The sequence below is a fragment of the Denitromonas halophila genome, from assembly GCF_007625155.1.
GTDB lineage: Bacteria > Pseudomonadota > Gammaproteobacteria > Burkholderiales > Rhodocyclaceae > Nitrogeniibacter > Nitrogeniibacter halophilus.
The window spans coordinates 171,431-227,769 of the sequence record NZ_VMNK01000015.1; the positions used below are offsets into that span (position 1 = coordinate 171,431).

Here is a 56,339-nt window from a genome sequence, read left to right on the forward strand (position 1 = left end):
TTTTTTCTTGCCTGTCAAAAGCATCAATACGTCTTCAAGGGTTGCGTCCTGCTCTTCGTGTTGTGTTGGTGGTTTGCCGAGCATGTAGTCGGCAACTTGTGCCTTGCCGCCGAGTGCGTTGTTGATCATTGCTGCGAGCTGCGCGAAACCGTGGTGCATGTGTTGGTTCGGCGTCCCGTGCTTCTTGACGTAGGCGAACCATTGCAGCGCCTCGGGATACGTGAGCCGCTGCTTTGCCTCTTCGATGGTTCTGCCGCCGACGCCGTTTAGTACGAGTTCGCACCAAACTTCGTCGGCGGGTGTCAGTTTGGGAGGTCTGACCCGCCCGGTGTCCCGTTAGCCGTGTTGATCGCTTCGATCAGCTTTGTCGCTAGCGAAACATCAAGACGATAGGCGTCGTCATAACTGATCGGCTCTTGATCGGGGCCAAGCAGGATCGATGCGGCAATCATCTTCGCGGATCGGCTACGGTCATCTTGACCAGCGAGCAACGCCTCAACATCGCCGAAAGCGAGACGCTTAACGAAGACATCAAAGGAGTGGCCGCGCCAATGGACAGGTGATTTAACCGGCTCAGCGTGAATGAAGCCGCCCGCCTTTTTGAGTTCAGACAGGTTCATGGTTACGCCTTCGCGATCAGGGCCGGGAAGCCGGAAATCTGAACGCTAATCGAAGAGCTGACAATGCTATTCAGGCTGAAGTCGAAGGGGCAATCTGCAACATAGCCCTGAAACTGAAGGAAGCTACGGGTCGTTGGCAGATCAAAAATCTCGTTGTTGACGCCGTCGAGCACTGCGGGGTCGGTGCCGTCAGACCAGCCAAGCGCCCATTCAAGAACGGTGCCCGAAACGAACAGCTCATGAAGCTTTTTGTGGCCCGTGTTCTTGGGGTCAAAGCGGATTTCAAAAGAGGCCGCGCCCGGTGCCATCAAGCCCGAATCGTACTCATGTGCGACCGAATCAAGATCGGTAGTTTCAATTTGGTCGCGAGAAGCGTTGATGCCAGAGATCGACGCGATCGCGCCGACTTTGATGACTTCGGGGGTTGCGCCCGGAGCGATGAAGAACAAATGCGTGCCTTGCGTTTTTACGGTCATGAATTACCTCTAGTTCGTGTAGATGAGAGAAGCGTTGAAAGTTGCGCGGTACAGCCCGGTTTCGCTGTCTTTGGTCTCGCCGCGCAATGCGGTTATGTATGCGTCGTTTTCGATAGCCCGGCGAACCGCTCTAGCGGTGTCCCGTGTGCTTTCTGGGCGGGTCGCCCATATGTCGATTTGAATGGTCACGTAGTCGTTTTCAGCAGCTTCGCCAAGCAGGTTGTCGGGTGTGCCCGATACGACTTGCCACGTTGCGTAGGGAAGGGCGGTTTGCTCGGTCGCTGAGCCAAATTCGTAGAACCGAACCGGTGCCGTTCCGAGTAGATCGGTCGCGTCGGTGCTAGCGCTGATCAGCGGAAAAATGGTTGTGTTCATGCTCGGTCGAGCGCCTTCGACAATTCGGCGGTTACGGTGTTGAGCACCGCGCCTGCGTTTGTCTCAAGTGCTGGCAACATGAACGGCTGAGCCGGTTGGTGCTTGGTGCCAAATTCAACCATCCGCCAGTAATACGGCGTGCCGTCATTCTTTTTTGCCCCGCCACGGATGCCGACTCGCGCGTAAACAACGCCCGGCTTTACCTTGAAGCTCAAGGCAATATGTCTGCTCAGGTTGCCTGAGTCGGTCGGTGCGCGGTCTTTCGCGGCGTTCCGAACGATGCTCATCGCCTTACGCGTAGCAGTGCGGATCGCTTTTTTGGCGATCTTTTCTTCGACCTGGGCGATGCGTTTCAGCACATCGGAAAGTGACTTCGTGTCGAGTGTCAGCATGTGACACACGCCATCGTTAGGTACTCTCGCCCGCTGTCTGCGTCGGGGAGAATGCCAAGAATGTTGTAGATCGAACCTGTCGCCGTGGTGATCCGCATCGCAGGGGAAAGCCCGGTGCGGTAACGGATGACGATTCGCGCAGAGACTTTCGACTGTGTCGCTTGTGCTGCGATGAACTCGCGAACCGACAGGGGCTCTATGGCTGCTGAAATGTTCTCGGCTACCGAAATCCACGTTGTGACGATTTCGCCCGTTGCGGGATTCTGGCCATGTACCGGTTGTTCAATGGTGATGCGGTGCCGGAGCTTGCCCGCGTTAAGCCCTTGGGTCATGCGAGCGCGGGGCTTCTGAGCCGTTCTAAGATGATGCGTACGGTCGGGCTAAGGGGAGCCGCAGCACTGTTTCTGTTCTGGTAAAGCTCCCCAAGAATCAGCAGCGCCGCTGCGTCCATGACGTTGGCTCCATCGGCGGATGGGTTGCGCCATGCGACACCGTCGGCAAAGTCCATGACGTAGTCCCTGACGATTCCCTCGGCCATGTTTATGAGCGTGTGAATCAAATCGTCTTCGTGGTCGTCATCGATGCGTAGATACATCTTTGCTTGGCTGATCGCGATCATTGAGCGACCGCCGCGTCTTGTGTCGTGCTCGACAGTGGTACGTCTTGAAGCTGCCTAAGCACCTCGTCACCACCGGCGACGGGTGGATACCCTTCAATAGACCGAACTTCGTTGATGGTCATCCAGCGCGCGTTGATTGCACCTCCATGGGCGGCGTATCGCGACGTGGTGTCCATGCGCATTAGCTGCGATTCGTCAAACTCGGTGCGAATCGTCGGCGGGAGGTCGAGTCCATCATCCAGCGCTAGCTCCATGGCCTCGATGAGGTGCTGAAGAGCGTCGCAGTAGTAGGACAGGTTCATTTGCTCATTGCTGGTGTACGGAGCGGCCGGGCCAGCGCTGATCTTCCACGCTGGTACGTTGAACGCACGGCAGACGTCTTGGGCCGTGAAATTCAGTTGTTCAATCAGTTGCGAGTCGACGGCCGAGACGGTCATTGTTTCGTACTGAATTCCGTCGCCTAGAACAGCGGTCTTCCCGAAGTTCTGCCCGGTATAGTTCGCCTCCCAATGTGCTTTAAGACGCTGGGCGGTTTCGTTGCTGATCTGGCCGGGGGCGGTAAGAATTCCGCCCGGTTGCGAGCCGTTTTCGAAGAACTTGGCGCTGTTTCGTTGAATCGAAACCCCCTGCATGGCGGCAAGGCCAGCGGCGGTAAGTGGGGAAATTCCCACTAACGGATGATGTGGGGTGATGCCGCGATCATGAATAATCTCGCGGGCTGGCACCGTGACATCGGCGGCAATTCCGGCAATGTTGCTGCGCTTGATTTGGTAGAAAACCGCCCCATCGTCGGACACAAGAACCGTCACGGTCTGGGCGTCAAGAACGTGCAGGGCTTCAATTTTCCCCGCTGCGTTGCGCTGTTTCAGAATGTAGGCGTTGCCGCGAAACAGCTTGCTCAGTGCCCATGCGCTGAAGAACTGAAGGCGGTTCTGGTAGCGGTTTGGGCGACGAAGAAGGGCGCTGTACTCGTGTTCGGTTGCGGAAAAGTGCCTTCCGGCCTTTGCGCTGATGTCGATTGGCAGTTTGCCGATGTCGTTCGCGATCAGAGATGCACATGCGAACACCGCAGAGTGTGCAAGGGCGGTTTCGACTTCAATAGTCTCGCCACGCTGCCACGCGCCGGATGTTGCTTCTCTCAAGACCGGAAACCATCCGCCCGACCCGGTAGGAACCGGGCTCGGTGTTGCAGATTTGCGGGTGATTTCAAAACCGAAGACGTTCATTTCTGACCTTGTATATGTGCCCCCACTCGCCCGAGTGGGGGCGTTCGCTTAGGCGTACTTGGTCGCGGAAATAACCACAACGGCGCTCGGACGACGGCGAGTCCAGGTCACACCGCGAATAGCTTTGATCGCGACGGACCCCGTCTGCCACAAGCTCACGAGTTGAGACGGTGTCGGAGTGGTGCTGTCGTTGGTCGGCGCGGTGTCGAACTCAAGCGAGGCTTCACGAGACGCGTCAATTGCAAGACCGCCTTCGGCAACGAGAATGTCGTTTTGAACTGCAAGCACGACGTCATACCCGTTGATTGCGTCACCCGGAACGTTTGTAGAGGTCACGACTGGCAGACCTTCGAAGGTGCCGCCCGACATGCCCACACCGTCGAACTCTTTTTGTCCGTTGGCATTGCGCATCATGGACAGGCTGAGTGCTGTACTCGGATTCATGATCCAGACGCCTGTCGCTAGCGGATGATTCGCGGCAATGAATTTCTTGTACGCGCTGGTCACGTCTGCACGGACTGCGTCTGCATCGGTGCCAGATGCAGCAGTGGCGTCAGCCCCGTTTGTGATCGCCGCCGGTTTTACTCCCGTGATGCCGGCGTTTGCCGGATCAATGAATGCGAGGTCCACGGCTTGGACCACAGTAGCCAACAGGTCGTCACGTACAAGCGCTTCAGCGGCGGGCTCAGAGCGTCGCAACAGGTCTTCGGTGAAGACAGCGATAGCACCGACTTTGTGCGAGCCAATTTCCAAATCGCCAAATGCAGCGTTTGTCAGGGGGGCGGGCTTGCCTTCACCGATCCAACTTGCACTAGTGCCGCTGGTCGCTTTTGGCAGGCGGATGTTCTGCGGAACCTGTCGGGGCGTCAGCTTTCCGAGAATGGTCTCGGGGCGAAGCAACTCGATAAATTCGTTTGCCATCAACTGCGGTTCTACGAGTACCGAAAAATCGGCGGATGTGGTCGATCCTGCTGCGATAGCCGCTTTCAGAACGGTTTCGACCCGATTGCCGTATTGCAGTCCCTTGGCAATTTCGACCGCTTGCATCGGGTTGCCACGCGAAAGAGCGAGTGCTTTGGTGAACCGGACAAAGTCGGTGCCCTTCGGGGTGTTGTCGCCAACTGTGATGTATGGGGTTCGGGCGACTGGTTTTGCGTCTTTTGCTTGTCGCGCTTCAGCAGATTTCAGACGATCAATATGCTGATCAATCGTGGTGATTTCCACTTCAGCGGACTTGTACTGTGCGTCTTCGTCTCCCGAAAGCGTGACGCCTTTTGTAATGAGCGAGTCCATGCTGGCCAGAAGTTCGGTTTTTTTTGCGTGGAACTGCTGAATTTGATCAGCGATAGTCATAGATTGAATTACCTTTCCTTGGTGTGATGGTGTGGATTTAACTACTTTAATTTCCGCGTCGATGTTTGATGGAACGGTAACCGCAGAAAGTTCAAGCCAGTTCCATTTTTTAAAACACAAGCCGCCCTCAATTGGCGATGCTTCAATCGGTCGAAATCCGACACTAAATCCAGTGACAAGACCTGATTTGATCATCTGCCAAATTTCGGAAATTTTCGTGGTGGCATCTTTTGCAACTTTCGCGACGATTTCGATTCCAGTGCTTGTTACCGTTGCTTCTATGACGTGCCCAATCGGTTGATTCTGATCGTGGTTGAATAGGAGCGGAATAGGAAGATTGAAAGATGCGCCTTCAGGAAGAATGATGTCACCGTCGCGATCCGGCTTTGGGGTTGTCGCGATACCGAAGATTAGCCCGCGCTCTTCGTCAATTGATTTGACGATTAGCGTTGAATTGGCGTTCTTCTTTGAATTTTCATTTAAGTTCATGTTGAATACAATATCATTTGAGCCGCTTTGACTAAATACGCCAATTAGCCCCTTGTAACCACTTATCCCACCGGATTCCACCGCTACGAATTAAATGAAGAACATCTGAAATTCTGGCTGCTCAGAAGGTGGTTGAGTCATTAGGGCTGCGCCAAAAGACATAGCAAGTGCAACCATTCCGTCAATGCGAGCGGTTGCCTTTGATTTGTCGAGCTTGCGATTTCCGCTAGGGTCTTTTGTGACTACTGCGCCGCCTGCACACATCGTCAGAACGGGATGCCCTCCATGGATAATTCGCTCGTTTAGGAATTCCGCTTCGAGGGCGTCTAGGGCGGGGCTCATGTCCTTGAACCCTTGCCCGTGCGGTACAAGCGGCAGCGCAAGTCCGAGACCGTCGAACTCTTTCTTTAGAACGTCCATTCGCCATCGATCGAACGCGATTGATTTGACGTCTAGTCCGTCGAGGATTTCGGCAATGTCGGTAGCGACTACCTCATAGTCGACGGTGGCCCCCGGAGTGGTCCGTAGAAAGCCCTGGTCGCGCCAGACGTCGTATGGTTGTCGATCCCGTCTAGCACGGTCCATGAGCCCTTTGGCGGGCGTCCAGAAGTGCGGTTGAACGTGCCAGATGTTGTCCCGCTTCCCGATCAAAACCAGTGCGGTTAGGTCGGTACGTGCTGATAGGTCAAGCCCTCCGAATACTTCGAGGCCATATAGGGTGGCGGGGACTTTCGCGCACCGCTCCCACACGCTTCGGCTCATGAACGGCGAGACCGTAGATACGCGTTGGTTCAGCGAAAGATTGCGGAACGTGTTTTCGACGCTCGGCATTCGCGCTGCTTCCCCCGACTGTTGTTGAAGGTCTTTCAGGCTGCGGAAAACTCCGAGCGCGGGGTTTGCAGCTTTCCATGCCTTGCGGTCATCAAGCGTTGCGTCGATTGGTGCTGCGTATACATGGCTGACGATGTGGGGGGCGCCGGACGCTTCTGCATCGTCGAGCCATATAGAGAAGAGGTCTGAGTCATTCGCTGCCTGCGTGCTGATGGCGATCAGCAGCGGCGCGTCGTGTGCGCCCTGTGCGGTGGTGATAGCGTCAATGAAGTCACTTCGTGGCCCTCGGACCTGGCCCACCTCGTCGAGAATCGCTAGCACGGGCGAAAGGCCGTGTGCGGTTTTGCCTTCAGCCGCAAGCGCCTTGTATTCGGTTCCCATCGGGAGGCCGAAGAGTTCTTTTCGGCTATCGACAACCCGCACCACGTCGCCGAGCTTTGGGTTGAGCTGAACCATCTTCGCTGCGAGCTTGAAGACGATGGATGCCTGCTCGCGTGACATTGCACCGCTGACAATTTGGGTGTTTTGTCGTGCTTCAGGGCCAACGAGATGAACAAGAACCAGCGCCGCAATTAACGCTGTTTTACCGTTCTTCCGTGCGATGGAAAGGAATGCTTTCCGAGTGCCATGCTTGTTGTTGTAGACAGCCCTGATGAACTTTTTCTGGAAGCCAGCAAGTTTCATCGGCCTACCGACATGAACGCCCTCAGGGGCTCGGCAGAACGATTCTATAAACCGGATGACCTTTGCTGCCCGCGTTGCTTTTGCCACCTAACGGACAGCCCGTACCGGCTTAGCAATCAGTTCATCATCGGCGTCTTCGATTGCAGATGCGATGCTGCGAGCGGTCGAGTTCTTATCAACTTGGTGCTCAGCGCGCCCATTTGTCGCGATGCTGTGAATCTGTAGCGCCCGGCACGTTCGGGTGACTCGTGCGGTGATGTCGTCAATTAGGACAAGCGCGGGGTGGGTCTTGTGGCCGCCTTTGGGCGTTTCAAGAATTGGTGACTGCCTCTGCATCAGCCGCCGAAGCCGTTCAAGCTCGGCGTAGTCTTCCGCTAGGTTCGTCGCGTGAAAAAGATCGCTGTCGGTCCATGCTTCACGCCGTTTGCTATTGATGATGACCGGCCAGTATTTCTCGGCACGCTCGCTTAATGGAAATGCCGAAGACGGCAGGGCTTGCGACGCATTCGCGGCGGATTCTCTCGCGAACTTGGTTCCGTCTGATCTGGGCGCTCGTGCCATCAGATACGCCCTGATTCGCATCGCAAAAAATACCGTTTGCGAAAAATTGAAGGGGAGAGTGCGTTGTTCAGATGCGCGGGTAGTTGATCATTTGCCTGCCCCCCGGTATGCGTCTCAGTCATGGGGAGCACCGAAGTATTTCGACGCCGTGCCGTAGTGCTCTATGTGAGCCTGTCGGTGTGCGGCATGAGCGTCATCAATGGTCTTGAAGCATCCGAGCCGTTGGGTGTGCGTTGATGTACCGGTCGGAAGCGTAATGCGGGCGAGGTACGTACTCGATGAGGTGATGCTTACGCCTTCTGGTAAGTGTTCGTCGGCGCAATATTCCGCCTCTGTGTAGTCGGGGTGAAACTCGGAGTTGGAGCCGTGATGGTCGAGGTGAGCCTGTCGATACGCGGCATGAGCTTCGCGGGGAGTTTTGAACTGACCGAGGTGCTTTGTTCCGAACGTGGCGATCCATAGATGGTTGTCGGTCTCGTCATCCAGCTCGGCAGACATCTTCACGCCCTGCAATGACGCGTGGTGCTGTGCGTGCATTGAAGTGGTCGCGTACATGCGAAGGCGAAGAATGCGCGCCTGATCAGATAGACCAAGTCTAATCAACTCCGTGTTTAACAGCTCAAGCTCTCTCGCTAGTGCAAGAAGTTTTCTATTCGGTACGTACTCCCGGCTATTCATAGCGGTTCCAGTGATGGTTGGGGTCAAACGGAATACCGCTTGAGTCGCCGCCGCAAAGAACGCCGGATTTTTCGAATCGTTGTTTAACCGCGTCGTGACAAGTCTTACAGAGTGATTGAAGGTTTTTCGTGTCAAAGAAGAGTGATTTGTCGCCACGATGCGGAATGATGTGATCAACAACCGTTGCGGGAATTATTCGGCCTTGTTGATCGCAGTAGACGCAGAAAGGGAAGGCGCGCAATTGAGCCTTCCTAATCTCTTTCCACTTTGATTTGTTATATAGAGCCATTTCCTTATTCCATTACTTGATGAAAGCATTATGCGCCGAGTTTTCGGATATTTAATGCGAGCAATGGAATACGGGGCGAAAAAACGTTATAAGATGTTCTGCCTTGCCCCGTAGTTGGTCTATTTAGAAGACATGGCCTTTTGTTCGGCTCGATTTGCGTCGATCAGTTGGTTGATAGAACGAATCTTTCGTTGGAATTCATCCATCGTCAAGCTGCGCTCTAGAGTCAGGATGATGAACTGCTCTTCCCTAATTGCTTCTGGGTCGAGGCGGGGTAAGCTGGAAAGGTACTCGCAGCGATCAACGGCCTCTGATAACCGCTTCTTCGCAAGTGTGATGTTACTCTCGTACTCTTCTTCAAAGAATCCGGTGCTCATTAGTAATCACCTCGTGATTTAGCGACGTGGCAACTCAAGAAGAATTCGAGTTCTTCTCTAACCCAACAGTTACGCCGGAAAATTTTGATTGGCTTTGGGAAGCGATCCGCCGCGATCCAGCGTTCAAGGGTGGTGCTGCTGATTCTGAACATGCGCAGGACTTCTTTTGCAAGAAGGAGGCGAGGTTCATTGGAGCTGGGCGGGTTGAAGCGTGTAGCGACGGTTTCAGGTTGATGGTTCACGGCAATATTTCCACAGACATTTAGAGAAATGGCTGTGGCGTTTTCTGCTACGAACGCTGGTCGCTTTGGAGGTGCCGGCCGTTGTTGCCCGGCTAGTGCTGTGCGGTAGTTGCTGAGTTGTTTCCCAGCGGATGAAATTGAGGTCAAACAGCCGTGTTAGAGCCACAACTTCAGAGCCGCGCCGTATTATTTGAGCGCACCGCTATAATACCATAAGTTGGTAAAGTAGGCTATATGTGTGTTAAAAATGTATGGCGTTGGCGGTGGATTGTGTTGCGGTTTTTTGCGTCATCAAGCAGGTGAAATTAATTGACCTACTTGAAGCTTATAAGTGTAACTAAGCTTGGGTTTTATAATTACCACCGGAAGGGCATAGCTCCCCCAAACCCAGCGGGTAAGCTAGGGGCTAAGCAGTTTTCTTCCGATGACACCGTATAGAGGCGCGGAACTCGATAACGATTCGGTTCTATTTCTTCGCAGGTTCAGACTTATATCGGTATTCGTCCCGATCCAACCCGGCTCTAAACCAACCCTTTCGGGTCGCTCCCACCGTCGGCTATATGGTTCCCGTTAAGCCTGCCTGATCGCTTTTGTCAGTGCCCGGTTGGGGGGCTCCCTTCACTGACAAAATAGACGCGACCAGCATTCGAATAATATACCACAAATAGGTATTTTTAGCTACGGGTCGTTGACGTTTTTCTTTTTAGGTGGTGGGTCAATAGAGGGCGTGCAATTTCATGCGGGTAGAATTTTTATTTAAGCAAGCCCCTTGATGTTCCGTGATCAAGAAGTGAAAATAGAGCTTCAGAAAAGACCAAATTTTGCATTACAACTAAGGAGCAACTATGAAAACAATGACGACTGAGCAGGCTTGCGACTACCTTGATGCTGCGTCGATTGAGCAGACGATCAACCTTGGTCACTGTGTCGTGAATCATGGTGTGTCAGAGGCAGGCGCTCGCTTTACGCTCATCCATGATTTTCACGGCTGCGCGTGCTTGACCGAAGCGCTCTAATTTAGGGTTACGGGGTAAGGTCCAGCTTTACCCCGTCGCCTTGCAGATATGTCACTGCTGAACTATCTGTCTGGGAGCCCTTAAAACGCTGCCAGAGCGTTTTTTTCAGATATGACATGCAACCCTGTGGGGTAGCAAAGTAAATCGATTGTAGGGCGTTCTGCGCCCTCTATTCTGGGTCGTTGAGATGCGCAGTCACTGTGTCTTAGCAGTCGCTGTTTTGTATCGGCTTCATTGAACTGTTTGGGGAGTTTGGTATTGAAGTTTTTGACCCGGCTCGTTAGAAGTACGATCAGGAAAAAACGCAAAAGAAGTGATTTAGGTCGTAGCTCTTAATAGACACAGCCCGACAGGTTAAATTCTGTCGGGCTGTGTCTTTTTAGTGGCGCTTATTCGGCTATCTGTGGCTCTTCTTGGGCCTCGTTTTCTTCTGCGTCTTTGACCTCGCAGTAGTCGGCCCAGTCCTGCATCATCGCTCGGCGCTTTTGCACCATGTCGCCGCGACGGTAAGCGGCTTCAACTTTATCGGCCACTTTGTGGGCGAGTGCCATATCTGCCATTTCTTTCGGGTAGTTGCTGATTTCTGCGGCCCAGTCACGAAACGAGCTGCGGAATCCGTGCATGGTTACGGGGCGTTTCATGCGTTTGAGCACAGCCGTCAGGCTCATGTCTGACAGGGGGCGGCCTGCGTCACGGCCCGGAAAAATCAGTTGCGGGTCTGTGCTCAGCTCTTGCATCGTTCGAAGGAGCGACAGCGCTTCTTTCGATAGAGTGACGCGGTGTTCCCGTGCTGCCTTCATGCGTTCTGCGGGAATGGTCCATAGCGCTGCATCCATGTCGATTTCTGACCATGTAGCCCCCCTGACTTCTCCCGACCGGGCAGCGGTAAGGATAGCGAACTCGCACGCCTTCGCCGCTATGCCCTCTTGCTTGCGTAGATCGGTCATGAAGGGGGCCATTTCCGCGTAGGGAAGGGCGGTGAAGTGTTTCTCCACCTTGAGGCGGGACCGGGGTGGCAGCAGGGCTTCAAGATGCCCCTTCAAGCGAGCCGGGTTCTCGCCGGTGCGATACTTCCGAACCGTTGCCCAATCAAGAATCCTTTCGATGCGACCGCGAAGACGGCTGAGCGTTTCGGTTTTGGTGAGCCATTCGGGTTCAAGGATTTTCATGATGTGGCTCGTCTCGATGCGGGACACGTCTAGCTTTCCGATGATTGGTGCGGCGTACGTTCTCAGCGTGCTTGCCCATTGCTCAGCGTGCTTCGGATTGGACCAAGTCGGTCGGTGCGCTTCTATGTACTGTTGTGCGCACCAGTCGAACGTGACCGCCTTTGCGCTGTTCGCTCGGTCTTCTGCTGCGCGGGACTCTCTCTCTTCAAGTGGATCGATGCCGTTCCGAATCTTCTTTCGGTTCTCGGTTGCGAGTTCGCGGGCTTCGGCTAAACCGACGTCGGGGTATGGTCCGAGTCCCATCCAATGGTCACGCCCAGAAATCATGTATCTGAAGATCCACGACTTCGAGCCCCCCGTCGTTACGTTGAGCATTAGGCCCGCACCGTCTCCGTACCTCCCCGCTTTGGAGAGGTTCTTAACCTGGAGTGGTGATAGCTTGTGAGCGCGTCCCATGTTACGTTCCGCCATAATTCGGTTGATGAAATCATTCTACAGAATGATCTACAAAATATGGCGGGATTTTACGTTTTTGTAAGATGCCTTAAGTTGCCTTAAGTGGCTTTATTGCGTCTTAAGTCATTGAAAAATAAGTGTTAAAAGTTTGTTTGCGGTGTCTTGCGGGGTGGTAGTATGTCTGACTGAGCTTCCGCCAAATATTCATTCAGCGCGGCGTTCGGCCGCGTTTGCGTTTCTGCTCGCTGAAACGCCGCGCGGCGTGGGTGGTGTCGGCACGCTGTCGAACGGTATGATCCAGCGAGGCGACGCTGTCGATTGGCACTGCTGGGTGCAGCCGACGAAACCTGTCGTGAGGGCATGGATATGAAACGCGTGTTGATCGTCGACGACGATCGGGTGATCCTGCAACTGCTCGCTGAAGGCTTGCGCGATCTGGGTTATGAGGTCGTCACGGCGGTGTCGGGGGCTGATGCGCTGGCCCGGGTTGCGGAGCAAACTATCGATTTGGCGGTTCTCGACATGCGCATGCCCGGTATGCCTGGGCTTGAATTGGCCCATGCGCTGCGCGAGCGGGGCGGGCCGCCTTTCGTTTTTCTATCGGCGTTTGGTGACAAAACCATCGTTCGCGACGCGTCGGACGCCGGGGCGATGGGGTATCTCATCAAGCCGGTTGACGTGCCGCAACTGGTCCCGTTTCTGGAGGCCTCAATGGCCCGCGCCGATGATCTGGCGAAGCTGCGCACCAGTGCGGGTCATCTTGAGCAGGCCTTGTCGGCCGAGCAAAAGACGCGCACCGCGGTCGGTATCATCATGGTTCGCAAAGGGCTTGATCGGCAGCAGGCATTTGATTTTCTACGCGGCCAGGCGCGCTCGCAGCGGCGCAAGATCGGTGATTTGGCGGAAGACCTGATCGCTTCAGTCGAGGGAGTCAACCGGATTCTGGCCGATTCGTGAAACCGGGGCTTCCGGTTGGCCGCCGACTATGGCAGCCTGACTGCTGACTTCGCCGCGCCTGTGAGCGCACACGGACTGCGGCCGCTCATTTTTACCGGCCGCGCCTGACGCCGGTCCGACATCCCGCCCGGCGCGTGTGCTGTGATTGCTTTTCCGGTTGAACAAGCCGGTATGAACGGGCCCAATCCCCGCCCGCAAATCTCCCACCGTATCGTCCGGCGCAGGTCGGTACTTGCTGACAGATGCTGTCGACAGGAAAGATCATGCTGGCCAGATTCACCGTTGCACAGCGGCTCGCCTTGGGCTTTGGCTTCATGTTGATGTTGCTTGTCTTCTCGGTGGTGCTAGGTCTGAATCGATTGGCGACACTCAACGAGATGGTTGAGCGGGTGGTGACGCGGGATCGCGAAAACACCGCACTGGCGAACCGTACGCTCGACCTCATGAACGAGCAGACCCAGGATACCTTGCTGCTGTTTCACGAGGGCGATACGGCGGCTGTCCGGTCACGCATTGCGGCACGAGTGGATACCATCAGCGCGACGATCAACCTGCTCGACAGTCAGCTTGACCATGTGCCCAGCCGGATGCGGCTCGACCAGGTGCGCGAGCAGCGCAAGGCCTATGTGGCGTCCTTTCTTGACGCGTCGCGACTTCAAGCGGCCGGGCGACATGCTGACGCGTGGCGCTGCATCCTGACTGAAACCGTGCCACGTCTGGACAGTCTCAAAGAGTCGATCGGTGCCTTGATCGCCATGCAGGATCGCGTGTTACGTGAGACCGCGAGCCAGTCACTGGCAACCTTCGAGCGTGCGCGCTGGTTGCTGATCCTGTTTCTGGCGGCAGCGGTCATTGCCGCACTTTTCCTGATGGTCTGGATCATCCGCGGGGTCATTCGGCCGCTTGGTGGTGAGCCGGAAACGGTGCGTGGCGTGGTCGAGCAGATCGCCGGGGGGAATCTGGATAGCCCGATTACATTGCGGCCGGACGATACCGGCAGCTTGCTTGCGGCCATGCAGACGATGCAACGCAATTTGCGCCACCTGATCGACGAGCGGGTACGGGCGGCGCAGGCGCTGCGCGAGAGTCAGCTGCGTTTTCAGGGCTTGGTTGAGACCTTTGGTGACTGGGTATGGGAAGTCGATGATGCCTGGCGCTATACCTATGCCAGCCCACAGAGCCTGCAGATTCTCGGCTACGCGCCGGAAGCGCTGATCGGTAAGACACCCTTTGATCTCATGCCTGCCGATGAGGCGGCCAGGGTGCAGGTGCTGGTTGAGGTGGCGCGGGCCAAGCGTCAGCCGATCGTCGGGCTGGAGAACGTTTGCCTGCACAAGCGAGGCCGTCGGGTGGTGCTCGAGAGCAGCGGTCAGCCGTTCTTTGATTCGCAGGGAAATTTTTGTGGCTACCGCGGGGTGGATCGTGAGATCACTGACCGCAAGCAGGCCGAGGCCGCGCGTCTGGCCGAGGCCGCGCGCTTGCGCGACGCCTTGGTGCGCGAGGTGCACCATCGCATCAAGAACAATCTGCAGACCGTCATTGGATTGTTGCGGCGCGAGGCGGGCAAGCGGCCTGACGCTCGGGCGTCGATCGAGTCTGCCATCGCCCAGGTGCAGGCGGTGGCGGTGGTGCACGGCCTGTATGGGCAGGTGACACGGCATAGCGTGATGCTGTGTGAGCTGGTGTCCGCGGTGGTGGGCAGTGTGTCGGAGCTAAGCGGTGTGCCCATTCGCCTTGACGGTGTGCTTTGCGTTCAGGGGCACTTGCTCATCCGAGAGAGTGAGACCGTTGCGGTCGCGCTGGTGCTGAACGAGTTGGTGACCAATGCCGTCAAGCATGCGGCGTCGGATACGGCTGGCGCGCAGCCGAGGGTCACCCTGAGTCTCAAGGGGTCCTGCGGTAGTGTGGCCATCGAGAACCCCGGTCGACTGGCGCCGGATTTCGATTTTGAGGCGCGTCAAGGCCTTGGCACCGGCCTTGGGCTGGTGCGTGCGCTGATTCCGGTGCCTGGCATGAAAGTGCACTATCGTCAGAGCGAGACGGGCGTTTTGGTGGAGGTCACGATCGAACCCCCGGTCGTCACGGCGGTCGGCCAGATCGTCGCCGACTGAGATCTCGGTGCGTTGTGCACCGGGATGTCAAAGACCATCGGAATAGACTTGGCGACAGACGGTAGCGTATGGGCTAAAGTAGCGGTCGTAGACGCCGATTGACTATTACCCACGCGCTCTGCTGAGTTCGATTGCATTGGCGTGTGGATACCGGGCGGCCCATTCCCCCGCCGTCCCGGTTGTTATTTTGTCGCCTGCGTCATTGCGACAAGCCTCTTTCAGGGCCCAATCCCAGCCCCTTGTTTCGTTTTGCTGGCGCCGTTCACGGCCTTGCCCTGACACGGTCCGCTTGTTGCTGGGGACAATCATCATGTTTGGACGACTCACTATCGGGTTGCGGTTGACGCTGGGCTTCGGGGCGCTGCTGGGTTTGCTTGTGCTGGCTATCGTGTTGGGGCTCAACCGGCTCGCCTCGGTCGAGGCGATGGTCGAACGCATTGTTGAGGTCGACTGGCAGAAGACCGAACTGGCCAACGACACCATTGACTTGATGAATGCCAACACGCGGGAGACCTTCCTGCTCTTTCATACGACCGACCCGGCGCCGGTTCGCCAGCGCATCGCCGCCAACGTCAAGGCGATTACCCAGTTGATCGAACAGCTCGACCAGTTGCTCTACCTGCCCGCGGGCAAGGCGATGCTTGGCGAGATCCGCAGCAAGCGCAAAATCTATGTGGATTCCTTTGTCGAGGTGTCCAAGCAACTTGAGGCGGGCGCGCGCGACGCGGCCTCCCGTCGTATGGCGGCTGAGACCGTGCCGGCGCTCGATGCCCTGCTTGCCTCGGTGGCTCGCCTGATTGATCTGCAGGGTGAAATTCTTGTACAGAGCGGGGAGACGGCCAAGGCAAGTTATGCCAGCGCGCGCACCCAGCTCTTGATGTTTTTGGGGCTGGCGGTGTTGGTGGCGCTGGGTTTAACACGCTGGATCGTCCTGTCGGTGACGCGGCCACTTGGCGGTGAGCCGGACGAGGCTCGGGTAGCGGTGGAAACCATCGCGCGTGGCGATCTGAGCGCAGCCATCGCGGTCAGGGCTGGAGACAGTCGCAGCCTGCTTGCTGCTTTGCACGGCATGCAGGGCAATCTGCGCCATATGATCGGCGAACTCACCGAGAACGCTAACGGCGTGGCCAGCGCCGCGGAGCAGCTGGCGGCCGCGTCGGCGCAGATCGCCAGTAGCTCGGCCAACCAGAGCGATGCGGCTTCGAGCATGGCCAGCGCTGTCGAACAGATGACCGTGAGCATCAACCAGGTGACCGACAGCGCGGGCGATGCCCGGCAGGTGACCCGCGACGCCGGCACGCTGTCTCATGCGGGCGGCGATGTGATCGCCCGCACCGTGGCCGAGATGCAAGGCATTGCCGATACGGTGGCCGATGCGGCACGCACTATCGAGGCGGTGGGTGACAGCTCTCAGCGAATTTCTCATGTGGTGCAGGTCATACGGGAAGTGGCCGAGCAGACCAACCTGCTGGCGCTCAATGCCGCCATCGAAGCCGCGCGCGCCGGCGAACAGGGGCGCGGCTTTGCGGTGGTGGCCGATGAGGTGCGCAAACTTGCCGAGCGTACCGCCAAGGCGACGACCGAAATCAGCGACATGATCACCACCATGCAGTCCAGCTCGGGGGCGGCGGTGAACACCATGGAGCGGGCGGTGACGCGCGTTGGCGAAGGGGTTGCTCTGGCCTCGCGGGCAGGCGAGTCGATGCAGGCGATCAGCGGGGGGACGCAACGGGCAGTGGCCGCAGTCAACGAGATTTCCAGCGCCTTGCGTGAGCAGAGCGTGGCCAGCAACGAGATCGCCGCCAACGTCGAGCGTATCGCGCAGATGTCGGAGGAGAACAGTGCATCGACTCAGCAAGCGCATGCCACGGCCGCCCAGCTTCAGGTGCTGGCCGAAGGCACTTTGAGTGCGGTGCGCGTCTTTCGACTTTGAGCGTCTGGGTCATGGCGCAAGCGCTACGATGGACGGTGTTGAGGTTGGTCAAGATGCTTCATCAGTCTTTCCTGTTAGCCTTTAATTGTAGCGATGAATATGGCGTTTCTTGCCATCGAACCGATCGGAATGCATACCAATCGGTTGGCGCGACGAAGAGATGTTTGGCCGTGTGCGACAGCACCAGTGCCTTTTTGTCGGGGGGAGTCGCGATGTTTTCATCGTCCAGGTATCGGTTGTTTTGGCTGGGGCAGGCGGGGCTTCGTCTGCGAGCGCTACGCTGATGACACTACGACGTTCGTTCTATGTGATGGCCTGTCTGGTCGCGCTGTTGTCGGTCGGCGCCGGGTATTGGCAGCTGGACGATAGTCGCGCCAAACTACAGGCGGTCGAGTGGATTCATGATGCCAACCGGCTCACCGATATGGCGCAGAAGGCCAGCGCCAGTCTGGCGATGGAGCGGGGAATCACCGCGGCCATCCTGGCCAATCCGGCTGATGCCAAAGCGTCGATGCTGGCCGAGATGCGTCGGACGCGTGCGGAGGTCGATGTCTTTCATGTGCAATTGAGTGCCGTCGCGGACACCCTCGCTCATCGCGACATTGCCCATCCCTTGTTTTCGAAATTGCGGGAAATGCGGCAAAGCCGCAGTGGCATGGAATCCTTGCGCGCCGATGTCGATGCCTTGGTGAACGGCGAGGACAGGGGGCTTGACGCTGAGCGCTGGATCGACCTGGTGACCGAGCGCATTGGTGGTTTGCAGGATCTGGCGGCGATCAGCATGCAGCCATTGCGAGACAATCGTTACACACTGGCCTCGGCGCTGGTGATCAAGGATGTGCTGTTTACGCTCAGTGAATACGCCGGGCGCGAGCGGGCGGCCATCGGCGTTGCCATTGCCCGGAATACGCGGCTGAGCGCGTACACATGGCGCGTGCTGGAGGATCAACGGGTCGTCGCCGATCGGGCGAGACATCGGGCGGAGGTGATTCTGTCGCATTTGCCGGTCACGCCCGATCTGGTGCCGGCGCGTGTTGCCTTCGAGGTCAATTATCTGGGGCGCTACGAGGCCCTGCGCGAACAGATTCTGGCCAGCAGTCTGGCGGGCGAACCGTATCCGGTCGATGCTGAACAGTGGTACCGCGAAGCCTCATCGGGGGTTGATTCCATCCTCGGGCTGTCCTCTGCGCTGAGCGCGCAGTTTGATTCGGATATCGCCGAGCTGCGTCGTCACGCCGTGACTACCCGGGGCTTGCTGGTGGTGCTGTTTCTGGCAATGGCGCTTTTGTTCGGTCTGGCAGTGCAGGGGGTGCGGCATCGTGTGCTGCGTCCGCTGCGGACGCTCGAGTCGGCGGCGGCAACCATCGCCGGGGGGGACTTGAGCCAGGCGTTGCCCGCCCAGCGGCAGGACGAGTTCGGTCGGCTCGGGCAAGCCTTCGAGCGCATGCGACAGACGCTGCAGGACGATCGGCTCCAACGAGAGCGCGACACCGAGGCATTGCGCAAGCTCAATGCCCTGATCGAGCAAAGCGCCAGCGCAATGATCATTACCGATGCCAATGGCGTCATCGAATACGCGAACACACCGTTCACCGCCATTACCGGCTATACGCAGGACGAGACCCTCGGCCGAAAGGCCGGTTTCTGGCGCTCGGGGCGTACCCCCGCGGCGCTGTACCGCCAGATGTGGGACGCCGTGCTTCAGGGCAGGGTGTGGGAAGGGGAGATGATCAATCAGCGCAAGAACAGCGAGCTGTATTGGGCCTCGACGATTCTCAGCCCGGTTCGCGATGCCACCGGGCGCATCACCCACTTCATCAGCATTCAGAGCGACATCAGCGAACGCCGGCGTATCGAAGAGCGACTCAACTTCCTGTCGGCTTACGACGAACTGACCGGCCTGCCCAACCGCAGCCTGCTCGCCGAGCGTTTTGCCGAGGCCGAGCGCAAGGGCACGATGATCGGCTTCGTCACCATTGGTATTGGTCGATTCAAGCGCATCAATGACAGTCTGGGTCGCGATGTGGGCGATCAGTTGCTCAAGGTGATTGCCCAACGGCTCGGCGACTGCGTGGATGTGGACGACACAGTATCGCGTCACGGCGGGACAGAGTTTGTCGTGATGTCGCCCGACCTCGTCCTGCGCGATGCCTTGCACGACAAGGTCACGCGCATCATTGAAACGCTGAATCTGCCGGTTGTCATCCAGGGAGAGCGTCTGCAGCCGATCATCAACGCCGGTATCAGCCTGATGCCCAATGACGGAGCGCATCTCGATGTGCTGCTGCGCAAGGCCACCATTGCCCTGCATCATGCCGAGCGCCACGGTCTCGGCGCGTGTCTGTGCACCGATGCGCTCGATCAGGACGCTCAGGAGCGACAGGCGCTGGAAGGGGCGCTGCGCGATTCGCTCGAATCGAGCGGACTCGAACTGCACTACCAGCCCAAGGTGGATCTGCTTACCGGTCGCATCGTTGGCGTCGAGGCGCTGGCCCGGTGGACCCATCCGCTCACCCGCGAACCGGTGTCGCCAGCGCGGTTCATCCCCATCGCCGAAGAAAGCGGCCTGATCCAGCATCTGGGCGCGTGGGCCTTGCGTCAGGCGTGCCGGCAGAACAAAGCCTGGCTTGATGCGGGATTGCCACCCATTGTGGTGGCGGTCAACCTCTCCGCAAACCAGCTGCGTCAGCCCAATCTGGTTGAAATCGTGGCCGAGATTCTGCGCGACACCGGCCTGCCGCCGTCGCAGCTCGAGCTGGAGCTGACCGAGAGCGCGTTGATGGAGAACCCGGCGCAGGCCAACGAAGTGTTGTACCGCCTCAAGGCGCTCGGTCTGCGTCTGTCAATCGACGATTTCGGCACCGGCTATTCCAGTCTCGCTTATCTCAGCCAGTTCCCGGTCGACCAGCTCAAGATCGATCGCAGCTTCATCAAGCAGATCGTCACCGACGCGGCCTCCGAGGCGATCTCCACGTCAGTGATCGCTCTGGCTCACCGGATGGGGTTGCGCGTCATCGCCGAAGGCGTCGAGACCGAAGAGCAACTCGCGTTTCTCAGCCGCCATGATTGCGACGAGATTCAGGGTTACTACTACAGCCCACCGATTCCGCCCTCGGCCTTTGCCGTGTTGCTTGCCAGCGGAAAGGAGCTGGCGCAGTCGGTGGCGCCGGAGCTGGAGCGTACCTTGCTCATCGTCGACGACGAGCCCGCCGTATTGGCCATGATGACCATTGCGCTGGATGGGCAGGGTTATCGCGTGCTGACCGCCAAGAGCGCCCGCGAGGCGCTGGCGCTGCTCGCTTGCAACGAGGTGCAGGTCATCATGACGGATCAGCGCATGCCAGAAATGGACGGTGCCGAACTGCTCAAACGGGTAGGTGTCCGGTACCCCCACACGCTGCGCATCGTGCTCTCAGGCTATGGTGATATCGAACATCTGCACAAGGCCGTGAGCCGTGGCGAGATCTACAAGTTCTTCACCAAGCCTTGGGATGAAGAAAGCCTGCGCAAGCAGGTGCTCGATGCTTTCCGTCACCAGGCCGAACGTGTCGCCTCACGCCACGGTGCCAACGCGCCGGTGACATGGCGCCGCTGCGATCCGGTCACGCCTGCATCTTCTCGTCATTTCACTCTGGTGCAGAATCCAAAGGCGCGTGAGCGATAGGCGCGGCGGCCACTTGGACCACTCAGCGCCTTGCCGGAAAATTCTCCCGCACCCGCTGCGCGATGCGCTCCAGCACGGCCCGGCCGGCGTCGGCGCCGGGTGAGTGTCCGCCGGGCGGGCGAAAAACGAGATGGATGTGCGCGTCCTCAAGCGATTCGAGTTGGTACAGGCCGACGGTGAGCGGGCAATAGGCAATGCGTTCGGGCGCTTCGTTGACCAGTAGCGCGGCGACTTGAATGCTGCAGAACGCGAAGACTTCGGCGTGGCGATAGGGCGTGGCGCCATGGTGCAGGTCGGCGTCGGTGCGTGCGAGCATCTCGCCAAAGTTGCTGACGGAGGCCACGCGCAGGCCTTCGTCGATGATGGCGTCGGTGACGGCGATGCGTGCGGTCGCGTAGTCGCTGGTGTTGAGGCGTTGATGGACGATATCCTCGGCGTGGGCGACCGGTGTCAGGTTCAGGGCCAGTGTGATGGTGAGGGCGGTGACGAATCGGGGCATGGGCGCCTCCCGGGGGATGTGACCGGATTCTACCGTTAAAAAAAACGGCGCCCGAAGGCGCCGCGCAAGTCGAGGGAGACTGTCTTTTTCGTGCTCCTAGAAAAAGACGATGCCCCCGAGGGAGATGGTGCGGGTCTTCAGGTCGCCGTTGCCGCCCGAGTTGATGGCGTCGGGGCCGCTGGACTTTTCCTGGTTGAATTCGCCAACCAGGGTGATGTACTTGTTGAGCGTGTGGTAGATGCCCAGGGTGGTGCCACGGAACTTGTTGCTGCCGGTCAGCGTGCCGCCCTTGTCCTTGTTCTCGCCGTAGTTCAGGCCGATCTTGGTGGCGCCGAACTTGTAGGTGCCTTGCAGGAAGTAGCCCGAGCTGTCGGTTTCACCGTAGGGCGAATGGAACAGTGCGCCGACGGTCGACAGGCCGAGGCCCTTGCCGTTGAAGCCATAAGCCAGTGCTTCGAATTGGCCAAAGGCCATCTTGGCGCCCAGTTCGAAACCACGGGCACTGAAGGTGTTGGTGTTGCTCAAACCTTCATCGGTGTCCTGATGGATCAGGCCGCCCCAGACCGAGCCCGGGTTGCTGCCGGTCCAGTCGTAGCTGGCGATGGCTTGCAGACCCGGTGTGGAGGTCTCGCCGCTGCCGATGAAGTCGCTCGGCTGGAAGATGCCGACCGAGGCCGAGAAGCCGCTCATATTCGGCGTGGTGTAAGTGATCTGCGGCTGGAAGCCGGTGTACATGTAGCCGTGGGCGATCATGCCGAAGGTGGTGTTGTACGGGATCGAGGCGCCGGTGGTGCCGCCCAGGCCAAGCAGGGTCATGTCGGACAGAATGACTTTCTGCGCGAACAGACCGATGTCGCGACCGATCTTGACCGTACCCATGTTCTCGTTACCGAACTGGAAGTACAGGTTGCGAGTATCGATCTGCGAGTACGGGTCCTGGCGGCCGCTTCCGCTCTTGCTGATCGGCAGACCGACCACGCTGGAGTCGTTGTTCAGGCCCGGGGCAAAGCCGACGTGCGCCTTGATGTCCAGTCCTTCGGCCTTGGTGGTGAACACGAAGTTGATCCAGCCCGGCAGCAGGCCGTTGGTGATGCCCGAGTTGTTCACCTTGCCGCGGTCGTCTTCAGTGGTGCGGAAGGCGTAGAAACCGTTGACCGTGGTGTTGATGTCCAGCGTCTTGTCGCCGTCGGTAAAGCTGACAGCGCTGGCACCGCCTGACGCGGCGATGAGGGCCACGCCGATGGCGCGGGCGATGAGCGTTTTTTGCATGTGTTTGTCTCCAATGCATGGTCTTTATGGAATGTCCGCGCCAGATGCGCAGTCGCCTCCCTGTGACGGATGTGCTCCACCGTCGTCACGGCGCAAGTCATAGGTCGCGATCTTCGTGCCCGCGGGGCGCACAAGGCCTTCAAGGCGAGGCGGAGTGGGCGCAAAACGCGCGCCGATGCGGCTTCCAGCGAAACACGCATGCCGTCGGAATTCGGGGCGGTGACGCGTGGGCTGTACAGCGAATGGACAGTGTTGCTGCGCGATGGGGCAGGTGCCCGGTGGGCAAGGTGGTCAGTGCCATCACGGCCTACCGTCTGCATCGGTCGGACCGTGTCGCGTGCTGGGGGGCTGTGTCGCAACGGACGTGGCTTGCCCGGTCTTGGGCGCCGGCGGTAAGGTGGGTCACCCAAGGCCACCCTCCGGAGACGACATGGCACAGACGCCCGGACTGGAACACCCGCACGATGCCGACCGGCTTCTGCAACTGGTCGATACGGTGCTTGGCGAGTTGCGCCCCGGCGCCCGGCTTCATGCCGGACTCGACAGCCAGCTGGACCGGGATCTGGGGCTCGACAGCCTGGCGCGGGTTGAGTTGCTGGCGCGGGTCGAGCGCGAGTTTGCGGTTCAGCTGCCGTCCGACGTGCTGGGCAACGCCCGCACGCCGCGCGATGTGCTTGCGGCCATGGCGGTTGCGGGCTATACGCCCTCGCCAACCGCCCATGATGACGCCCGGCTGGCGGTGCCGGCGCATGTGGCTGGCTTGCCCGACGAGGCGCGGGGTCTGGTCGACGTGCTCGATTGGCATGTGAGGCGCCATCCCGAGCGTACCCATGTCACCTTTTATCGTCAGCCTGATGCCACCGAGACCCTGAGCTACGCGCAGCTGGCCGAGGCGGCCCGCGGTATTGCTGGCGTCTTGAGCGCCGCTGGGGTCCAGCCGGGCGCCTGTGTGGCGCTGATGCTGCCGTCGGGGCCGGACTTCTTTCGGTGTTTTTTCGGCATCCTGATGGCCGGTGCCGTGCCGGTGCCGATGTATCCGCCGTCACGACCCGCGCAGTTGGAGGATCACCTGAATCGTCAGGCCGGCATCTTGCGCAACTGCGAAGCCCGGGTGCTGATCACCTTCGATACGGTCCGCCCGCTGGCGCGGATGCTGATCGGCTTGTCGCCAAGCCTGCGCACCGTCCTGACGCTGGCCGATCTCGATGGCCCGTCCATGACGCCGACGCCGACCGCGGACGACGCGCTCGCCCTGATCCAGTACACCTCGGGTTCGACCGGCGACCCCAAGGGCGTCATGCTCAGCCACCGCAACCTGCTCGCCAACATCCGGGCCTGGGGGCGGGCGACCGGGCTGGGTTCCACCGATGTGGCCGTCAGCTGGCTGCCGCTGTATCACGACATGGGCCTGATCGGCGCCTGGCTTGGCAGCCTCTACCATGGCTGCCCGCTGGTGCTAATGTCGCCGCTGGACTTTCTCGCCCGGCCCGAACGCTGGCTGTGGGCGATCCACCGCCATCGCGGCACGGTCACCGCGGCGCCCAATTTCGCCTTCGAGCTGTGCGTCAAGCGCCTCGCCGACAAGACGCTGGACGGGCTGGACCTGTCCTCCTGGCGGCTCGCGGCCAACGGCGCCGAGCCGGTCAATGCCGACACGCTGGACCGCTTCGCGCAGACCTTCGCCCGCTACGGCCTGCGCCCGGAGGCGTTGGCGCCGGTCTATGGCCTGGCCGAAGCGACGGTGGGGTTGTGCGTGCCGCCGCCGGGGCGCGGGGTACGTGTCGATCGGGTGGCGTCCGAGGCGATGCGCAGTCGGGGCCTGGCCGAACCCGTTGCCGAGGGCGCAGATGCGCTGCGCTTCGTCGCCTGCGGTCCGCCCTTGCCCGAGCACCGCGTGCGCGTGGTCGACAGCGCGGGTCGCGCGCTGCCCGAGCGGCGCGTCGGCCGGCTCGAGTTCAGCGGTCCGTCGGCCACCCGCGGCTACTACCGCAACCCGGCGGCCAGCGCCAGATTGTTTGACGGCGACTGGCTGGTGACCGGCGACTACGCTTACCTGGCCGATGGCGAGGTGTACATCACCGGCCGAGAGAAAGACCTGATCATCCGCGGCGGGCGTAACTTCTATCCCTACGACCTGGAGCAGCTCGTCGGCGAACTGGACGGCGTGCGCAAGGGCTGCGTGGTGGTGTTCGGCGTGGTCGATACGCAGGCGGTGGACGAGCGGCTGGTGGTGGTCGCCGAGACGCGGGAGGCCGATGCCGGGCGCCGCGCCGCACTGGAGCAGCGCATTGCCGGTGCCGCCGTCGAGCAGATCGGCATCCCCCCCGATGTGGTGGTGCTGGCGCCGCCGCATGCCGTGCTCAAGACCTCCAGCGGCAAGCTGCGGCGCGCCGCAGTGCGCGAGGCCTACCTGAACGGCACACTGGGCACCGCGACCCGACCCACCTGGGTGCAGGTGGCGCGGCTGCAGCTCGCCAGTGCGGCGGGGCGGCTTGCCGGTACGATCAGGCGGGTGCGTGAGCTGGGCTACGGTGCCTGGGTGTGGGCGGTGTTCTGGTTGCTGGCGCCGCTGGCCGCGCTGGCCATCTTCACCTTGCCCAGCCTCGGCGCACGATGGCGGGTGACGCATTGGCTGGCGCGCGCGTTTCAATGGCTCAGTGCCTGCCCGATGACCGTCTCCGGTCTTGAGCACCTGCCCGCTGGCCCGGTGCTGTTTGTCGCCAACCATGCCAGCTACGCCGACGGGCTGGTGCTGGGCGCTGCGCTGCCAATGCCGGTGGCTTTCGTGGCCAAAGGGGAGTTCAAGCACAACCGCGTGATGCGCCCCTTGTTTGAGCGCATGGGCGCACATTTCGTGGCGCGCTTCGATTCGCGTCAGGGCGTGGAAGACGTCAAGACCATGGGCGCGATCGCCCGCCAGGCGCCGCCCCTATTGTTCTTTGCCGAGGGCACTTTCGGCAGCAGCCCGGGGCTGCGCGGGTTCCGCCTCGGGGCGTTCCAGATTGCCACGCAGCAGGGCCTGCCGGTGGTGCCGGTGGCCATTGCCGGCTCCCGCCGGATTTTGCCCTCAGGCTCGTGGCGCCCGCGGCGCGGCCCGCTGTCGATCACCCTCGGCGCGCCCATCGAGCCGCAGGGCGAGGGCTGGCACGACATGCTTCGGCTGCGCGATGCGGTGCGACGGGCTATCCTGGTGAACTGTGGCGAGCCGGATGCGGGTGATGGATAGCAGCGTTGCCCGCCGACATGGCAAAGGCCCGCCGAAGCGAGCCTTGTGCCGTCGTTGCGTCGCTGATGATCAGTCGAAGGCGTAGCGTGCCGACACCCCGGCGAACCAGCCAAAGCCGCTGCCCGGTTCGTAGTAGCGGCCATTGCCGTCGCCGACGATGACCGAGCCGACGTAAGTGCGGTCAAACAGGTTGTCGAGGCGGACCATCTCGGTCAGCTTCCATGCGCCCATCTTCTGTTCGGCCGTCAGGCGCAGGTTGAAAATGGTGTAGGCCGGCGCGGCGCGCTCGGTGTTGGTGTCTTCCACATACACCTTGCTGCGGTACTGCGTTTCCAGCGCGGCCGACAGATCCTGGCGCGGCTGCCACACGATCTCGCCAAAGGCGCTGGTGGCCGGAATGCCCGGCATGCGCGATCCGTCGGCCACGCTGTTGCTGCCGTTGGTGAAGGCGCCGTCATAGATGGCGCGCAGCCAGGTCACGGCCAAGCGGGCGCGCCACTGCTCCGAAAACTCCGAATCCAGCGCGATCTCCATGCCCTGGCGCAGGGTTTTGGCGGCGTTGGCGTACACGGTGCGCCCGCCGGAGGAGCTGGCCACCACCAGCTCGTCGTCGGTGCGGATCTGGAAAATCGCTGCGTTGAGGCGGGTGTCGTCGCTCAGGAAGGCCTTGGCGCCCAGTTCGTACTGAATGCTGCGCGCCGGCTTGAGGTCAAAGTTGAAACCGCCGCCCGCGCTGGCGTAGGACATCTCGGTGACGGTCGGCGTCTCGAAGCCGCGCGCCGCGCTGGCGTAGAGATTGAGTGCCGGGGTGACGGCCCACAGCACGCCCACGGCCGGGGTGGTCTTGCGATAGCTCACCTCGCCGCTGCCGTCGGCGTTTGACAGATAGGCGTCGTCGACCTCGTATTCCACATGGCTGTGGCGCAGACCGGCCTGCAGCGTCACGTCGCCGAGCTTCCAGCTCGCCTGCGCGTAGGGGTCGAGGCTGGTGACGGTATTGATTTCGTCACGGCGCAGATTGCCTTTGACGCCCAGCGTGGTGCCGATGAAGTTTTCGTAGCCCTTGCGGTCGTCTTCAGAAAAGTCGTAGTCGAGCCCGCCGGTCAGGGTCAGCTCGCCGGGGCCGGCGTTGAGCGTGTGAATCCAGCGCGCACCAAAGCCGTGGAAACTGCGGTCGAAGTCGACCACGCCGCCGGAGTGCGACGGCGCCGCCTGCACAAAGCTGGGGATGGACAGATACTGAGTGACGCTGCGGGTGCCGGCGTAGGCGTTGAACTCCAGCCGCCCGGCGCCGAACTGGCGGGCGTACTGCAGGCCGCCTTGCATGTGGTCGATATTTTTACGGGTGTTGTAGGTGGTGGCGTTGCTCTCGACCGCGCTCGGGTCGGCCTTGAAGGTCGCCCACTTGAGGCCGAGCGGGTCTTGAGTACCATTCTGTTTGAGCGAACTGACGGTGAATTTGAGCGTGCTGTCGGCATCGGGCACAAAGCTCAGCTTGCCGAAGACCTGGTCGCGGGTGACCGCGCTGTGGTCGCGGAAACCGTTGCTGTCAAAGCGCGAGGTGTTGAGGATGTAGCCGGTGTCGCCCACCGCGCCCTCGGCGCCGAGTTCGATCTTGCTGGTACCCCACGAGCCGCCGGTGACGCCGGCTTTGAGGCTGGGCGCGCCCTTGCCGTCACGCGAGAAGAGCTGGATCACGCCGCCGGAGCTCGCGCCATACACGCTGGAGAAGGGCCCGCGCAGCACTTCGATGCGCTCGGCCGTGTCGAGGTTGAAGGTTGCCGCCTGGCCCTGACCGTCCGGCGTGCTGGCCGGAATGCCGTCGGTGATCAGCTTGATGCCGCGCACCCCGAAGGCCGCACGTGTGCCGAAGCCGCGCGACGAAATCTGCAAGTCCTGCGCGTAGTTATTGCGGTTCTGAATCACCAGCCCGGGCACGCCCGCCAAAGCCTCGGAGGCATTCACGCCCAGTTTGCCCTCGCCGATGGTGCGGCTGTCGACCACGTCGATCGAGTAAGGCAGATCAAAGCTCGCCGCCTCGGCGCGGCTACCGGTGACCACCACCGGGTTGAGGACCGTGGCCGTGTCGGCGGCCATCGCGCTGCCGGTAAAGATGGGCAGCAGAGCAAGGAGCAGGGGGCGGGGAGTGAAAGCAGCTTGGCGCATGGCGTGGGTCCGTGAGGGTTTCTGTCAGTGGCCTCAGTGTGCCGACGCCTCGGCGCTGCCGCGTCCGTGTGGGGGGCGTGCGCGACTCATGAAAATCATGATTCGTGCGCGGCGGTGGAACGTCAGCCGCCCGCGCGCTTGACCGTGAAGCCATCCTTCTTCAGCGCCTCGATTACCCGCTCGCAGTGATCGCCCTGCACCTCGATCACGCCGTCCTTGACCGTGCCACCGGTGCCGCAACCGGCGCGCAGCTTCTTGCCCAGCACCGCCAGTTCCATCGCGTTCAACGCTACGCCGCGCACTACCGTCACCGCCTTGCCGCCGCGCCCCTTGGTCTCGCGGCTCACCCGCACAATGCCGTCGCCCGCTGGCACGGCTGAGGCGCTTTTGCAGCGGCAGTCTGTCATTGGCTGGCGGCAGTCCGGGCACATGCGGCCGGTTTCGGTGGAATAGACGAGCCCGCCCGCGCCGGATTTACGCATGGTGTGTTTCCTCACTATCAACAATGCCGGCGCAGTCTATTACGTGGCGCGGCACGATTCCAGTGCCGTGGACTTGCCCACAGAAACTGTGGATAAGTGCCTGAGCAAGTCAGACAAGCCCGGCGCGCGTTGGCGTTGCAGGGGGCGCCACAAATTGAGGCAGTACGACGTTGATGGTCTATGATCCTGAAAACGGCAGTTGACCGCTGGTGCGTGCAAGCAAAGATTGGCGAAAACGAGCGATTCCGGCGTCGAGCCTGATCATTTGGTGGGCGTAGACGCTACGCACCCGATTGCACGTCTGGCGATCACGCTGGCTGCGTTGCTCCTCCTTACAGCGGGCAGGCTGTGCGTCGTCGCGCCTTGCCAGCCTGCCCGCCAGACGCACACTCGGGTGCGTTCAACTACCGTTTCCAGGATGATTCAAACGAACCGTTTCGAGTGCCGATATGAAGACCCCCGACCCCAGCAAACTCGACCGCATCGTCGCCGATGCCCGCCGCGCCGCTGACACCCGTAGCCAGGGCTACCGCGAGCGCGCGCTCAAGATCTACCCCTGGATCTGCGGCCGCTGCGCCCGCAGCTTCACCCACGTCAACCTGCGTGAACTAACGGTCCACCACCGCGACCACAATCACGACAACAACCCCTCCGACGGCAGCAACTGGGAGCTGCTCTGCGTGTATTGCCACGACAACGAACACCAGCGCCAGGCCGAAGCCCAGGCCGGCACCAGCATGCAAACCGACCGCGGCCCGGTCGCCACGCACTCGCCGTTTGCGAACTTGAAGGGCTTGCTAGGCAAGGGCGATTGAGAAGCACCGACCGGCGGCTGCGAAGCGGGTTCGGGGAAGCGCTTGATTGACTGTTGAGTCCCCGCGCGAGTTTTCGACCCAGTCCGGTCGTTGCCGGGGTCATGTAGGTTGGGTTGAGCGCAGCGAAGCCCAACATTCAGCCGTGCAATTGTGGAACGCCGAGCGCTGGACTTCCTTCGTCAGCCCAGCCTACGCTCGCTGTTGTAACATGCCAAACACATTTTATTTTGGCTGTTGCATGAACCTTACGTCATGGGATCAGTATTTTTTCTTTCGGTGGTTTTCCTGTTTGTGGGTGTCCCACTGCTCATCATCTATGGTTGTTATCGTTCGGATTCCAAACGGCACGATCGATTGGCGAACGAAGCGGGACAGAGCACTGAAGACCGATCGGGCGAAGGCTGCACGCCACAGCCTGAAGGGCCATTGTTTCGTCGAAGCACCGTTTTATTCGGCGTATCCGTTCTTACGCTTGCCCTCGCCGTCGAAGGCTGGCTTCATCCAATCCCGCCGTCGACGCATCGCACCCTCTTAGCTTTTGCTCACATGCTCCTTGTCCCGATTTTCGGGAACTACACTGACGCAGCCTTCATGCTTATGGGGTCGGTATTTTTCTTTGTGATAGCGCAGCGCGGCCGTGCAGCAGGTAAGTAGCGGTGGGCCCGCGTAGGGCGGAAAAGCGAAGCGCCTTCCGCCGCATTCGGTGATTGGTGCGGAGGCATTCGGCGGATGACGCGTCGCTGATCCGCCCTACCTACATCCGGGGGCTTCTGGTCGATCGCAATGTTTGCGGATATGCGTTCACGCCTTCTCGAATCACCCCGCGCGCAGGTCTATTGAGCATCCTCCCGAATGCTCAACACAATCTTCCCGACATGCTTCTTCTCAAGAAACACACGCTGCGCCTCGGCGATCTGCTCGAGCGGAAAGCGGTGCGCGACTACCGGGGCGATTTGGCCTTGCTCGATCCGTTGGATCAGCGCGGCGAACACGTCGGGGCCGAGCACGGTGCAGCCCAACAGGCTGAGGTCTTTGAGGTAGAGGGTGCGCACATCGAGTTCGACGATGGGGCCGGCGATGGCGCCGGAGACGGCGTAGCGGCCGCAGGGGCGTAGCACTTCGAGATATTGCGGCCAGTGCGGGCCGGCGACGAGGTCGATGACGACGTCGAGCGGATCAGCACTTCGCCGGGGGCGGGTGTGGGCACGGGCAGGTCGGCGCTGAACTTCAGCATGTCCATGTCCCCATGGCCGATGAGTTGGATGCCGCGCATGGTGGTGGCTTGGGGGGTCATGAGAGGTTTCCTTCGGTGAGTTGAAGTGCGGCGTGTTCCGCCGCGTGAATGGCGTGCTCGCCCATCAAGGGCCAGGCGGCCGAGGCGCCTTCGTGGAGCAGGAAGAGGGCTGGTGCCACGTCGGGCCGACCGCTGAGTTCGGCGAGGAGCTGGATCATGTCGCGCTTGTGCTGGCTGACCGCATCGACGATGTCAGGATGGCCGGGGAAGGCGACAAAGGCGCTCATCGACAGGCAACCGTGAGGGGCGTCGTTTTTCATCCACTGCCCGAGGCGCTGAAAAAGGTGCACGAGCGCGGCCTTGCCGGGGGCGGGCAGGCCCTCGCGCAGGAAATCGAGATAGCGCGCATGGCGGTGGGCCAGCGCGCCGATGACCATGGATTCTTTTGACGGAAAGTGACGGTACAAGGTGCGCAGGCTGACTTCGGCGGCCGTTTTGAGCTCGGCCACGCTGGGCTCGGCGAAGCCGCGATGGCTGAAGGCCTGCTCGAGGCGCGAGGCGATGTCTTGCTGGAGGCTCATGGCGATGTCGCAGGTAGAATGATTGATCTACTTTTAGGGTAGAGCAAACGTTCTACCCCGGTCAACGCCGTGCTGGCTGCGGGTGTCGTCGCTGCATTGCATCAAAATGATTTCGCTCATCGTGTGCAACCGCCGGTCGGCTTGATTGACGGCAGTTGCCGTGGGCGGGGATACTTCCGCCCTTGCCGTCCGGACGCTCGCCCGGCACGCTTCTTTTTCCGTCTTGCTGCACGCTGTTGCCAGACCCCGCTGGAGTTTCACCCGCATGATCATTCTCAAAGGCGTCACCCTGCGCCGTAGCGCCAAGGTGGTGCTGGACAACGCTTCGGCGACTTTGAATCCCGGCGAGAAGGTCGGTCTGGTGGGGCGTAACGGCGCGGGCAAGTCGACGCTGTTTGCGCTGCTCAACGGCACGCTGCAAGAAGACGCTGGCGATTTCAGCGTGCCCGCGCAGTGGCGTATGGGCCAGGTGGCGCAGGACATGCCGGAGACCGACCAGTCGGCGACCGACTTCGTGATCGAGGGCGACACCGCGCTGGTGGCGGCGCAGGCCGAGGTGCATGCGGCCGAAGCCGCCGACGACGGCGAGCGCATGGCCTATGCCTATATGGCGCTGCACGACGCGGGCGCACATGACGCGCAGGCGCGCGCACAGGCGCTGATCCTCGGCCTCGGCTTCAAGACCACCGAGTTGTGCAACCCGGTGAACAGCTTCTCGGGCGGCTGGCGGATGCGTCTGCAGCTGGCGCGGGCGCTGATGTGTCCGTCCGACCTGCTGCTGCTCGACGAGCCGACCAACCACCTCGACCTCGACGCCCTGGTGTGGCTCGAAGCCTGGCTCAAGCGCTATGCCGGCACGCTGCTGGTGATCAGCCACGACCGCGAATTCCTCGACGCGATCACCGATGTGACGCTGCATATTGATCACGCCAAGCTCACGCGATACGGCGGCAACTACAGCACCTTTGAAGACACGCTCGCGTTGCAGATGGAATTGCAGCAGAACGCCTACGCCAAGCAGCAGGACAAGATCGCCCACCTGCAGAAATTCATCGCCCGCTTCAAGGCCAAGGCCAGCAAGGCCAAGCAGGCGCAGAGCCGGGTCAAGGCGCTGGACCGCATGGACCGCCTGGCGCCGGTGCTGGCCAATGCCGACTTCACGTTTGAATTCAAGGAGCCGGCCAACCTGCCCAACCCAATGCTGGCGATGGACTCGGCCTGCTTTGGCTACCCCCCTGCCGAGGACGCACCGGCTGGTTCGCCGTCGACGGTGATCGTCAGCGGCGTGAGCAAGTCGGTGATGGCCGGTGAGCGCATCGGCATTCTCGGTGCGAACGGTCAGGGCAAGTCGACGCTGGTGAAAACCATCGCCCGCGCGCTCAAGCCGATCAGCGGCGATGTGATCGAGGGCAAGGGCCTGAACATCGGCTACTTTGCCCAGCAGGAACTCGATGTGCTGCGCCCCCTCGACAACCCGCTCGAACACATGGTGCGCATGGCCAAGGAAGGTGTGCCGGCCGGGCAGAGCGGTCGCGAGCAGGATCTGCGCACTTTCCTCGGCACCTTCAATTTCAGCGGCGACATGGTCAAGCAGCCGGTGGGCACCATGAGCGGCGGTGAAAAAGCCCGCCTCGTGCTGTGCATGCTGGTGTGGCAGCGCCCGAACCTGCTGCTGCTCGACGAGCCGACCAACCACCTCGATCTGGCCACCCGCGAGGCGCTGTCGATGGCGCTTAACGAATTCGAAGGCACGGTGATGCTGGTGAGCCACGACCGCTCGCTGCTGCGTTCGGTGTGTGACGAGTTCTGGCTGGTGTCGCGCGGCGGCATCGAACCCTTCGATGGCGATCTGGACGACTACCAACGCTACCTGCTCGACGAAGCCAAGCGGGTGCGCGAGAGCGTCAAGGAATCGGTGAAAGCCGCCAAGCAGGCTGCGCCGGTCGCTACCGCGCCCGCGCCCGTCAAGAAGGACAGCGCCGAGCTCAAGGGGCTCAAGCGCGATCTGGGCAAGCTGGAGCAGGCCATTCTCGACCTGCAGACCAAAAAGCACGGTCTTGAGGCGCGCCTGGCCTCGCCCTTGTCCGCGCAGCAAATTGGCGAGATTGGTGTCGAGGTGCAAAAACTGACTGACGAGCTGGCCGCGCATGAAGACCGCTGGCTGGAACTCTCTGAGCAGATCGAAGCGGCCGCCTGAAGCCTGGTGACTCATTGCGTGGGTCCAGCGTTCAGTGATGCCGAGTGAAGCCATTGCAGGCGTCACCGAGTATTGTTTTGCCGCATGTTGATGAGGGTGAGGGACGCTTCAGGATGCCAGTGCGACGGTGTCCGGCTGCGCGGTGTTCATGCGTTCAAGCGCAGCCTTGAGCGATTCGAAACAGCGTACGTCGATGGCCGTGCCGACGTTCTCGGCCATGATCTCCAGCGTTTTCGGAATCGGGATGGCGCCGCGATAGGGCCGCTCGGCGGTGATCGCGTCGAAGATGTCGGCGGTGGTGATGATGCGCGTCTCCAGGGTGATCTGTTCGGCGCTCAGGCCGCGTGGGTAGCCGCCGCCGTCGAGTCGTTCGTGATGCGCTGCGGAGACGCGGGCGAGCTCTTCGAAGGCCGGAATGCGCATCAGAATGGTCTCTGTGTGGGCGGCATGCCGCTTCACCGCGGCCCACTCGGCGTCATCGAGTTTGCCGGGTTTGTCGAGGATGGCGTTGGACACACCCAGTTTGCCCACGTCGTGCAGCAGCGCGCCGCGTTTGAGCCAGCGCCGGCGCTCGGCGGACAGGCCCAGCGACTCGGCGATCATGTCGGTGTACAGCGCCACGCGGGCGCTGTGGCCCGAGGTGTAGGGGCTCTTGGCGTCGACCACCTGACCGAAGGCGGCGGCGATTTCGTCGAGGTAGTCATCGTCGAGCGCCACTTCGGTGCGCCCGGGTTCAAGGGCGAACACCGCAGCGTCGAGCTGCGGGTCGTTCAGCATGGCCCAGAAGGCCGGATCGGCTGCGATGCGTTTGAGCGCGGCGACCAGCGACGGGTCGAACCAGCTGCCGGCACGCTCTTCCGCCTCGGCCAGTGCGGCGTCGGCGCCGTCGGCGGTGTGAAACACATCGACAACCTGCGCCAGCAGCGCGATGCGCGCAACCAGTGGAATGTTGTCGCCCGCCAGGCGATCCGGCCGGCCGTTGCCGTTCCAGTGCTCGTCGAGCGAATGCACGCCCATCGCCACCTGTTCACCAAAGCGCAGCTGGCGGGCGATATCGGCACCGCGCTGGCAACGGGTCTGGATCAGCTCCTGGGCGATCTGCTCGCCATCGCGGAAGATTGTCATCATGGCGCGAAAGCGCTCGGCCAGCCCGGTTTTTAGGCCGGTGTGACGCAGCACGAAGTTGAGCACTTGCGGCAGGCTGCCGTCGATCAGCTTGAAGTCGCGCTTGAACTGACGGTCATCGGCCAGGTACAGCTCGCAGATGCGCGCGGCATTGCTGCTGCAACCCAGATCCTTGAGCAGCAGCGTGTAATACAGCTCCCACAGATCGGCGTCGTTCATTCCGATCTCGCGGCCAATGTGCGTGCCGATCCAGCAGCAGCGCACGCAGTGGCCGGGGGGCTGGCCTTCGGTCATGTCGAGCGCGTGACTGAGCGCCCCGATGAGTTCGGACAGTTTGAGTGAATCGGGCATCCGCTGCCGCTCCTGCATTGCTTGAGGCGATGGGCCTCCATGCAATGCTTAACGGCGGCGACTAGGATGACTTGATCGTGCCAACCCGTCGGCCCTTGCGCCGATACAGCAAGAGCGGCGCACAGCGGGCCTCGTCGTGATAGATGCCGACGCAGTCCAGGCACTGGAAGCAGTCGTTGTAGCGAATGCTGCCGTTTCGGTCGATGGCGTCGTAGGCGCAGCGGTGGCGGCAGGTTTGGCAGGGTTGGCCGCATTCGGCGCGGCGCGGTAGCCAGTCGAGCAGCCGCAGCTTGCCGCCAATGACCATCGCCGCGCCCAGCGGGCACAGATAGCGGCAGAAAAATTTGTAATACACCGCGCCCAGCGCCAGCAGGCCGAGTGCATAGAGCACGAAAGGCCAGGCGCGGTCGAAGCCGACGGTGATGGCAGTCTTGAAGGGCTCCACCTCGACCAGACGCTCGGCCATGGCGGGCGCGAGTGCGGCACTGAGCACCAGTGCGAGCAGGATGCCGTAGCGGCTGCGGTCGAGCGCGAGCGCCAGACGCGGCGGGAGGCGGCGTGCTCGCAGGCCCAGGCGGGCGCCCAGCAGGGCGGCGAATTCCTGCAGCGCGCCAAAGGGGCACAGCCATCCGCAGAAGCTGCCGCGCCCCCAGATGAAAAAGCTCAGCAATGTGAAAGCCATGATCAGCAGCGACACCGGGTCGTACAGAAAACTGGTGAGCGCGTGCCCGGCGGCGAGCGTCTTGATGGCGCCGGTGATCTGCACGATGGACAACTGACCTTGTGCCATCCAGCCGATGTAGATCAGCGTGAAGGCCAGAAACCCGAGGCGGAAGATACGCAAGCGGCGCGCCGACCGGCTCAGCCAGCGCGGCCGGGCTAGCGCGATGCTGAGGATGAGCAGGGCGACGCCGATGATCGACAAGTCGACCGCGCGCTCGCGCCAGGCGATCAGCCACTCGGGAGGCGGCGCGGGGGGCAGTCGGAAGTAGTCAGCCGGCGGGGTGTAGGCCAGGGGGGCGCTGCGGTGGATGCGTTGCGGCAGGATCTGCCCGCGCTGACGGGTGAAGCTCAGTTCAAAAGTCTGGGCGGCCGCCGGGTCCAGCCCCGACAAGGGCGAGGTGCGCAACACCAGCGCGGCGTTGAGTGCCGGCGCGCCGGGCGGAGGAGTGGGGGCCGTGTCGAAATCGCGCAGCTCGAAGGGCGTGCCGTGTTGTTGCAGACTCAGCCGCTCGGGGGATGTGCCGCGCACAAAGCGCGCGCCAATGAAGCTGTCGGGCCCGGTGGTGGCGACCCACCAGGCGTGCTGGCCGGGTTCGAGAAATTCACGCAGATGGGCGTAGCCCGCGTCGCCGAGAATGGCCCGACCGATGGTCGGTGCGTTCAGGTAGGCGACATAGAGTTCGGTGACGAGGGCGTCGGGGCGCGCGTCCGAGGCGTCCAGCCCGGCGCCATCGGTGCCGGCAAATAAGGCGTCGACATCGGCGTGGGTGAGGCGAAGCCGCGCGATGCTGCCGTCGGCAAGTAGTTGCGCGAAGCTGCGCACCTCGAAGCGATCTTCACGCACCTCGGCCGGTGGTGTTTGCTGCGCCGGGCCAGCGAAGCCGAGCTGGGTGCGGGCGACGGCGAGCGCGGCGGTGAGTACGGTCTGGTTGGCGATGCGCACCGAGGCGGTGGCCTTGGTGACGCCGTCGAGCACCACCCGGTCGGACTGGCTTTGCCGCGTGTTGCTGCGGTCCGAGTAGGCCGTGGACACGGTGATGGACTGGCTCAGATTCAGCCCGGCGTATTGGGCAAGAAAGTCGCGCAGCGGGGCTTCGCCCAGACCGCTGAGAAACACCGGTTCATGCTGGCGCAGCAGTTGGACGTCGAGCAGTTGGCCGGTGGTGTCGATCTGGATGAGCAGGTTGTAGGGCGAACCTTCAAAGCCCGGGATAGGCGCGAGGTCGATCGATTCGAACACCCAGCCGACGGGGCCTGCGTCGGGCGTCAGCTCACTGTGGATTGGCCAGGCCGGGGTGTCGGCCGGTTTTTCGCCGACGACCAGCGGCGGCGAGATGCGCCGTGTGATATCGGCTCGACTCAGTTGGCCGGCCGTGGCTGACGCGGCGGCGAACAGCCCGACGCACAGGGCCAGCGCGCGCCATGCGTCGTGTCGGATCACACCTCGATCAGCCCGCTGCGCACGGCGATCAGCGCCAGTTCGGCGGCGTTGCTGGCGTTGAGTTTTTGCTTGATGCGATACAAATGGGTGCCCACCGTGCTCGGCGCGAGGTGGTGGGTGTCGGCCACTTCGGCCACCGAGCGGCCGAGAGCGAGTTGCTTGAAGACGGTGAATTCCTTGTCCGACAATTGCGCGACCGGGTCGCTGTCGCTGAACTGCGCCAGTGCCAGCCGGGGGGCGAGTTCAGGGTCGATGTAGCGCTCGCCGCGCGCCACACAGCCCACGGCGCGCACCAGCTCGTCGGGTCGCGCGCGTTTGCACAGGTAGCCGGTGGCGCCGCCCTTGAGCGCGCGGGCCGGGATCTGCATGTCGTCATGGGCCGAGAGCATCAGCACCCGGGCGCCGCGGTGGTGGGCGGTCAGGCGTTCCAGCGTGGCGAGGCCGCCCTGGCCGGGCATGGAGACATCCATCACCAGTGCGTCGGGTCGGTGCTCGGCAAACAGCGCGATGGCCTGCTCACCACTTTCTGCTTCGGCTAGGACGGTGGCGCCAGCGCCTTCGAGCAGGAGTCGAAAACCCATGCGTACGACGGCATGGTCGTCGGCAATGACAAGGCGCAGTCCGGTCAGCGGTTGGGGGTTCATGAGGGTTCTCCTGGGGTGAAGGCGTGCTGCGGTATGTTCTGGCCCATGGCGGTGCTCGGCCAGGGGAGGTGGATGCTGAGCGTGGTGCCGGCGCCGGGCGTGGCGGCAATGTGAAGCCGGCCATGGCGGGCGGCGAGGCGCTCGCGCATGCCGGTAAGACCGAGGCGGCCGGTGGGCGTGGCGGGGTCGAAGCCGCGGCCGTCGTCGGCAATCGTGAGCGCGAGGCCGGTGGTGCTGGCGTCGAGCCGCACGCTGACGTGATGCGCGTTGGCGTGGCGCGCCACATTGGTGAGCGCCTCTTGGACCAGGCGCAGCACGGTGAGGCTGAAGCTGGCGTCGAGTGTGGCGGGCAGCGGTGCGAGGCCGAGCTGCAGGTCCACCGCCGGGTAGCAGTTGCGCCAGTGGGCGCAGTAGGCGGTGAGCGCGTCGTCGAGCCGGGCCGGGGTGTCGGCGCCGGGCTGGCGCAGGCGTTCGAGAATGGCGCGTACGCCGTCCTGCATCTGGCCGGTCATGGCCAGAATGGCCTGGGCGTTACCGTGCAGGCCGGCGTCGTCGCGGCTTTTCTGGGCGATGGCGCCGGTGATGGCGCGCACCGCGGTGATGCCCTGGCCGAACTCGTCATGCAACTCGCGGGCGAGCTGGCGGCGCTCTTCTTCGAGCCGGGCGGTGACTGCGCGGGCAAAGGCCTGGTCTTCTTCGAGGCGGGCGTTCTGGTCGAGCGAGGCGGCGAGTTGGCTCGCCATCTGGTTGTAGCGCTCGGCGAGGCGATCGAGCTCCAGGCTGCGCTGGCGGGGCAGGCGAATGTCGAAGCGGCCGTCGCCCGTGTGCGCGAGCGCGGTTTCGAATTCGGTGAGTGGGGCTAGTGCGCGGTCGATGGCACGACGCACGGCCACGCCGAGCAGGATCAGGATCGCCAGCGCCCAGCCGGCGGCGGCGATGGCGTTGTCCCAGGCGTCGAGCACCGAGCGCGAGGCGTCGGGCAGCAGGCGGATGTGCAAGTTCGGGCCGGTGATCACGCGCGGCGCGAAGTCGGGGGTGAGCAGGGCGGCGAACCACGCCGGGGCGTCGCGCCCGGCTTTGTAGGTTGGTGCGGGGGAGCGGTAGCGTAGCGCGCCACTGGCGTCGTGCACCTCTAGCGTATTGGCGCGTACCCGGCCGACCGCCGCCAGTTGCTGCACGATGTGTTCGGGGTCGGCCGCCGCGTCTTGCGAAATCACGGCAACCCATTGTTCGGCCACCCGCGTGGCCGCCTCGATTTCTTCATGGATGGCGTCGCGCGTGGCGGCCAGCCACAGCGAGCCGCCGAAGAGCATCAGCACCGCGGCGGCCAGGGTGACCACCAGGCTGACGCGGGTATCGAGGCGGGCGCGGGGGTGCATCAGCGGCCATCCCAGGCGTAGCGCACGCCGATCCAGCCGGCGCGGCCGCGCAGGCCGAATTCGAGGCTGCGCGTGACCACTTGCTCCAGGAAGGGGTCGGCGGCCAGGGCGTTGGGCAGGGTGCAGGGGTTGTCGGGGTCGGCGCAGCCCAGTTCGATGGGGCTGGGGGCGCGGTTGCTCTGGCTGACGCCGCCATACACGGTCAGCGCCGGGCTGGCTTGCCAGGTGAGGCCGAGTGCGGGGTTGAGCTTGTTGTAAGTGAAGTCGCCGTCGAGGTTGGGGGCGGTGCGGTTGAGCTTGTCGCGGTTGATGACATGGGTGTGGTTGTAGCGGGCGGCGGCGGTCAGTTGCACGGTGGGCGCCAGGGCGATGGTGTCGGTCACATACACGCTGGTGGTGAGGGTGCGGCCGGAGAGTTTGTTTTCCAGTTCGCTGGCTTCGTCGGTGTCCACGCCGCGGTTGTCGGTCAGTTCGCCTTCCTGCGCGGTCTGCGAGAAGCGGGCGTGGCCGCGGTCATGGCTGACGCCAAGGGCGAATTGGTGGCGTTCGGCGTAATGCGTCCATTGCAGGCCAAGGCCGGCGCCGTTCTGGTCGGTGGCCGTTCGGTTGAGCACGCCGGTCTCGTCCGGGGCGGCGCCGATCATGCCGCCGGTGACCCAGTTTTCGTAGGCGTCTTCATAGTCGTCGTTGGCGTCGCCGTTGAGGGTGCGCGAACGGGTGCGGCGCAGGTAGGCGTTGGCGGCGAGGCGGTCGCTGTCGCTCAGCCAGTGGCTGGCCGACAGCGCCAGCAGGGTGCTGCGGTTGCGGGTCTGGTCGGGGTGGGTGAACACGGTGTTGCGGTCATCGCTCAGCAGGCTGGTGGGCGTCAGCCCGTTGCCGATGAGGTCGGTGTTGGCCTGGGCCAGCGTGAGCGCGATGTCGGTGGTGGCGGTCGTCCAGGCCAGCTTGCCGAAGAGCTGGCCGGCCTCGGACGGGGAGCGTTCGCGCAGGGCGTCGCCGGCAACGAACCACGACAGTTCGTCTTTGGAACCGCCGTGTGACAGGCTGGCACGTGTGCGACCGAAGGACCCGCTCGACAGGCTGGCTTCGCCGCCGGGGTGGGTGTCGCCGCGCTTGGTGTGCAGGCCGATGGCGCCGCCCTGGGTGTTGAGGCCGTAGAGCGGGTTGGCGCCGGGGGCGAGGGTGAGATCGGCAATGGCCGACTGCGGGATCAGGTCCCAGCTCACCACGTCGCCGAAGGTTTCGTTGAGGCGCACGCCGTCCATGAACACCGACAGGCCCTGCGGCGTGCCGAGCAGCGGGCTGGCGGTGAAGCCGCGGTAGTTGAGGTCGGCCTGCAGCGGGTTGCCGGTGACTTCGTTGATCGACACGCCGGGCAGGCGGCGCTGGAGATTCTCGGCCAGCGAGGCGCCACCGGCGTGGCGCAGCGCGCTGTCGTCGAGCGTGCGGATGGCCGAGGGGATGTGGTCGCGCGGGACATCGAGGCCGGGCAGCGGCGCGGTGCCGACGACTTCGACGGTGCCGAGCGTGGCCGGATCGGCCGCATGGGCGGCGGTGCCGAGGGCGGCTAGCAGGAGGGCGATGGGGGTGTGTTTGATCATGGGTCAGTGCGTGACCGGATGGCTGGATACGTGGAGTGCGCCTTCTTCGGCTGCGGGGTAGAGATGGCTCACCGAGCGCGGGAACTCGGCGTCGATCACCGCCAGCTGGCGGAAGATCTTCGGCAGCGGCAGGCGCATGACTTCGGTCATGTCGAGGCCGGCGGCGGCGCTTTGGGTAAGCAGGCCGTCCAGCCATTTGAGGTAGTCGCGCGTCTGGCGGATCGGACCGGCGTCGGCGGCGACCGGGCCGTGGCCGGGCACGATGTGTTTGAAGGGCCGGGCTTCGAGCACGTCGAGGCTGTCGAGCCAGCGGGCGATGGTGGCATGCGGGGTGGTGGGGGTGCGGTCGTGGAAGACGAGGTCGCCGGCAAAGAGCACGCCGGTGGTGTGGTCGAGCACGGCCAAGTCGCCGGCGGTGTGGCCGTCGAGCGCGAGCAGCTCGAAGCGGTGGCCGCCGATCTCGATGATGCCCGCGACCAGTGCCTCGGTCGGCACCACCACTTCGGTGTCGCGCATGGCGTCGCCAACCAAACGGAACATGTTTTCGTTGAAGGCTTTGCCGTCGGTTTCGATGTCGGTGAGGGTGCGCGCCAGGGCGCCCAGGGTTTTGGGTGCAAAGGCCTGGTTGCCAAGGAAGTGGTCGGGGTGGTGGTGGGTGATCCACACCTTGACGATGGGCTGGTCGGTGATGCGTGCGATGGCGGCGACGGTCTGCTCGCCGTACTGGCGTGAGGGGCCGCTGTCGATGACGACTACGCCGGCGTCGGTAACGACGAAGGCGGTATTGACGATGCGACCGCCGTTGGCGAAGGAGAAGTCTTCTTGCGCGCCTTCGAGCACCCAGGTGTCGGGCGCGATTTGGCGCGGCGCGAGCGCGTAGTCGAAGCCGGCCGCGGTGGCGTGGACGGCAATGAGGGCGAGAAGGGCGAGCAGGCGCTTCATCGTTCCACCTGCGCGTTGACCTTGTTGCCGTTGTTGTCGCGGCCGGTGATCTGCACCGAGGCCAGGTCGGTCACCGTTGGCGGCAGGTCGAGTGTGAACAGCGGGTTTTCGCTGACCGGCTCGAAGGCGTCGATCTCCATCAAGACGCGCTGCTGGCCGTCGGTGATGGCCAGTTGCTCGATGTAGAAGGCGGGGATGCTCGCGGCCAGGCCGGTGTCCATCGGGTGGATGATTCGCAGGCGCACCCGGTTGCCCTCGGGGCGCGACCAGATACGCCCGCTCACTTCATTGAGCCGGCGCTGCCACTCGGGCGAGGCCGAGCCGGTAGAGGGCACGGTGCAGCCGCCGCCGGTGGTGATGACCCAGGTGCCGCCCACATGCCACACGCCATCGGCGGTGCGGGCCGCGGCGCGCACGGGCGACGACTGCTGCAGCTTGATACGAAAGGCCAGCTCCGGCCGCGCGGTCTTGGGGCGGAAGGCCAGCACCTTGGTGATCGGGTTGAAGTCGGCAAACACCAGCACCTCGACCACCTCGGGCAACGCGGTGGCGTCGACTGCGATAGGCACGTTCATCGAGTCTTCGGCGGTGAGTGGGCCAGTGACGCTCACGCGCGGGTCGAACACCACGGTGGCCTCGGCGGCAAAGAGCTGCGCGCGCATGTCGCCCCAGCGGGCGGAGTCGAGCGGATCGGGCTCGGCGAGAGCCAGCGTGGCCCACAAGGCGAGTCCAATCACGGCAAAGCGCGGCAGTGCGGGCATTCATGTCTCCTGATCGGCGTGGTGTGCACGCTCTGTTTGATAGCGCTGATAACCGCAAGCGGCGTGCCAGCTCGGCGCGGTCGGGGTCGATGCCGCGCAATCGCTGCCACCCACCGGGGTTTGGCGTGCATGTGCGTCCGGGCTGTATTGCCGCCTGGCGTGTCATGCCCGCACAGGTGTTTCACTTTGGAGCACGTGACGTGTTTCGAAGCAGCCCGTGCATCTGCGGCTGATCAGATCGCTGGGCGCGATGGGCGGCGCGATACGTGTTCAGGACTCGATGACGGTGCTGATAGCGAGTGTTGGCGCGCGCTTGAACGGTGATCGCTCTGCCCAGGTGCGACATGTGTCGCTCAATGGCATGCCTCTTGCGGAAGACCCCTGCCATGTCCTGGTTTTGCCCGCCTGGGTGAGCACAGGGCAGGACAAGAAAACTCAAGGAGGTTACTCAATGGAAGGCAGGAGCAAATCCAACAAGCACTGGGCCGCCGCAGTCTCGCTGATCGCCGCTTCGGTGATGGGCATGGGCAGCATCCAGGCAAAAGGCGTGAGCGACGCCGACATCGTGCAGGATGCGGCTACCGCGAACGATGTGGTGTCCTTTGGTATGGGCACGCAGGGGCAGCGCTATTCGGCGCTGGACAAGATCAACACCGAGTCGGTGAAAGATCTGGTGCCGGTGTGGTCGATGTCCTTTGGCGGGGAGAAGCAGCGCGGGCAGGAATCGCAGCCGCTGATTCACGACGGCGTGATGTTCGTCACCGCCTCCTACAGCCGCATCTTCGCGCTGGATGTGAAGACCGGCAAGAAACTGTGGAAATACGAGCATCGCCTGCCCGACGGCATCATGCCGTGTTGTGACGTGGTCAACCGCGGCGCCGCACTGTTTGGTGATCTGGTGATCTTCGGCACGCTCGACGCGCAACTCGTGGCGCTGAACCGCGAAACCGGCAAGGTGGTGTGGAAAGAGAAGGTCGACGACTACCACGCTGGCTACTCGATGACGGCTGCACCGATCATCGTCAAGGGCATGGTCATCTCCGGCGTGTCCGGCGGTGAGTTCGGCGTGATCGGCCGTGTCGAGGCGCGCGACGCCCTGACCGGCAAGATGAAGTGGGTGCGTCCGGTGGTCGAAGGCCACATGGGCTACACCTACGGCGCCGACGGCAAAGCCAAGGACAATGGCGTCTCCGGCACCACCAACGCCACCTGGCCGGGCGACCTGTGGAAGACCGGCGGCGCAGCCACCTGGGCCGGCGCCACCTATGACCCGGAAACCAACCTGATCTTCGCCGGCACCGGCAACCCGGCCCCGTGGAACAGCCACCTGCGCCCGGGCGACAACCTGTTCTCGTCCTCGACCGTGGCGATCAACCCGGAAAACGGCAAGATCGTCTGGCACTATCAAACCACGCCGCACGACGGCTGGGACTACGACGGGGTGAACGAGTTTGTCTCCTTCGACTACGTCAAGGACGGCAAGACCATCAAGGCCGGTGGCAAGGCCGACCGCAACGGCTTCTTCTTCGTGCTCGACCGCACCAACGGCAAGCTGATCAACGCTTTCCCGTTCGTGAACAAGATCACCTGGGCCAAGAGCATCGACCTGAAGACCGGCCGCCCGGTGTATGACGATGCCAACCGCCCCGGCGACCCGACCAAGGGCGCTGACGGCAAGAAGGGCGAAGTGGTCACCTCCGCACCGTCCTTCCTCGGTGGCAAGAACCAGCAGCAGATCGCCTACAACCCGAAGACCGGCTACTTCTATGTGCCGGCCAACGAGTGGGCGATGGACATCTGGAACGAGCCCGTGTCGTACAAGAAAGGCGCCGCTTACCTGGGCGCTGGCTTCACCATCAAGGCCTTGAACGAGGACTACATCGGTGCGCTGCGTGCGGTCGATCCGGTCACCGGCAAGATCGTGTGGGAAAACAAGAACTACGCCCCGCTGTGGGGTGGTGTGCTCACCACCGCCGGCAACCTCGCCTTCTATGGCACGCCTGAGGGCTACCTGAAGGCGCTGGACGCCACCACCGGCAAGGAAGTGTGGAGCTTCCAGACCGGCTCCGGCGTGGTCGCACCTCCGGTCACCTGGGAGCAGGACGGCGAGCAGTACATCGCCGTGGTCTCCGGCTGGGGTGGCGCGGTGCCGCTGTGGGGCGGTGATGTCGCCAAGCGGGTGAACTTCCTTGAGCAGGGTGGTTCGGTGTGGGTGTTCAAGCTCCACAAGAGCTGATCCACCGCGTTTGACCTTCTCCGACGGGGCGGCATGCGCGAAACGCTGCGCATGCCGCCCCGTTTGCGTGGACGCTGCGACGGGGTGCGTCATCGGCGCTGGCCCTGAGCGGTTTCGACGAAGCTGCGGATGGCCCAGATCAGCTCTGTCGGAAGAATGTCTTTCCATGGCGGCATGTGTTCGATGCCGAGTTTGATCTTGCCTTTTTCGACCGTGCTGCGGAAATACACATCTGCGTCGGTCAGGCAGCGGCGCTTGAGATCCGGCTCGGGCACGCGAGCACAGATACGGCCGATGCGGCGCAGGTCAGGGGCAGGCGAGCGACTCGCGTCGGCATCGACGCCATGGCAGCTGGCGCAACTTTGATTGAAGGCGTCGCGGCCGATGGCGATCGCGCGCGGGTCGTTTCGATAGGGGTTGGTCTCGCCCTCAGGGTTGGCGAGCGGAGCGAGTGCCGAGCTGTCGACTTCCGGCGCACGCGGTGTCGTGGCATGTGCGGGTGCCATCAGCGCGCTGGCGCAGAACAGACCGATGGCGGCGAGGCGGCGGGCGTGGTGGGTTGGTGTGGGTGGCATGAGATGGTCTCCTGTCGGCGTGCGCTACCAGCCGGTTGGGCAACCCTGGCAGTTTTCAAAATCAGCGTCGGGGAAGATGGTGAAGCGGGTCACACAGCCCTCCATTCGAGTGCCGCGCAGATTGACCGTCGCAAATTTCGCCTCCTGCAAATTGGCCGAGACCAGTTGAGCGCCTGCGAGCCAGGCGAAGTTCAGCCGCGCGAACTCCAGGCTGGCCCCCGTCAGATCGGCGCCGGACAAATCGCTGCGCATCAGTCGTGCGGCTTCCAGATCGGCGCCCACCAGTGTGGCGTGGCGGAAATTGGCGGCCGGTGCGTTGGCTTTTTGCAGGCGTGCGGCGGTGAGGTTGGCCCCCTCGAGGTTGGCGCCGGCGAGGTTGGCGGCACGCAGGTCGGCCCGCGTCAGATTGGCGCCGCGCAGGTCGGCACCCGCGAGGTTCTTGCCGAGCAGATCGGCGTGGCGCAGATCGGCGCCGGGGCAACGGGTATAGGGCCAGATTGGGCAACCGTTGATGACCAGCGTTTCCACCGCATCGGTCGATGCGGTATCGGCGGCGCTGGCCTGGCTGATCAACGCTGAGGCGATCAGGGCGATGGGCAATGCAGATCGGGTCATGGTGTGGGTTCCGGGGTGCGCCGGGGCAGCCTGTGGGCCGCCCCAGGCTTTTCGCCTTAGTTGGCAGCCAGTTGCTTGGGCAGTTTGAACACCCAGAACGAACCGCCTTGGGTGACCTGGCGGGTCAGCTCAGCCAGATCGCCACCCCACAGCGGTACCGCTCCACCGTAGCCGGACTGGATGCCGACATACTGCTCACCATCCATTTCCCAGGTGATCGGTACCGAGACCACACCCGAGCCGGTCTGGAACTTCCACAGTTCGTCACCCGTCTTCGCGTCAAATGCCTTGACGTAGCCGTCGGAGGTACCTGAGAACATCAGGCCGCCCGCGGTGGTGAGCGTACCGGCCCACAGCGGGAAGGCTTCCTTGTGTTCCCAGACGATCTTGCCGGTCTTGGGGTCGATGGCGCGGAACACGCCGACATGCTCGTCATGCAGCTTCTTGATGCGGAAGCCCTGGCCGAGATAGGCCGATCCCGCCTTGTAGGTGAGATGTTCGGTCCAGTAGTCCATCGCCCATTCGTTGGCCGGGATGTAGAACAGGCCGGTGTCCGGGCTGTAGGACATGGGCATCCAGTTGGTGCCACCGAGGAAGGGCGGAGAGACGAAGACCGAGTCGCCCTTGTCGGCGCCCTCCTTGGGCTGTGGTGGGCGGTTGTTGTTCTCGATCGGCTTGCCAGTTTTCAGGTCGAAGCCGGTCGCCCAGGTGATGCCATCAACAAACGGCCACGCGCCGATCAGCGACGTGGGCCTGTTGGGGTAGCCCGCCCCTTTGGCCAGCTTCTCGCGGTCGGTGACGAAGAAGAAGCCGTTGCGGTCGGCGTGTGCCGAGGCCTTGACCTGGTTGCCGGTCTTCGGATCCTTGTACTCGAAGAGCACCACCGAGTTGTTGCCCGAGAAATCCCAGGCGTCGTTCGGGGTGTGCTGGTAGAAGCCCTTGAGTTCGCCGGTGCTGGCGTCGACATAGGCCTGGCCGGAGGTGAACAGGCTGTCCCAGTTGCGCGGATCGTCGCCGGGGGCGGTGCGCTTCCAGGTGTTCCACGGCGCCGGGTTGCCGGCACCGATGACCACCATGTTGTTCTCAATGTCGAAGCTGGCGGTCTGCCAGGGCGCGCCGCCGCCGTGGCTCCAGGCCTCGACCTTGCCGGTGGGCGACTTCGGGTCATTCGGCCAACTCGGCGCCTTGGCGTCGCCGGTCGGCGTGCTGTCTTTGCCATTGAGGCGGCCCATGTGGCCCTCGACCATCGGTCGTGCCCACACTTCCTCGCCGGTGTCGGGGTCGCGCGCAAACAGCCAGCCGACCACGCCGAATTCGTCACCCGAGGAGCCGTGCACGAGCAGGACTTTGCCGCTCTTCTGGTCTTTCACCACAAACGGTGCGCCGGTCATCGTGTAGCCCACCTTGTGGTCGGCGAACTTCTTCTTCCACACGACTTTGCCGGTGTCCTTGTTGAGCGCCACCATGGCGGCGTCAAGCGTGCCGAAGAACACCTTGTCGCCGTAGATGGCCGGACCCCGGTTAACCACGTCGCAACACGGGCGGATGTCATCGGGCAGACGATGCTCGTATTCCCACAGGCGTTTGCCGCTTTTGGCATCAATGGCGAAGAAGCGCGAGTACGACGCCGTCACATAGATGACGCCTTCGTGCACCAGCGCCTGGGCTTCCTGACCGCGCTGCTTTTCGCCACCAAAGGAAAAACTCCAGGCCGGGGCCAGCGCGGCGACCGTTTTCGTGTTGATCTGCTTGAGCGGGCTGTGACGCTGAGCCTTGAGGCCCAGACCGTAGGACAGAACATCGGTGGTCGTCTGGTGGTCGTTCTGGATGTCTTCCCAGCTCACCAGTTTGGCCGCGGTGGCGGGCATGGCAATGCAGGCCGCGATGGCCAGCACGAGGGGGCGCATTTGAGGCCGAAATGGCAGGGGGCGTGGTGTCATGGTGGTTCCTTGTCTCCGGGTGTGAATGCTGTTGATGTGTCCGCCGGCTCGGGTGTTTGCGGCGCAGCGTTGAGTGACGCACTCAGTATCGGGTCCGGTCTTGGCGACGGCGCGGGACGCTTTCCCGCGCGAACCGGGAAATTTTCCCGGCGACCACGCCGGTGCAGGCACGTCGCTTGCGAAGGAGTCATCCAGAAACGGAGGCGATCCATGGACTTGCGACACAAACTCGTGCTGTACCTCGGCGCTGCGCTGATGGCCTTGCTGGCGGTCGCCTGTACGCTGGTGCTGACGTCCTTGCGCGAGGATGTGGCCGAGGAAATGGCGGCGTCCTCCCATCTGGCGACCCTGTTGCTGGCGGTAGCCGAGCGCGGTCCGCAGGCACTGGGCGCCATCGGAACACATGAACTGCGCCATCTGGCGGTGGAGCAGGAGCGTCCCGATATGGAGCGACCGCTCCAGAATGAATCACTGGCGCTGGTCGATGCCATTGCGGCGTGGTTGCCGGGAGACGACGCCGAGCCCGCCGCCGAGCAGCGTTTTTCCCTCGGCGCCGACACCTTCGTGATCCGTGCGGATCCGCGCAGCGAAATTGACGAGATCGTTCACGACGCTTCGCGTCTGCTCGCCGCGCTGGCGGCCTTCGGCGTGCTGTCGTTGCTTTCGGTGTGGTGGGCAGTCGGGCGCGCGTTGTCGCCAGTTCGTGATCTGGAGCGTCGTCTCGAAGCGATTGGCGAGGGGTGTTTCAGCCACGGTGCTGCCAGTTTTGAGCTGCCTGAGTTCGACCGAATCTCGCGGGCGATCGATCAACTCGCGGCGAAGTTGGCCGCGGCGCAGGCGCGCGAAGGCGATCTGACGCGCCGTCTGATCACCGTGCAAGAAGAAGAGCGTCGCGATATCGCCCGCGAGCTGCACGACGAACTGGGTCAGTCGCTGGTGGCTATCGCCGCGTCGGCCAGCTATATCGAGCGCAACGCCATGCGCGCTGAACCGTCGGCGCTGGCCGAGTCTGCCGCCACGATTCGCGGCGAATCCGGTCGGGTTCAGGCCCATGTGCGTGAGTTGCTCGCCCGCCTCAAGCCCCACGGACTCGAACACATGGGCGTACTCGCTGCCGTGCGTGAGCATGCCCACGGCTGGGCGGCGCGTGCCGTTGGCATCACGACGACCATCGATCTCCCCGGCGCCTTGCCGCGGCTGTCGGCCCCTGCTGCGCTGGCGCTCTACCGGACCTTGCAGGAAGCCTTGACCAATGTGCTTAAACACAGCGGCGCGACGCAGGTGCGTATTGCACTGGAGGCCGTCGGCCAGCATCTGCGCATGTGCGTGATCGACAACGGTCGGGGCCGTGCCGCGGCGGTCGCGCGAGATGCCGGCAACGGCATCCGCGGCATGCGTGAGCGCGCCGCCATGGTCGGTGGCCTCCTGCGCATTGAAGACGCGCAAGCGGCTGGCGTGATGATTGCTTGGGAACTCCCACTCGACGCCACAAAAAGGGAGGGCGCATGATCCGTATTCTTCTGCTCGACGACCACAACATTGTGCGGTCCGGTTATCGGCGCCTGATTGATGCCGAGCCGGACATGTGCGTGGCCGCCGAAGCCGCCACCGTTGATGATGCTTACGCCGCCGCGCGCGATACCGCGCTCGATGTCGCCGTTGTCGACCTCAGTCTGCGCGGTGCGAGCGGTATCGAGGCTACGCGGCGCATCCTGGCCCGATCGCCCGGTATTCGGGTGTTGGTGCTCACCATGCATGACAGCCCCGGTTTCGTGACCCAGGCCTTTCGTGCCGGTGCCATGGGCTATCTCACCAAGAGCAGCGATCCGGGCGAGCTGATCGGCGGCATCCGGCAGGTTGCGGCAGGTCGCCGGGTGCTGTCGGCGGATGTTGCGCAAGGGGTGGCCAACGCGGCGCTTGAAGAGGACGACCTGTTCTCGCGACTGACACCGCGCGAGTTCGAAGTCCTGCGCATGGCCGCCAGCGGCGAATCGCCCCCGCGCATCGCGCTGCACATGCACCTGAGTCACAAAACCATCCTCAACCATCTCTCGGCGGTCCGCCAGAAGCTGGACACCGAAACAGATTTCTCGCTTCTCCGGCTGGCGGCACGTCACGGTCTCGTCGAACTTCCGACCCCGTCGTCCGTCCCGTGCTGATCCAGACGTTATTCAACCAAAAATAGGAAACTGAAAACCATGACCCGCCGTCACTCTTTGAATTGCACCGCTGCCGCGCTCCTTGGCCTGAGCCTGATGACCGGCGCCTTCGCCGCCGACCGTGGCACCCCGCGCGAAGCGCGCGCCCTGTTCGACCAGGCCGTCAAGTACATGCAGGCCAACGGCCCCGAGCGTTCCTTTGCTGCCTTCAACAATCAAAAGGGCAAGTTCGTCAGCAAGGATCTCTATGTGTTCGTGATCGACAACAAAGGCACCTACCACGCCAGCGGTGCCGCACCCGAAACCCTGGTTGGCCTCAACGTGCTCGGCACCACCGACGCCGCCGGCAACCCGCTCTTCCGCGACATGATCGAGACCACCGCCCGCAATGGCGAAGGCCAGGTGCGTTACATGTGGCTCAACCGCCAAACCAACCATGTCGAGCCGAAGGTGAGCTATGTGAGCAAGGTCAATGATTATGTCGTCGGCGTCGGCTACTTCGCTCCGCGCTCCACTGCTGCCGATGCGCAAAAAATGCTTACCCGCGCCATCGCCTATGCCAAGACCGAAGGTCTGGACAAAGCCAACGCGGCCTTCAACGACCGCCATGGCGTGTTTGTGCAGAACGACCTTTACGTTTTCGCCGTCGACCTCGCCAGCGGCAACTTCAGCGCCATGGGCATGAACCCCACGCTTACCGGCAAAGACGCCGTCGGCCTCACCGACGCCGAAGGTCACGCCATCGTCAAGGAAATGATCGACAAGACGGCCTCGGGTGAAGAGGCCGTGGTGGACTACGTGTGGCGCAACCCGGTGACCAATGCCGTCGAGAAAAAGCGCTCGTATGTGCGCCGCGAAGGTGGGGCGCTGATCGGGGTCGGGTATTACCAGGAGTGATCGTGGCTGGTGTCGGCCGCCGATGATGGCAAAACCTTGTGCACTAACCGACCTAATCTACTAACATCATTCGCCTCGGTCCGGACAAAAAGGCATTCCGATCCGTCCGGGCTATCGATGTCCGGAACGAGGTGATGAATGATGGTTCGGTGGCTCTATGCATGTGGATTCTTGTTGGCGTTGACCGCGTGCGACAACGGTAGTGTGCCTGCGGTCCGTACGGTGGCACAGGCGCCGGACAAAGCCATGGCGGACCCCGCACCCGCGCCGGTCAGGAAGCGTGTTGCGCTGGTCATGAAAACACTGACCAACCCGTTCTTTGTGCAGATGGAGCAGGGCGCGCGTCGTGCAGAACGGGCGCTCGATGTAGACCTCCTGGTCAGAACAGCGGCTCAGGAGACGTCCATCGAGCAGCAGATCCAGATCGTCGACGACATGATCGCTGCGAAGGTGGACGCCATTGTTATCGCGCCCGGTGATTCGCAGCGCCTGGTGCCGGTGTTGAAGACGGCAATTGACGCGGGCATCAAGGTCGTCAATATCGACAATCGGCTCGATCCGGAGGCCATCCGTCAAGCCGGCATGGCGCCGGTGCCCTTCATCAGTGTCGATAACGAGAAGGGCGCCTATGCGGCAGTACGTTATCTCGTCAAGGGCCTCACCGAGCCCGCAGAGGCCGTCATTCTGGAAGGCATCCGCAGCGCTGACAACGCTAGACAACGCTTGATGGGCGCTCAGCGCGCAATGGCAGAGAATCCGCAGGTGACGCTGGTCGCCTCGGAGAGTGCCAACTGGAAGATAGACGAAGGCTACACCGTGTCCGAGGCGCTGTTTGCCCGGCATCCCGGGGTCACGCTGCTCTTTGCTTCTAATGACATGATGGGACTGGGGGCGCTGAAATATCTCCAGGACACGGGCAAGACGGGCGTGCGCGTCGGCGGCTTCGACGCCCTGGACGAAGCTGTGGTCGAAGTCGAGGCGGGCCGGTTGGCGGTGACGGTGGACCAGCAGGCGGCGGAACAGGGCTTTCAGGGCGTTGCCATGGCCATGCGGCTGATCAATGAGGAACCTACTCCGGATGTGGTATTAGTCGACACACGATTGGTGACCGCCGACAGTCTTAAAAAATAGCGCGGCACTTGCGGGAGGGCTCTGGTGAAGCGCAAGCGGCGGATCGGTATTGCCGTCAGTCTTTTGGGGTATTTGCTGCTGGCCGGCATCGTGCCGCTCACGCTGCTGGCCGTGTCGTCATTCGACATTTCGCGTCGCATCATCATTGAGCAGGCGGGCGAGTTCCACCACCAGCGCATGACCGATCTGAGCGCCTATCTCACGCTGTATGCCGACCAGATCGAAGACCTTGCCGCCGACGTGGCGGGCAACGAGGCGCTGAGCGAGGCGCTGGACGAACACACCCTGCCAGCCGGGACCGATACCTTTTCGGTCCTGAAGACCCAGGCGCAGATTGGCTACATTCTGAATAGCTATGTGGGCATCAAGGGGCTGGTGTCGATCGACCTGTTCTCGCCGGAAGGCAGGCACTTTCATGTCGGCGATACGCTCGACGCCCGCGATCTCGATCAGGCGCGCGTGCCGGAGATGCTGCGCGAAGCGCGCCGGAGCGCGACGTCAATCCACTGGCGCGGCATCGAGGATAACCTCAATCGCGCGTCGACCCAGAAGAAAGTGCTGATGGCAACACGGGTCGTGCGGCATTTCAGACCGGAGACCGGCACCACGGAGGTGGTCGGCCTGTTGGTCATCAACATCGACACCCGCGTCATCATGAACGAGTTCCTCGCGGCGGTGAAAACGCCCGATCGGCTCACGCTCATGCTGCTCGACCAGAAAGGACTTTTCGTCTATCACAGCGACTCAGGAATGCTCGGTTTGCCGGCCGCGACCGGCTTTGCCGATGTGCTGCGAGCGGACGCGCCTGTTCGCGAACTGAGGCTCGACGAGGAAGACGTGATTCTGGCCGCCGTACCGGTAGCGCGCACCGGGCTGCAGTTGGCGGGGGCGCTGCCGCGCAGCGTGCTGGTCGCGCCGACCAATGCGCTGATTTACGCTGGCGTGGTGCTCTTGCTCATTGGTATTGCTGCAATCGGCCTGATTGCCTGGCGTTTCACGCGCCGCGTGGTGGCACCGGTGCGAGATGTGTCGGAGGGGTTCGGCCGCCTCAAGGACCATCCCGACGACATTCCGGCGCCCTTGGCGCTGGCCGATACCGAGGACGAGATCAGCGATATGGTGACCGGCTTCAACCGCCACCTCGAGGTGCTCGCGGCACAGCGAGTTGTCGCCCACGAGCTGTATGAAGCGCAACAGGCCGCCGAGTCTGCCAATCTGGCCAAGAGCCGCTTTCTCGCGACCATGTCGCACGAACTACGCACCCCGATGAATGCGGTACTGGGCATGGCGCAGCTGTTGCAGTTGCCCGAATTGACTGAAGCCGAGCGCAAGGAATACGCGGGCACCATTCTGAGTTCCGGTCAGTCGCTGCTGAGCTTGCTCAACGATATCCTCGATTTGTCCAAGATCGAGGCCGGGCGGATGGCGCTGGAGTCTGGCGAGTTCGAACCGGCCCTGTTGCTCGACGAGGTCGAAACCCTGTTCAGCCGAACAGCCAATGCCAAGAGCATTAAATTGAATGCTGAGTGGAACGGGCGCACCGGGCGGCGCTATTTGGGCGACGCGTATCGGGTGCGTCAGATGCTGGTCAATCTGATTGGCAATGCCATCAAATTTACCGCCAAGGGCAGTGTGCGCATCGAAGCCGGTGAAGTGGTAACTGACGGCACAAAGGCGGTGCTCGAATTTGCGGTCATCGATACCGGCATCGGCATCCCGGATGCATCGAAGGAAATGGTCTTTGAGGCCTTCTCACAGGCAGACGACTCCGTTACGCGCAAGTACGGCGGCTCTGGTCTGGGTTTGTCGATCGTGCGTCGGCTCGCCCGGTTGATGGGGGGGGATGTCGGTGTCGATAGCCGTTCAGGGGTGGGTTCGCGTTTCTGGTTTCGTATTCAGGTCCAGCGTGTTGATGAGTGTGATGAGGTCGGCGTCGCCACTCGGTCGGTCATGGACGTGGGTGGGGTGGGCAGTTTGAGCGGCCATGTGTTGGTGGTGGAGGATCAGCCGAGCAATCAGAAGGTCATCAAGGCCTTGCTCGGCCAGCTAGGCGTGTCTGTCACCGTGCTGGACGATGGCCAACAGGCGGTGGCGGCGCTTGAGGGTGGCATGGCTGTCGATCTGGTGCTGATGGACATCCAGATGCCGGTGATGAATGGCGACGATGCCACCGCCCGAATCCGACAGTGGGAGACACAAGGCCGCCGACCCAGATTGCCGGTGATCGCCCTCACCGCCAATGCTTACGAAGGCGACCGGCAGCGTGCGCTGGCGGCAGGCATGGATGATTTTCTTGCCAAGCCGGTGTCGATCAGTCTCCTGCGAACCAGCCTCGCCCGGTGGCTGCCCGCCAGGCCCCCCGAGCCCGCTGCAACGGCGTCATCGATGCTTGCGCCAGACGCCCCAAGGGCACCGCTGGCTGCTCAGGCGCCCGAGTGCGACCCTCGCATCGAGACAATTCTGGCGCGCCTGTTCCCGCTGCTGGCTGAACGCAAATTCGATGCGCTCGCGGTGTTTCGCGACTTGCAGGCGGCCGTGGTTGGTACCCCACAGGCCGCCGGGGTGGCCGAGGCCGGAAAGTCACTGTCGGTGTTTCAATTTGCTGACGCGATGCAGCAATTGCGCGAAACCTTTGCTGTGACTGACACACCGGACGATCCATGCTCACGATGAACAAGCCAGCCGTTCTGGTGATCGACGATACGCCGAGCAACTTGCATACGCTGTGCGCCGCCCTGGCCAACGAGTTCGACGTGCGGGTGGCGTTGAGCGGGCCTGAGGGGCTTGCGTTGGCGGTGGCCGCGCCGCCAGACATCATTTTGCTGGACGTGATGATGCCTCAGATGGACGGCTACGAAGTGTGCCAGCGGCTCAAGGCGCTCCCGTCGCTAGTGCATGTGCCAGTCGTGTTCGTGACTGCCCTGGACGACCTCAGTGCCGAAGTCCGCGGCCTGCATCTGGGCGCGTCCGACTATTTGAGCAAGCCCGTCAATGTCGACATCGCCCGCTTGCGCATCCGCAATCTGGTGGAGCGCGAGCAGTTGCGCAAGGAAGTCGATGCCCAGCGCGATGCGCTGACGCAGCATCGCGATCATCTGGAGGCGATGGTCGAAGCACGCACCGCGGACTTGTCGACAGCGCGGGAGGCGGCCGAAGCCGCCAGCCGGGCCAAGAGCATCTTTCTGTCTAACATAAGCCACGAGCTGCGCACCCCAATGAACGCCATCATGGGCATGACGGCCGTGGCTCAGCGCCGCACCGACGACCCGGCGCTGCGTGGTTGCCTGTCTCACGTCGATCGTGCCGCCCGCGATTTGCTGGCACTGCTCAACAACATCCTCGACATCGCCAACATCGAGGCCGATCGGCTGACCCTGGCGTGGGTCGATTTCACCTTCGACGAGGTGCTGGACACGCTCCGTGCTCAGGTGCAGCACCCCGCGGCACAAAAGCAACTGGCGCTGCACTTTGAAGTGGCGCCGACGCTGGCCGCGCTTCCGCTTCGCGGTGACCCGGTGCGCCTTGGCCAGATACTCCTCAACCTGACCGGCAACGCCATCAAATTTACCGGCGCCGGTCAGGTAGTCGTGCGGGCGGCGCTATGCACGCAGAATTCCGATGAGGTGAATGTGCGCTTCGAGGTGCAGGACACCGGCCCCGGGATGACGGCGGCGGAACGGGATCGCTTGTTTGTCCTGTTCGAACAACTCGATGGTTCAACCACCCGCAGCCATGGAGGCACCGGCCTTGGGCTGGCGCTCAGCCAGCGTCTTGCACGGATGATGGATGGTCAGATCGGCGCGAGTAGCACGCCAGGCGTCGGTAGCACGTTCTGGCTTACCGTCCGGCTGACGCGGGCGGCGAAACACACGCCGCCCGCACCGCCGAATGACCCGGTCGATTTAGCGCAAGTCCGCCTCCAGGCCGACTTTGGCGGTGCGCGCATATTGCTGGCGGGCGATGAGCCGCTCAGCCAGGAATTGTCGCGCGTGCTGCTGGAGGACGTCGGTCTGGTGGTGGCGGTGGCCGAGACCCGGAGCGAGGCGCTGGCGATGGCCGGCCGTGCCGGCTACGACTTGATCCTGATGGATCTGCATGGATCCCGGATGGACGGTGTGGATACCGCCACCGCGATCCGCGCTTTGCCGGAGCACCGGCAGACCCCGATTCTCGCACTGACCGCCGACACCGACCTGTCGGATGCCGAGGCCCGTCGTGCCGCCGGGGTGAGTGCGCAGATCCACAAACCCGTCTACCCCGAACAACTTTACGATGCTGTGGTGAAGTTGTTGGCACAGTCGCGCCCGTCCGCCTCCGCCAGCTGAGCGGCCGGGTTGCGTGTCACCGTGTGTGGGCTTCGTACTCGCCGCGAAACTTCCGCGGTGTGTCACTTCAGCCGAAAGCCCACAGCGCGGTCGGTGCGACGCGAAGCCGGTGCGCTGATCGGGGTCGGGTACGACCAGGAGTAAAGGCGATCCACGCCGCCTGACTCGCCATTAACGGCGCCGTGATCCCAGGGTCTGGATTGAGCAGGGAGCGTCGATGCTGACGTGATGGTTGATGTGGAACGACATACGGCGGCGCCCTACGCGGGATGTTGATTCAAAGTGAATAAGCCACTTTGTTCTCTTTGACGGTGACCTTGCCGGTTGATTGCAATTGCTGGAGCAATGAAGCCAACTCTGCTTTTGAGAGACCTTTTGGGTAAAGCGAGGCGATAGTGGTCGTCAGCGTCTTGAGGGTGCGCGGCTTGGAATTGCCTCGCCGCTTCAGATTGGCAACAACGAAAGCGAATTTGTCGTCTTTTGTTTTGGCGACCGATGGTGCTTTGG

49 protein-coding genes and 1 pseudogene (3 of these 50 only partly in view) are annotated in these 56,339 nt (G+C 62.5%); 17 read left to right on the forward strand and 33 right to left on the reverse strand.

Annotation, left to right across the window (positions count from 1 at the left end; all coding sequences use genetic code 11):
- A protein-coding gene (locus FHP91_RS15265) for a phage tail tape measure protein (protein WP_144310403.1) crosses the window boundary here: on the reverse strand, window position 1 shows a 1-nt sliver of it. Its footprint begins 2,108 nt before the window's first position; just 1 of its 2,109 coding nucleotides falls inside the window; its start codon straddles the left edge of the window (only 1 of its three bases is visible, at window position 1); its stop codon lies off the left edge, out of view.
- Window positions 1–159, reverse strand: the 5' portion of a protein-coding gene (locus FHP91_RS21355) for a hypothetical protein (protein WP_222105224.1). Its footprint begins 3 nt before the window's first position; the window shows 159 of its 162 coding nt (coding positions 1–159); the start codon lies at window positions 157–159; the stop codon falls past the left edge of the window. The genes FHP91_RS15265 and FHP91_RS21355 overlap by 4 nt, the downstream gene beginning before the upstream one ends.
- Before the next feature lie 143 nt (window positions 160–302).
- On the reverse strand, window positions 303–620 hold the full coding sequence (locus tag FHP91_RS15275) for a phage tail assembly chaperone family protein, TAC (protein WP_144310404.1): 318 nt from the start codon (window positions 618–620) through the stop codon (window positions 303–305).
- Window positions 621–622: 2 nt separating this feature from the next.
- Window positions 623–1,096 (reverse strand): phage tail tube protein, encoded by a 474-nt coding sequence (locus FHP91_RS15280; RefSeq protein WP_144310405.1) that lies wholly within the window; start codon window positions 1,094–1,096, stop codon window positions 623–625.
- Between the two features lie 9 nt (window positions 1,097–1,105).
- Window positions 1,106–1,471, reverse strand: coding sequence for a tail completion protein gp17 (gp17, locus tag FHP91_RS15285; RefSeq protein WP_144310406.1), 366 nt, complete (start codon window positions 1,469–1,471; stop codon window positions 1,106–1,108).
- The gene (locus FHP91_RS15290) at window positions 1,468–1,863 is read right to left on the reverse strand and encodes an HK97-gp10 family putative phage morphogenesis protein (protein WP_144310407.1); all 396 of its coding nucleotides are present in this window, start codon (window positions 1,861–1,863) and stop codon (window positions 1,468–1,470) included. The genes gp17 and FHP91_RS15290 overlap by 4 nt, the downstream gene beginning before the upstream one ends.
- Complete coding sequence (locus tag FHP91_RS15295) at window positions 1,857–2,195, reverse strand: phage head closure protein (protein WP_144310408.1); 339 nt, start codon at window positions 2,193–2,195, stop codon at window positions 1,857–1,859. Before FHP91_RS15295 ends, FHP91_RS15290 begins: the two co-directional genes overlap by 7 nt.
- A complete protein-coding gene (locus FHP91_RS15300) occupies window positions 2,192–2,482 on the reverse strand; it encodes a head-tail connector protein (protein ID WP_144310409.1) in 291 nt (96 codons plus the stop codon). The genes FHP91_RS15295 and FHP91_RS15300 overlap by 4 nt, the downstream gene beginning before the upstream one ends.
- Window positions 2,479–3,708 (reverse strand): phage portal protein, encoded by a 1,230-nt coding sequence (locus FHP91_RS15305; RefSeq protein ID WP_144310410.1) that lies wholly within the window; start codon window positions 3,706–3,708, stop codon window positions 2,479–2,481. Before FHP91_RS15305 ends, FHP91_RS15300 begins: the two co-directional genes overlap by 4 nt.
- A gap of 48 nt (window positions 3,709–3,756) precedes the next feature.
- The gene (locus FHP91_RS15310) at window positions 3,757–5,550 is read right to left on the reverse strand and encodes a phage major capsid protein (RefSeq protein ID WP_144310411.1); all 1,794 of its coding nucleotides are present in this window, start codon (window positions 5,548–5,550) and stop codon (window positions 3,757–3,759) included.
- Window positions 5,551–5,640: 90 nt separating this feature from the next.
- Window positions 5,641–7,065 (reverse strand): terminase large subunit, encoded by a 1,425-nt coding sequence (locus FHP91_RS15315; RefSeq protein ID WP_144310412.1) that lies wholly within the window; start codon window positions 7,063–7,065, stop codon window positions 5,641–5,643.
- Window positions 7,066–7,152: 87 nt separating this feature from the next.
- Window positions 7,153–7,626 (reverse strand): hypothetical protein, encoded by a 474-nt coding sequence (locus FHP91_RS15320; protein WP_144310413.1) that lies wholly within the window; start codon window positions 7,624–7,626, stop codon window positions 7,153–7,155.
- A gap of 114 nt (window positions 7,627–7,740) precedes the next feature.
- The gene (locus FHP91_RS21725; protein ID WP_144310414.1) at window positions 7,741–8,163 is read right to left on the reverse strand and encodes a hypothetical protein; all 423 of its coding nucleotides are present in this window, start codon (window positions 8,161–8,163) and stop codon (window positions 7,741–7,743) included.
- A gap of 133 nt (window positions 8,164–8,296) precedes the next feature.
- Complete coding sequence (locus FHP91_RS21730) at window positions 8,297–8,593, reverse strand: HNH endonuclease (RefSeq protein ID WP_144310415.1); 297 nt, start codon at window positions 8,591–8,593, stop codon at window positions 8,297–8,299.
- A gap of 119 nt (window positions 8,594–8,712) precedes the next feature.
- On the reverse strand, window positions 8,713–8,970 hold the full coding sequence (locus FHP91_RS15335) for a hypothetical protein (protein WP_144310416.1): 258 nt from the start codon (window positions 8,968–8,970) through the stop codon (window positions 8,713–8,715).
- Window positions 8,971–8,996: 26 nt separating this feature from the next.
- Here FHP91_RS15335 and FHP91_RS15340 point away from each other — a divergent pair, with 26 nt between their 5' ends.
- Window positions 8,997–9,236 carry a hypothetical protein gene (locus FHP91_RS15340; RefSeq protein ID WP_144310417.1) on the forward strand — a complete coding sequence of 80 codons (240 nt, stop codon included), beginning with the start codon at window positions 8,997–8,999 and terminating at the stop codon, window positions 9,234–9,236.
- A gap of 821 nt (window positions 9,237–10,057) precedes the next feature.
- Window positions 10,058–10,228, forward strand: coding sequence for a hypothetical protein (locus tag FHP91_RS21180; RefSeq protein ID WP_186301575.1), 171 nt, complete (start codon window positions 10,058–10,060; stop codon window positions 10,226–10,228).
- A 389-nt stretch (window positions 10,229–10,617) separates the two neighbouring features.
- Here the strand turns inward: FHP91_RS21180 and FHP91_RS15345 are convergent, their stop codons facing one another.
- Window positions 10,618–11,868, reverse strand: a complete 1,251-nt coding sequence (locus tag FHP91_RS15345) for a tyrosine-type recombinase/integrase (RefSeq protein WP_313791161.1) — start codon at window positions 11,866–11,868, stop codon at window positions 10,618–10,620.
- Between the two features lie 303 nt (window positions 11,869–12,171).
- Between FHP91_RS15345 and FHP91_RS15350 the strand changes: the two genes are divergently transcribed.
- The 4 genes from FHP91_RS15350 to FHP91_RS15365 all read left to right on the forward strand — a co-directional run bounded on the left by FHP91_RS15350 (window position 12,172) and on the right by FHP91_RS15365 (window position 20,518).
- Window positions 12,172–12,810 carry an ANTAR domain-containing response regulator gene (locus FHP91_RS15350; RefSeq protein WP_144310419.1) on the forward strand — a complete coding sequence of 213 codons (639 nt, stop codon included), beginning with the start codon at window positions 12,172–12,174 and terminating at the stop codon, window positions 12,808–12,810.
- A 263-nt stretch (window positions 12,811–13,073) separates the two neighbouring features.
- Window positions 13,074–14,921: a PAS domain S-box protein gene (locus FHP91_RS15355; RefSeq protein WP_186301576.1), complete on the forward strand. Its 1,848-nt coding sequence runs from the start codon at window positions 13,074–13,076 to the stop codon at window positions 14,919–14,921.
- Window positions 14,922–15,231: 310 nt separating this feature from the next.
- The gene (locus FHP91_RS15360; protein ID WP_144310421.1) at window positions 15,232–16,854 is read left to right on the forward strand and encodes a methyl-accepting chemotaxis protein; all 1,623 of its coding nucleotides are present in this window, start codon (window positions 15,232–15,234) and stop codon (window positions 16,852–16,854) included.
- 283 nt (window positions 16,855–17,137) lie between these two features.
- Complete coding sequence (locus FHP91_RS15365) at window positions 17,138–20,518, forward strand: EAL domain-containing protein (RefSeq protein ID WP_186301577.1); 3,381 nt, start codon at window positions 17,138–17,140, stop codon at window positions 20,516–20,518.
- Window positions 20,519–20,540: 22 nt separating this feature from the next.
- Here the strand turns inward: FHP91_RS15365 and FHP91_RS15370 are convergent, their stop codons facing one another.
- Both FHP91_RS15370 and FHP91_RS15375 read right to left on the reverse strand, forming a co-directional pair.
- Complete coding sequence (locus tag FHP91_RS15370) at window positions 20,541–21,017, reverse strand: DUF302 domain-containing protein (RefSeq protein ID WP_144310423.1); 477 nt, start codon at window positions 21,015–21,017, stop codon at window positions 20,541–20,543.
- Between the two features lie 96 nt (window positions 21,018–21,113).
- A complete protein-coding gene (locus FHP91_RS15375) occupies window positions 21,114–22,286 on the reverse strand; it encodes a porin (RefSeq protein ID WP_144310424.1) in 1,173 nt (390 codons plus the stop codon).
- A 430-nt stretch (window positions 22,287–22,716) separates the two neighbouring features.
- On the opposite strand from FHP91_RS15375, the gene FHP91_RS15380 reads away from it, so the two are divergent.
- Entirely contained in the window at window positions 22,717–25,512 is a 2,796-nt protein-coding gene (locus tag FHP91_RS15380) for an AMP-binding protein (RefSeq protein ID WP_144310425.1), read from the forward strand.
- Between the two features lie 69 nt (window positions 25,513–25,581).
- On the opposite strand, the gene FHP91_RS15385 is transcribed toward FHP91_RS15380, so the two are convergent.
- Together FHP91_RS15385 and FHP91_RS15390 are read right to left on the reverse strand one after the other, a co-directional pair.
- Window positions 25,582–27,678 (reverse strand): TonB-dependent receptor family protein, encoded by a 2,097-nt coding sequence (locus FHP91_RS15385; protein ID WP_144310426.1) that lies wholly within the window; start codon window positions 27,676–27,678, stop codon window positions 25,582–25,584.
- Between the two features lie 122 nt (window positions 27,679–27,800).
- On the reverse strand, window positions 27,801–28,160 hold the full coding sequence (locus tag FHP91_RS15390; RefSeq protein ID WP_144310427.1) for a translation initiation factor Sui1: 360 nt from the start codon (window positions 28,158–28,160) through the stop codon (window positions 27,801–27,803).
- A 449-nt stretch (window positions 28,161–28,609) separates the two neighbouring features.
- Between FHP91_RS15390 and FHP91_RS15395 the strand changes: the two genes are divergently transcribed.
- Together FHP91_RS15395 and FHP91_RS15400 are read left to right on the forward strand one after the other, a co-directional pair.
- Window positions 28,610–28,975, forward strand: a complete 366-nt coding sequence (locus FHP91_RS15395) for a YajD family HNH nuclease (RefSeq protein WP_144310428.1) — start codon at window positions 28,610–28,612, stop codon at window positions 28,973–28,975.
- Between the two features lie 252 nt (window positions 28,976–29,227).
- Window positions 29,228–29,629, forward strand: coding sequence for a hypothetical protein (locus FHP91_RS15400; RefSeq protein ID WP_144310429.1), 402 nt, complete (start codon window positions 29,228–29,230; stop codon window positions 29,627–29,629).
- 179 nt (window positions 29,630–29,808) lie between these two features.
- Here FHP91_RS15400 and FHP91_RS15405 read toward each other — a convergent pair.
- Both FHP91_RS15405 and FHP91_RS15410 read right to left on the reverse strand, forming a co-directional pair.
- Window positions 29,809–30,147: pseudogene (locus FHP91_RS15405) on the reverse strand (zinc-binding dehydrogenase); the annotation flags it as partial.
- Between the two features lie 118 nt (window positions 30,148–30,265).
- Window positions 30,266–30,790, reverse strand: a complete 525-nt coding sequence (locus FHP91_RS15410; protein ID WP_144310431.1) for a TetR/AcrR family transcriptional regulator — start codon at window positions 30,788–30,790, stop codon at window positions 30,266–30,268.
- Window positions 30,791–31,055: 265 nt separating this feature from the next.
- On the opposite strand from FHP91_RS15410, the gene FHP91_RS15415 reads away from it, so the two are divergent.
- On the forward strand, window positions 31,056–32,987 hold the full coding sequence (locus FHP91_RS15415; protein WP_144310432.1) for an ABC-F family ATP-binding cassette domain-containing protein: 1,932 nt from the start codon (window positions 31,056–31,058) through the stop codon (window positions 32,985–32,987).
- A gap of 108 nt (window positions 32,988–33,095) precedes the next feature.
- Here the strand turns inward: FHP91_RS15415 and FHP91_RS15420 are convergent, their stop codons facing one another.
- From FHP91_RS15420 to FHP91_RS15450, 7 genes are all read right to left on the reverse strand, one after another.
- Window positions 33,096–34,463, reverse strand: coding sequence for an HD-GYP domain-containing protein (locus FHP91_RS15420; protein ID WP_144310433.1), 1,368 nt, complete (start codon window positions 34,461–34,463; stop codon window positions 33,096–33,098).
- A gap of 61 nt (window positions 34,464–34,524) precedes the next feature.
- Entirely contained in the window at window positions 34,525–36,627 is a 2,103-nt protein-coding gene (locus FHP91_RS15425) for a 4Fe-4S binding protein (RefSeq protein WP_186301578.1), read from the reverse strand.
- Complete coding sequence (locus FHP91_RS15430) at window positions 36,624–37,271, reverse strand: response regulator (RefSeq protein WP_144310434.1); 648 nt, start codon at window positions 37,269–37,271, stop codon at window positions 36,624–36,626. Before FHP91_RS15430 ends, FHP91_RS15425 begins: the two co-directional genes overlap by 4 nt.
- Entirely contained in the window at window positions 37,268–38,650 is a 1,383-nt protein-coding gene (locus FHP91_RS15435; protein WP_144310435.1) for a sensor histidine kinase, read from the reverse strand. Before FHP91_RS15435 ends, FHP91_RS15430 begins: the two co-directional genes overlap by 4 nt.
- Window positions 38,650–40,251, reverse strand: a complete 1,602-nt coding sequence (locus FHP91_RS15440; protein ID WP_144310436.1) for a TonB-dependent receptor — start codon at window positions 40,249–40,251, stop codon at window positions 38,650–38,652. Before FHP91_RS15440 ends, FHP91_RS15435 begins: the two co-directional genes overlap by 1 nt.
- A 3-nt stretch (window positions 40,252–40,254) precedes the next feature.
- Entirely contained in the window at window positions 40,255–41,193 is a 939-nt protein-coding gene (locus FHP91_RS15445) for a quinoprotein relay system zinc metallohydrolase 1 (RefSeq protein WP_144310437.1), read from the reverse strand.
- Complete coding sequence (locus FHP91_RS15450) at window positions 41,190–41,954, reverse strand: quinoprotein dehydrogenase-associated SoxYZ-like carrier (protein ID WP_144310438.1); 765 nt, start codon at window positions 41,952–41,954, stop codon at window positions 41,190–41,192. Before FHP91_RS15450 ends, FHP91_RS15445 begins: the two co-directional genes overlap by 4 nt.
- 451 nt (window positions 41,955–42,405) lie before the next feature.
- Here FHP91_RS15450 and FHP91_RS15455 point away from each other — a divergent pair, with 451 nt between their 5' ends.
- Entirely contained in the window at window positions 42,406–44,190 is a 1,785-nt protein-coding gene (locus FHP91_RS15455) for a methanol/ethanol family PQQ-dependent dehydrogenase (protein WP_144310439.1), read from the forward strand.
- An 89-nt stretch (window positions 44,191–44,279) separates the two neighbouring features.
- On the opposite strand, the gene FHP91_RS15460 is transcribed toward FHP91_RS15455, so the two are convergent.
- The 3 genes from FHP91_RS15460 to FHP91_RS15470 are packed head-to-tail and all read right to left on the reverse strand — an operon-like array spanning window position 44,280 to window position 47,320.
- The gene (locus tag FHP91_RS15460) at window positions 44,280–44,765 is read right to left on the reverse strand and encodes a c-type cytochrome (RefSeq protein ID WP_144310440.1); all 486 of its coding nucleotides are present in this window, start codon (window positions 44,763–44,765) and stop codon (window positions 44,280–44,282) included.
- Between the two features lie 24 nt (window positions 44,766–44,789).
- Window positions 44,790–45,380, reverse strand: a complete 591-nt coding sequence (locus FHP91_RS15465; protein WP_144310441.1) for a pentapeptide repeat-containing protein — start codon at window positions 45,378–45,380, stop codon at window positions 44,790–44,792.
- Between the two features lie 56 nt (window positions 45,381–45,436).
- On the reverse strand, window positions 45,437–47,320 hold the full coding sequence (locus FHP91_RS15470) for a methanol/ethanol family PQQ-dependent dehydrogenase (protein WP_222105225.1): 1,884 nt from the start codon (window positions 47,318–47,320) through the stop codon (window positions 45,437–45,439).
- 210 nt (window positions 47,321–47,530) lie between these two features.
- Here FHP91_RS15470 and FHP91_RS15475 point away from each other — a divergent pair, with 210 nt between their 5' ends.
- From FHP91_RS15475 to FHP91_RS15500, 6 genes are all read left to right on the forward strand, one after another.
- Window positions 47,531–48,829, forward strand: coding sequence for a sensor histidine kinase (locus FHP91_RS15475; RefSeq protein ID WP_144310442.1), 1,299 nt, complete (start codon window positions 47,531–47,533; stop codon window positions 48,827–48,829).
- Window positions 48,826–49,479, forward strand: coding sequence for a response regulator (locus FHP91_RS15480; protein ID WP_144310443.1), 654 nt, complete (start codon window positions 48,826–48,828; stop codon window positions 49,477–49,479). The genes FHP91_RS15475 and FHP91_RS15480 overlap by 4 nt, the downstream gene beginning before the upstream one ends.
- A 39-nt stretch (window positions 49,480–49,518) precedes the next feature.
- Window positions 49,519–50,376, forward strand: a complete 858-nt coding sequence (locus tag FHP91_RS15485; RefSeq protein WP_144310444.1) for a cache domain-containing protein — start codon at window positions 49,519–49,521, stop codon at window positions 50,374–50,376.
- A 246-nt stretch (window positions 50,377–50,622) separates the two neighbouring features.
- Window positions 50,623–51,507, forward strand: coding sequence for a substrate-binding domain-containing protein (locus FHP91_RS15490; RefSeq protein ID WP_222105226.1), 885 nt, complete (start codon window positions 50,623–50,625; stop codon window positions 51,505–51,507).
- A gap of 24 nt (window positions 51,508–51,531) precedes the next feature.
- Window positions 51,532–54,180, forward strand: coding sequence for a hybrid sensor histidine kinase/response regulator (locus FHP91_RS15495; RefSeq protein WP_144310446.1), 2,649 nt, complete (start codon window positions 51,532–51,534; stop codon window positions 54,178–54,180).
- Complete coding sequence (locus FHP91_RS15500) at window positions 54,168–55,832, forward strand: response regulator (protein ID WP_144310447.1); 1,665 nt, start codon at window positions 54,168–54,170, stop codon at window positions 55,830–55,832. Before FHP91_RS15495 ends, FHP91_RS15500 begins: the two co-directional genes overlap by 13 nt.
- A 277-nt stretch (window positions 55,833–56,109) precedes the next feature.
- Here the strand turns inward: FHP91_RS15500 and FHP91_RS15505 are convergent, their stop codons facing one another.
- A protein-coding gene (locus tag FHP91_RS15505) for an HNH endonuclease (RefSeq protein ID WP_246116330.1) crosses the window boundary here: on the reverse strand, window positions 56,110–56,339 show its 3' portion. 400 nt of this gene lie beyond the right edge of the window; 230 of the gene's 630 nt are visible here — the last part of the coding sequence; its start codon lies beyond the right edge, outside the window; the stop codon is at window positions 56,110–56,112.

What these genes read in the sequence shown, in the direction of transcription:
- FHP91_RS15275 (WP_144310404.1), bottom strand. Translation starts at nt 620, where the DNA reads ATGAACCTGTCTGAACTCAAAAAGGCGGGCGGCTTCATTCACGCTGAG.
- FHP91_RS15280 (WP_144310405.1), bottom strand. Translation starts at nt 1,096, where the DNA reads ATGACCGTAAAAACGCAAGGCACGCATTTGTTCTTCATCGCTCCGGGC.
- gp17 (WP_144310406.1), bottom strand. Translation starts at nt 1,471, where the DNA reads ATGAACACAACCATTTTTCCGCTGATCAGCGCTAGCACCGACGCGACC.
- FHP91_RS15290 (WP_144310407.1), bottom strand. Translation starts at nt 1,863, where the DNA reads ATGCTGACACTCGACACGAAGTCACTTTCCGATGTGCTGAAACGCATC.
- FHP91_RS15295 (WP_144310408.1), bottom strand. Translation starts at nt 2,195, where the DNA reads ATGACCCAAGGGCTTAACGCGGGCAAGCTCCGGCACCGCATCACCATT.
- FHP91_RS15300 (WP_144310409.1), bottom strand. Translation starts at nt 2,482, where the DNA reads ATGATCGCGATCAGCCAAGCAAAGATGTATCTACGCATCGATGACGAC.
- FHP91_RS15305 (WP_144310410.1), bottom strand. Translation starts at nt 3,708, where the DNA reads ATGAACGTCTTCGGTTTTGAAATCACCCGCAAATCTGCAACACCGAGC.
- FHP91_RS15310 (WP_144310411.1), bottom strand. Translation starts at nt 5,550, where the DNA reads ATGAACTTAAATGAAAATTCAAAGAAGAACGCCAATTCAACGCTAATC.
- FHP91_RS15315 (WP_144310412.1), bottom strand. Translation starts at nt 7,065, where the DNA reads ATGAAACTTGCTGGCTTCCAGAAAAAGTTCATCAGGGCTGTCTACAAC.
- FHP91_RS15320 (WP_144310413.1), bottom strand. Translation starts at nt 7,626, where the DNA reads ATGGCACGAGCGCCCAGATCAGACGGAACCAAGTTCGCGAGAGAATCC.
- FHP91_RS21725 (WP_144310414.1), bottom strand. Translation starts at nt 8,163, where the DNA reads ATGCACGCACAGCACCACGCGTCATTGCAGGGCGTGAAGATGTCTGCC.
- FHP91_RS21730 (WP_144310415.1), bottom strand. Translation starts at nt 8,593, where the DNA reads ATGGCTCTATATAACAAATCAAAGTGGAAAGAGATTAGGAAGGCTCAA.
- FHP91_RS15335 (WP_144310416.1), bottom strand. Translation starts at nt 8,970, where the DNA reads ATGAGCACCGGATTCTTTGAAGAAGAGTACGAGAGTAACATCACACTT.
- FHP91_RS21180 (WP_186301575.1), top strand. Translation starts at nt 10,058, where the DNA reads ATGAAAACAATGACGACTGAGCAGGCTTGCGACTACCTTGATGCTGCG.
- FHP91_RS15345 (WP_313791161.1), bottom strand. Translation starts at nt 11,868, where the DNA reads ATGGCGGAACGTAACATGGGACGCGCTCACAAGCTATCACCACTCCAG.
- FHP91_RS15355 (WP_186301576.1), top strand. Translation starts at nt 13,074, where the DNA reads ATGCTGGCCAGATTCACCGTTGCACAGCGGCTCGCCTTGGGCTTTGGC.
- FHP91_RS15360 (WP_144310421.1), top strand. Translation starts at nt 15,232, where the DNA reads ATGTTTGGACGACTCACTATCGGGTTGCGGTTGACGCTGGGCTTCGGG.
- FHP91_RS15365 (WP_186301577.1), top strand. Translation starts at nt 17,138, where the DNA reads ATGACACTACGACGTTCGTTCTATGTGATGGCCTGTCTGGTCGCGCTG.
- FHP91_RS15370 (WP_144310423.1), bottom strand. Translation starts at nt 21,017, where the DNA reads ATGCCCCGATTCGTCACCGCCCTCACCATCACACTGGCCCTGAACCTG.
- FHP91_RS15375 (WP_144310424.1), bottom strand. Translation starts at nt 22,286, where the DNA reads ATGCAAAAAACGCTCATCGCCCGCGCCATCGGCGTGGCCCTCATCGCC.
- FHP91_RS15380 (WP_144310425.1), top strand. Translation starts at nt 22,717, where the DNA reads ATGGCACAGACGCCCGGACTGGAACACCCGCACGATGCCGACCGGCTT.
- FHP91_RS15385 (WP_144310426.1), bottom strand. Translation starts at nt 27,678, where the DNA reads ATGCGCCAAGCTGCTTTCACTCCCCGCCCCCTGCTCCTTGCTCTGCTG.
- FHP91_RS15390 (WP_144310427.1), bottom strand. Translation starts at nt 28,160, where the DNA reads ATGCGTAAATCCGGCGCGGGCGGGCTCGTCTATTCCACCGAAACCGGC.
- FHP91_RS15395 (WP_144310428.1), top strand. Translation starts at nt 28,610, where the DNA reads ATGAAGACCCCCGACCCCAGCAAACTCGACCGCATCGTCGCCGATGCC.
- FHP91_RS15400 (WP_144310429.1), top strand. Translation starts at nt 29,228, where the DNA reads ATGGGATCAGTATTTTTTCTTTCGGTGGTTTTCCTGTTTGTGGGTGTC.
- FHP91_RS15410 (WP_144310431.1), bottom strand. Translation starts at nt 30,790, where the DNA reads ATGAGCCTCCAGCAAGACATCGCCTCGCGCCTCGAGCAGGCCTTCAGC.
- FHP91_RS15415 (WP_144310432.1), top strand. Translation starts at nt 31,056, where the DNA reads ATGATCATTCTCAAAGGCGTCACCCTGCGCCGTAGCGCCAAGGTGGTG.
- FHP91_RS15420 (WP_144310433.1), bottom strand. Translation starts at nt 34,463, where the DNA reads ATGCCCGATTCACTCAAACTGTCCGAACTCATCGGGGCGCTCAGTCAC.
- FHP91_RS15430 (WP_144310434.1), bottom strand. Translation starts at nt 37,271, where the DNA reads ATGAACCCCCAACCGCTGACCGGACTGCGCCTTGTCATTGCCGACGAC.
- FHP91_RS15435 (WP_144310435.1), bottom strand. Translation starts at nt 38,650, where the DNA reads ATGCACCCCCGCGCCCGCCTCGATACCCGCGTCAGCCTGGTGGTCACC.
- FHP91_RS15440 (WP_144310436.1), bottom strand. Translation starts at nt 40,251, where the DNA reads ATGATCAAACACACCCCCATCGCCCTCCTGCTAGCCGCCCTCGGCACC.
- FHP91_RS15445 (WP_144310437.1), bottom strand. Translation starts at nt 41,193, where the DNA reads ATGAAGCGCCTGCTCGCCCTTCTCGCCCTCATTGCCGTCCACGCCACC.
- FHP91_RS15450 (WP_144310438.1), bottom strand. Translation starts at nt 41,954, where the DNA reads ATGCCCGCACTGCCGCGCTTTGCCGTGATTGGACTCGCCTTGTGGGCC.
- FHP91_RS15455 (WP_144310439.1), top strand. Translation starts at nt 42,406, where the DNA reads ATGGAAGGCAGGAGCAAATCCAACAAGCACTGGGCCGCCGCAGTCTCG.
- FHP91_RS15460 (WP_144310440.1), bottom strand. Translation starts at nt 44,765, where the DNA reads ATGCCACCCACACCAACCCACCACGCCCGCCGCCTCGCCGCCATCGGT.
- FHP91_RS15465 (WP_144310441.1), bottom strand. Translation starts at nt 45,380, where the DNA reads ATGACCCGATCTGCATTGCCCATCGCCCTGATCGCCTCAGCGTTGATC.
- FHP91_RS15470 (WP_222105225.1), bottom strand. Translation starts at nt 47,320, where the DNA reads ATGACACCACGCCCCCTGCCATTTCGGCCTCAAATGCGCCCCCTCGTG.
- FHP91_RS15475 (WP_144310442.1), top strand. Translation starts at nt 47,531, where the DNA reads ATGGACTTGCGACACAAACTCGTGCTGTACCTCGGCGCTGCGCTGATG.
- FHP91_RS15480 (WP_144310443.1), top strand. Translation starts at nt 48,826, where the DNA reads ATGATCCGTATTCTTCTGCTCGACGACCACAACATTGTGCGGTCCGGT.
- FHP91_RS15485 (WP_144310444.1), top strand. Translation starts at nt 49,519, where the DNA reads ATGACCCGCCGTCACTCTTTGAATTGCACCGCTGCCGCGCTCCTTGGC.
- FHP91_RS15490 (WP_222105226.1), top strand. Translation starts at nt 50,623, where the DNA reads ATGGCGGACCCCGCACCCGCGCCGGTCAGGAAGCGTGTTGCGCTGGTC.
- FHP91_RS15500 (WP_144310447.1), top strand. Translation starts at nt 54,168, where the DNA reads ATGCTCACGATGAACAAGCCAGCCGTTCTGGTGATCGACGATACGCCG.